The 57,671-nt window shown below is 41.2% G+C and carries 46 protein-coding genes; 26 read left to right on the top strand and 20 right to left on the bottom strand.

From position 1 onward, the window contains the following. The first annotated feature begins 56 nt into the window (after positions 1-56). The 4 genes from RRG12_RS05355 (at position 57) to RRG12_RS05340 (ending at position 5,670) form a co-directional block, all read left to right on the top strand. Positions 57-1,361: an NAD(P)/FAD-dependent oxidoreductase gene (locus RRG12_RS05355; RefSeq protein WP_420758621.1), complete on the top strand. Its 1,305-nt coding sequence runs from the start codon at positions 57-59 to the stop codon at positions 1,359-1,361. 39 nt (positions 1,362-1,400) lie between these two features. Continuing rightward, positions 1,401-2,225 (top strand): glycosyltransferase family 2 protein, encoded by an 825-nt coding sequence (locus RRG12_RS05350; RefSeq protein WP_069070899.1) that lies wholly within the window; start codon positions 1,401-1,403, stop codon positions 2,223-2,225. 400 nt (positions 2,226-2,625) lie between these two features. Beyond that, complete coding sequence (locus RRG12_RS05345) at positions 2,626-4,098, top strand: TldD/PmbA family protein (RefSeq protein WP_420758620.1); 1,473 nt, start codon at positions 2,626-2,628, stop codon at positions 4,096-4,098. 231 nt (positions 4,099-4,329) lie between these two features. Continuing rightward, the gene (locus RRG12_RS05340; protein ID WP_420758619.1) at positions 4,330-5,670 is read left to right on the top strand and encodes a TldD/PmbA family protein; all 1,341 of its coding nucleotides are present in this window, start codon (positions 4,330-4,332) and stop codon (positions 5,668-5,670) included. Positions 5,671-5,735: 65 nt separating this feature from the next. Here the strand turns inward: RRG12_RS05340 and RRG12_RS05335 are convergent, their stop codons facing one another. The 4 genes from RRG12_RS05335 to RRG12_RS05320 all read right to left on the bottom strand — a co-directional run bounded on the left by RRG12_RS05335 (position 5,736) and on the right by RRG12_RS05320 (position 9,664). After that, complete coding sequence (locus RRG12_RS05335) at positions 5,736-6,176, bottom strand: pentapeptide repeat-containing protein (RefSeq protein WP_069070901.1); 441 nt, start codon at positions 6,174-6,176, stop codon at positions 5,736-5,738. A 461-nt stretch (positions 6,177-6,637) separates the two neighbouring features. Continuing rightward, complete coding sequence (locus RRG12_RS05330) at positions 6,638-7,651, bottom strand: aspartate carbamoyltransferase catalytic subunit (RefSeq protein WP_420758618.1); 1,014 nt, start codon at positions 7,649-7,651, stop codon at positions 6,638-6,640. Positions 7,652-7,782: 131 nt separating this feature from the next. Further along, positions 7,783-9,135 (bottom strand): magnesium transporter, encoded by a 1,353-nt coding sequence (mgtE, locus tag RRG12_RS05325; RefSeq protein ID WP_069070902.1) that lies wholly within the window; start codon positions 9,133-9,135, stop codon positions 7,783-7,785. 382 nt (positions 9,136-9,517) lie between these two features. Continuing rightward, the gene (locus RRG12_RS05320; RefSeq protein WP_420758617.1) at positions 9,518-9,664 is read right to left on the bottom strand and encodes a hypothetical protein; all 147 of its coding nucleotides are present in this window, start codon (positions 9,662-9,664) and stop codon (positions 9,518-9,520) included. A gap of 124 nt (positions 9,665-9,788) precedes the next feature. Between RRG12_RS05320 and RRG12_RS05315 the strand changes: the two genes are divergently transcribed. Next, positions 9,789-10,103, top strand: a complete 315-nt coding sequence (locus RRG12_RS05315) for a YkvA family protein (RefSeq protein WP_069070903.1) — start codon at positions 9,789-9,791, stop codon at positions 10,101-10,103. Positions 10,104-10,212: 109 nt separating this feature from the next. Here RRG12_RS05315 and RRG12_RS05310 read toward each other — a convergent pair whose 3' ends face one another. After that, positions 10,213-13,419, bottom strand: a complete 3,207-nt coding sequence (locus RRG12_RS05310) for a glycoside hydrolase family 15 protein (RefSeq protein ID WP_420758616.1) — start codon at positions 13,417-13,419, stop codon at positions 10,213-10,215. On the opposite strand from RRG12_RS05310, the gene RRG12_RS05305 reads away from it, so the two are divergent. The 3 genes from RRG12_RS05305 to RRG12_RS05295 all read left to right on the top strand — a co-directional run bounded on the left by RRG12_RS05305 (position 13,418) and on the right by RRG12_RS05295 (position 16,252). Then, positions 13,418-13,570: a hypothetical protein gene (locus RRG12_RS05305; protein WP_420758615.1), complete on the top strand. Its 153-nt coding sequence runs from the start codon at positions 13,418-13,420 to the stop codon at positions 13,568-13,570. The genes RRG12_RS05310 and RRG12_RS05305 overlap by 2 nt on opposite strands. 216 nt (positions 13,571-13,786) lie before the next feature. Beyond that, positions 13,787-14,527 carry an RNA methyltransferase gene (locus RRG12_RS05300; RefSeq protein WP_069070905.1) on the top strand — a complete coding sequence of 247 codons (741 nt, stop codon included), beginning with the start codon at positions 13,787-13,789 and terminating at the stop codon, positions 14,525-14,527. Positions 14,528-14,701: 174 nt separating this feature from the next. Next, on the top strand, positions 14,702-16,252 hold the full coding sequence (locus RRG12_RS05295; protein WP_420758614.1) for a serine hydrolase: 1,551 nt from the start codon (positions 14,702-14,704) through the stop codon (positions 16,250-16,252). A gap of 177 nt (positions 16,253-16,429) precedes the next feature. Here RRG12_RS05295 and crtD read toward each other — a convergent pair whose 3' ends face one another. Next, complete coding sequence (crtD, locus tag RRG12_RS05290; protein ID WP_420758613.1) at positions 16,430-17,944, bottom strand: C-3',4' desaturase CrtD; 1,515 nt, start codon at positions 17,942-17,944, stop codon at positions 16,430-16,432. 230 nt (positions 17,945-18,174) lie between these two features. On the opposite strand from crtD, the gene RRG12_RS05285 reads away from it, so the two are divergent. The 5 genes from RRG12_RS05285 (at position 18,175) to RRG12_RS05265 (ending at position 23,254) form a co-directional block, all read left to right on the top strand. After that, positions 18,175-18,564, top strand: coding sequence for a hypothetical protein (locus tag RRG12_RS05285; RefSeq protein WP_069070908.1), 390 nt, complete (start codon positions 18,175-18,177; stop codon positions 18,562-18,564). Positions 18,565-18,566: 2 nt separating this feature from the next. After that, the gene (locus RRG12_RS05280) at positions 18,567-18,950 is read left to right on the top strand and encodes a type II toxin-antitoxin system VapC family toxin (RefSeq protein WP_420758612.1); all 384 of its coding nucleotides are present in this window, start codon (positions 18,567-18,569) and stop codon (positions 18,948-18,950) included. Between the two features lie 267 nt (positions 18,951-19,217). Continuing rightward, complete coding sequence (locus tag RRG12_RS05275) at positions 19,218-20,558, top strand: M16 family metallopeptidase (RefSeq protein WP_420758611.1); 1,341 nt, start codon at positions 19,218-19,220, stop codon at positions 20,556-20,558. 120 nt (positions 20,559-20,678) lie between these two features. Next, positions 20,679-21,542: a fructosamine kinase family protein gene (locus tag RRG12_RS05270; RefSeq protein WP_420758670.1), complete on the top strand. Its 864-nt coding sequence runs from the start codon at positions 20,679-20,681 to the stop codon at positions 21,540-21,542. Positions 21,543-21,862: 320 nt separating this feature from the next. After that, entirely contained in the window at positions 21,863-23,254 is a 1,392-nt protein-coding gene (locus RRG12_RS05265) for a hypothetical protein (protein ID WP_420758610.1), read from the top strand. 294 nt (positions 23,255-23,548) lie between these two features. Here RRG12_RS05265 and RRG12_RS05260 read toward each other — a convergent pair whose 3' ends face one another. Then, entirely contained in the window at positions 23,549-24,076 is a 528-nt protein-coding gene (locus tag RRG12_RS05260; RefSeq protein WP_420758609.1) for a hypothetical protein, read from the bottom strand. Positions 24,077-24,112: 36 nt separating this feature from the next. After that, positions 24,113-24,721, bottom strand: a complete 609-nt coding sequence (locus RRG12_RS05255; RefSeq protein ID WP_069070989.1) for a site-2 protease family protein — start codon at positions 24,719-24,721, stop codon at positions 24,113-24,115. A 980-nt stretch (positions 24,722-25,701) separates the two neighbouring features. On the opposite strand from RRG12_RS05255, the gene RRG12_RS05250 reads away from it, so the two are divergent. Continuing rightward, the gene (locus RRG12_RS05250; RefSeq protein WP_069070913.1) at positions 25,702-25,983 is read left to right on the top strand and encodes a DUF4212 domain-containing protein; all 282 of its coding nucleotides are present in this window, start codon (positions 25,702-25,704) and stop codon (positions 25,981-25,983) included. Positions 25,984-25,992: 9 nt separating this feature from the next. Further along, a complete protein-coding gene (locus tag RRG12_RS05245; protein WP_069070914.1) occupies positions 25,993-27,648 on the top strand; it encodes a sodium:solute symporter family protein in 1,656 nt (551 codons plus the stop codon). A gap of 156 nt (positions 27,649-27,804) precedes the next feature. On the opposite strand, the gene RRG12_RS05240 is transcribed toward RRG12_RS05245, so the two are convergent. Together RRG12_RS05240 and RRG12_RS05235 are read right to left on the bottom strand one after the other, a co-directional pair. Further along, positions 27,805-28,647 carry a tetratricopeptide repeat protein gene (locus tag RRG12_RS05240; RefSeq protein ID WP_420758608.1) on the bottom strand — a complete coding sequence of 281 codons (843 nt, stop codon included), beginning with the start codon at positions 28,645-28,647 and terminating at the stop codon, positions 27,805-27,807. A gap of 352 nt (positions 28,648-28,999) precedes the next feature. Further along, complete coding sequence (locus tag RRG12_RS05235) at positions 29,000-29,920, bottom strand: ribonuclease D (protein WP_420758607.1); 921 nt, start codon at positions 29,918-29,920, stop codon at positions 29,000-29,002. A 467-nt stretch (positions 29,921-30,387) separates the two neighbouring features. Here RRG12_RS05235 and RRG12_RS05230 point away from each other — a divergent pair, with 467 nt between their 5' ends. Further along, complete coding sequence (locus RRG12_RS05230; protein ID WP_420758606.1) at positions 30,388-30,858, top strand: BON domain-containing protein; 471 nt, start codon at positions 30,388-30,390, stop codon at positions 30,856-30,858. A 181-nt stretch (positions 30,859-31,039) separates the two neighbouring features. Here RRG12_RS05230 and RRG12_RS05225 read toward each other — a convergent pair whose 3' ends face one another. After that, complete coding sequence (locus tag RRG12_RS05225) at positions 31,040-31,861, bottom strand: carbonic anhydrase (protein WP_420758605.1); 822 nt, start codon at positions 31,859-31,861, stop codon at positions 31,040-31,042. 476 nt (positions 31,862-32,337) lie between these two features. Here RRG12_RS05225 and smc point away from each other — a divergent pair, with 476 nt between their 5' ends. Together smc and RRG12_RS05215 are read left to right on the top strand one after the other, a co-directional pair. After that, a complete protein-coding gene (smc, locus tag RRG12_RS05220; RefSeq protein ID WP_420758604.1) occupies positions 32,338-35,991 on the top strand; it encodes a chromosome segregation protein SMC in 3,654 nt (1,217 codons plus the stop codon). 58 nt (positions 35,992-36,049) lie between these two features. Continuing rightward, complete coding sequence (locus RRG12_RS05215) at positions 36,050-37,045, top strand: PRC-barrel domain-containing protein (RefSeq protein WP_420758603.1); 996 nt, start codon at positions 36,050-36,052, stop codon at positions 37,043-37,045. A 180-nt stretch (positions 37,046-37,225) separates the two neighbouring features. Here the strand turns inward: RRG12_RS05215 and RRG12_RS05210 are convergent, their stop codons facing one another. The 3 genes from RRG12_RS05210 to RRG12_RS05200 are packed head-to-tail and all read right to left on the bottom strand — an operon-like array spanning position 37,226 to position 38,026. Continuing rightward, the gene (locus RRG12_RS05210) at positions 37,226-37,492 is read right to left on the bottom strand and encodes a type II toxin-antitoxin system RelE family toxin (RefSeq protein WP_069070921.1); all 267 of its coding nucleotides are present in this window, start codon (positions 37,490-37,492) and stop codon (positions 37,226-37,228) included. Continuing rightward, positions 37,489-37,728 carry a hypothetical protein gene (locus tag RRG12_RS05205; protein ID WP_420758602.1) on the bottom strand — a complete coding sequence of 80 codons (240 nt, stop codon included), beginning with the start codon at positions 37,726-37,728 and terminating at the stop codon, positions 37,489-37,491. Before RRG12_RS05205 ends, RRG12_RS05210 begins: the two co-directional genes overlap by 4 nt. 52 nt (positions 37,729-37,780) lie before the next feature. Then, a complete protein-coding gene (locus RRG12_RS05200) occupies positions 37,781-38,026 on the bottom strand; it encodes a type II toxin-antitoxin system Phd/YefM family antitoxin (protein ID WP_069070923.1) in 246 nt (81 codons plus the stop codon). Here RRG12_RS05200 and RRG12_RS05195 point away from each other — a divergent pair. Together RRG12_RS05195 and RRG12_RS05190 are read left to right on the top strand one after the other, a co-directional pair. After that, positions 38,020-38,178, top strand: a complete 159-nt coding sequence (locus tag RRG12_RS05195; RefSeq protein ID WP_176727023.1) for a hypothetical protein — start codon at positions 38,020-38,022, stop codon at positions 38,176-38,178. The genes RRG12_RS05200 and RRG12_RS05195 overlap by 7 nt on opposite strands. Positions 38,179-38,446: 268 nt before the next feature. Beyond that, a complete protein-coding gene (locus tag RRG12_RS05190; RefSeq protein ID WP_420758601.1) occupies positions 38,447-40,171 on the top strand; it encodes an ABC transporter ATP-binding protein in 1,725 nt (574 codons plus the stop codon). A gap of 261 nt (positions 40,172-40,432) precedes the next feature. Here the strand turns inward: RRG12_RS05190 and RRG12_RS05185 are convergent, their stop codons facing one another. From RRG12_RS05185 to RRG12_RS05170, 4 genes are all read right to left on the bottom strand, one after another. Then, positions 40,433-41,611: a TIR domain-containing protein gene (locus tag RRG12_RS05185; protein ID WP_420758600.1), complete on the bottom strand. Its 1,179-nt coding sequence runs from the start codon at positions 41,609-41,611 to the stop codon at positions 40,433-40,435. Positions 41,612-42,117: 506 nt separating this feature from the next. Beyond that, complete coding sequence (locus tag RRG12_RS05180) at positions 42,118-43,743, bottom strand: IS1634 family transposase (protein WP_420758599.1); 1,626 nt, start codon at positions 43,741-43,743, stop codon at positions 42,118-42,120. 506 nt (positions 43,744-44,249) lie between these two features. Then, positions 44,250-45,707: a protein adenylyltransferase SelO gene (locus tag RRG12_RS05175; RefSeq protein ID WP_420758598.1), complete on the bottom strand. Its 1,458-nt coding sequence runs from the start codon at positions 45,705-45,707 to the stop codon at positions 44,250-44,252. 568 nt (positions 45,708-46,275) lie between these two features. Then, complete coding sequence (locus tag RRG12_RS05170; protein WP_420758597.1) at positions 46,276-46,851, bottom strand: GNAT family N-acetyltransferase; 576 nt, start codon at positions 46,849-46,851, stop codon at positions 46,276-46,278. 397 nt (positions 46,852-47,248) lie between these two features. Here RRG12_RS05170 and RRG12_RS05165 point away from each other — a divergent pair, with 397 nt between their 5' ends. The 6 genes from RRG12_RS05165 to arsC all read left to right on the top strand — a co-directional run bounded on the left by RRG12_RS05165 (position 47,249) and on the right by arsC (position 53,191). Next, the gene (locus RRG12_RS05165) at positions 47,249-48,307 is read left to right on the top strand and encodes a PstS family phosphate ABC transporter substrate-binding protein (RefSeq protein WP_420758596.1); all 1,059 of its coding nucleotides are present in this window, start codon (positions 47,249-47,251) and stop codon (positions 48,305-48,307) included. Between the two features lie 179 nt (positions 48,308-48,486). Further along, positions 48,487-49,503, top strand: coding sequence for an ArsJ-associated glyceraldehyde-3-phosphate dehydrogenase (locus RRG12_RS05160; protein WP_420758595.1), 1,017 nt, complete (start codon positions 48,487-48,489; stop codon positions 49,501-49,503). A gap of 75 nt (positions 49,504-49,578) precedes the next feature. Next, entirely contained in the window at positions 49,579-50,841 is a 1,263-nt protein-coding gene (gene arsJ / locus RRG12_RS05155) for an organoarsenical effux MFS transporter ArsJ (protein ID WP_420758594.1), read from the top strand. A 96-nt stretch (positions 50,842-50,937) separates the two neighbouring features. Further along, positions 50,938-52,080 (top strand): ACR3 family arsenite efflux transporter, encoded by a 1,143-nt coding sequence (gene arsB / locus RRG12_RS05150; protein ID WP_420758593.1) that lies wholly within the window; start codon positions 50,938-50,940, stop codon positions 52,078-52,080. 44 nt (positions 52,081-52,124) lie between these two features. Then, positions 52,125-52,580 (top strand): ArsI/CadI family heavy metal resistance metalloenzyme, encoded by a 456-nt coding sequence (locus RRG12_RS05145; protein ID WP_420758592.1) that lies wholly within the window; start codon positions 52,125-52,127, stop codon positions 52,578-52,580. 215 nt (positions 52,581-52,795) lie between these two features. Next, complete coding sequence (gene arsC / locus RRG12_RS05140; protein WP_420758591.1) at positions 52,796-53,191, top strand: arsenate reductase, glutathione/glutaredoxin type; 396 nt, start codon at positions 52,796-52,798, stop codon at positions 53,189-53,191. Here arsC and RRG12_RS05135 read toward each other — a convergent pair. Then, a complete protein-coding gene (locus RRG12_RS05135; protein WP_420758590.1) occupies positions 53,188-56,949 on the bottom strand; it encodes a PAS domain S-box protein in 3,762 nt (1,253 codons plus the stop codon). The two genes, arsC and RRG12_RS05135, sit on opposite strands and share 4 nt — an antisense overlap. 1 nt (position 56,950) lies before the next feature. Next, positions 56,951-57,205, bottom strand: coding sequence for a helix-turn-helix domain-containing protein (locus tag RRG12_RS05130; protein ID WP_069070934.1), 255 nt, complete (start codon positions 57,203-57,205; stop codon positions 56,951-56,953). Positions 57,206-57,671 lie beyond the last annotated feature (466 nt).

Raw genomic sequence — 57,671 nt, 5'->3', positions numbered from 1 at the left:
AATGAAAAGTTTATGAGAGATAAATATCAAAAACATTTCTACAAAAATCTAAATTTATGAATATAGGCATTATTGGCGGGGGTATAACTGGGTTAGTATTAGCCCAACGTCTTTCACATCAAGGACATACTGTCACTGTATTTGATAGCAACAAGCAGCTTGGTGGACTTACAACCTATCATGATTATGGGTTATTTACCTGGGATCGTTTTTATCATGTTATCTTACCTTCTGATACTCATTTAATAAATTTTCTCAGAGATATTGGTCTTGGAGATAAACTGCGTTGGCATCGGAGTTTAACAGGTTTCTACGACAATAAAAAATTCTATTCTATAAGTAACGCTATAGAGTTTTTGCGCTTTCCTTTATTTGGACTGATAGGAAAAATCAGATTAGCTTTTACCCTTTTATATGGTTCACGCCTGAATAACTGGCGACGCTTAGAGAAGATTTTAGTTGAAGATTGGCTCTTAAAACTCGGTGGTAAAAGCACATACGAAAAGCTCTGGAAACCCTTGCTTTTATCCAAACTAGGAGAAAATTATAAGCGAATATCAGCAGTTTTTATCTGGGCTTACATCAAACGACTATTTTCAGCGCGAGATTCTTCATTAAATAAAGAACAACTTGGTTATGTCTCAGGCGGTTACAAAACTGTTTTTGACCATATAGAAAAATTAATTTATGCGGCTGGAGGTCATATCCACACAGGTGTCGCAGTGGAATATATTGCACCTAATCCAGGAGGTGGAATGTGGGTAGAATATCAGGGCAAAAAGGAGCATTTTGATAAAGTCATTTTTACTGGCCCAGTTAATATTCTGCAACAGGTTGCTGCTAATGAGTTGGTGAAAGTTTCAAAGACTGGTGAAACAGTAGAATACCTGGGCGTAGTCTGTATGATACTGATTACTCGCAAGGCTCTAGTGCCTTATTACGTAGTAAACATTGCCGATAAAAATATTCCTTTTACCGGAGTCATCGGTATGAGCAATTTAGTTTCTTTGCAAGAAACAGCAGGATATCACATGACATTCCTGCCAAAATATATACTTTCCACTGACCCGTTATTAAAACAGCCAGATGATGAATTGCGCCAAGTATTCTTCCAGGGTATACGCTTGATGTTCCCTGAACTCAAAGCAGATGACATTGTAGCGGCACACATTAATCGAGCTATTAAAGTTCAGCCACTACAAGTTTTAAATTATTCAAGCCTTGTTCCACAAGTGAGTACAGAGAACGATGATTTTTTCGTCGTTAACACCTCACAGTTGGTTAATGATAGCGTCAATAACAACGCAGTTGTGCGACAAGTTGATGAATTTCTCAAGAAATCAACATTACTGAATTCTTGAAATTTGAAAATGATATTTTGAAAATTACACGAGGTACTTATGAGTCTTTTTGTTCTTTTACCCGCATATAACGAGCAAGCATCAATTCGTCCCTTGTTCAAAAGATTTCAGACATTACAGGAAATCTCTAAGATGGAGATAAAACTGATTCTTGTTGATGATGGTAGTAGTGATGCAACTGCCGAGACAGCTTTAGAAGAAGCTGAATCACTGGGCATATTACTGAAATTAGTCCAACATCCCAAAAATGCTGGTTTAGGTCAAGCAATTAAAACAGGTTTCATGACTTTCTTAGAAATCTCTAAAGAAGGTGATTTTTTAGCTGCGATGGATTGCGACAACACTCAACCACCAGAACTCTTAATCAAGATGTATGACACCATGATAGCTGGTAGCTATGATATTGCGATCGCATCTAGATATCGAAAAGGTTCTAAAGTCATAGGTTTATCAAAATTTAGAGAGATAATGAGTTACGGAGCCAGCTGGCTTTTTAGAATTGCCGCCCGTGTACCCGGCGTAAGAGACTATACTTGTGGTTACAGACTGTATAACCGTAATTTCGTCAGTAAACTAGATATGTATTATGGGGAAAATCTATTTACTGAAAGTGGATTTGCTTGCATGATAGATTTACTGCTGAAAGCTAAAGTCCTCAAACCTAAAATTGCAGAAATCCCAATGGTTTTGAGATATGACCAAAAGCCAACTGCTAGCAAAATGAAAATTATCAAAACTATTACTCGAACCTTAAAACTCCTGTTTAAAAATCTAACATCGACAGCGCCAACTTCAAATTTAGGTCAGACTTTCAGTGACCAAGGAACAGCAAGAGTTCCATTGAAAATGGGAAATCGTAAATAAATCTTAGAGTGATACTCTAGATTAAATTAAGCTAAACAGCAAAAAAATTGCATATTTAATATGAGTTAGTCGTCAAGAAGTTTCTATCTTCTGCTACAGGTGGGGTTTATCCCATTCCACTCTTAGCTCATGACTTCCTTTGTGATAACTAAGTTTTTACACCGACACCCTCAAGTTTCAAAATCTCAGCCCGCCTTTGCGGGCTTTGTTTATCAAAACAGAATTCTTCTTCAAATAGTCCCAAACTTCTAGTCTGCGGGTGAGTTTTCCAAAGCGTTGCTGAATTGGAGGGAAATCCACACGCCTTTCTGCCAACTCTGGCTTTCACTCATTTGTTAGACTAAACACACCAGAATTTTTCAGTCAAATCTCTGAATTACGCCAGCAGACGAGGCTATCCATGCTTACAAGTACGCTACTTCTCTCGAATCAACTTCCCACACTCCAATATTCTTCCACACCAGAGCGTTTCGATGAAACCTGGGAAGCCCCTCTGGCTACTCTCCTGGGACTAGGACGCGCCGCTGGTGCTGACTTCATCGAATTATTTTTAGAGCGTCGCAACTATATTAGTTGTCTTGCAGAAGATGACTCCATCACGAGTATTTCACCCAGTCTCTCTACAGGCGCGGGAGTTAGAGTATTTCGCGGTAAAGCTGATTGCTACGTCAGCACCAATGACCTTTCTTTTTCCGGTTTGAAAGCAGCCTTAGAAAAAGGTCTTTCTATCTTAGGATTGCAACTACCTACTGCGAAAGCTTTCATCCCAGAAATCAACCTAGAATTACTCAGAGATTACGCCACCAAAAGAGGCAAAGATGCATGGCTACCAGTGTGTAGCTCCATCCGCGAAATGGGAGAAATCCTTCTTGATGGTACTGCCCACCTGAAGCAAAAAGCTAGCCATGTCCAATCGCGCCGTGCTACCTATTTCCGGGATTGGCAAGAAGTTTTAATCGCCGCTAGTGATGGGACTTTTGCTCGTGATATTCGCCTCACACAATCAGTAGGATTTAACCTATTGTGTGCTGATGGTGCTAATCGTAGCTCAATTGGCGATCGCGCAGGTAATACTAGCGATGCCAACTTCTTGAGAACTTGGGATTCTCAACAAGCCGCCGAGAAAATAGCAGAATCGGCTGGAAAAATGCTCTACGCAGATTACGTGGAATCAGGGACTTACCCGATTATTATGGCCAATCACTTTGGCGGGGTAATCTTCCACGAAGCTTGCGGACACTTGCTAGAAACCACTCAAATTGAACGCAATACCACTCCCTTTGCTGACAAAAAAGGCGAAAAAATTGCCCATGAAAGTTTGACAGCTTGGGATGAAGGGCGCTCTGAAAATGCCTTCGGAACAATTGATATGGATGACGAAGGTATGCCTGCTCAAAGAACCTTATTAATTGAAAAAGGTGTTCTGAAAAACTTCTTGGCAGATAGAACAGGTTCCTCACGCACCGGACACCCCAGAACTGGAAGTGGACGCCGCCAAAATTATACCTATGCAGCTGCTAGCCGGATGCGTAATACTTATATTGATTCTGGCGAATATAGCAATGATGAATTATTTGCCTCAGTTGATAAAGGTATTTACTGTAAAAAAATGGGTGGTGGTAGCGTTGGTGCTACAGGCCAATTTAACTTTAGTGTTGATGAAGCTTATTTGATTGAAAATGGCAAAATCACCAAACCACTAAAGGGAGCAATTCTAATCGGTGAAGCGAAGGAAATTATGAATAAAATTTCCATGTGTTCCCAAGATTTGGAAATTGCACCAGGTTTTTGTGGTTCCGTCAGTGGCAGTATTTACACCACAGTCGGACAACCCCACATCAAGGTTGATTCTATTACCGTCGGTGGAAGATAAGAATTTTAGATTTTAAATTTTGGATTTTGGATTACAATATTCAAAATCCAAAATACTCAAGTTCACTGATTGCTCCGTAGCTTCAATCTAAAATCCTAAATTATTTGAGTGTTGCTTCAGTCAGAACTCTACGAGAGAAATACAAGCAATAACATCAAAAATCCCAAATCTAATATTCAAAATAGAATCGCTTCCCATCCAAAATCTAAAATACCAAATCCAAAATTGACTATGCCCAATATAAATGAGATTGCAAATTCCGCCAAGGACAATGCTGGTAAACTTGGTATTAAGAAATTCGACATTTATGGCTCAACAGTAGATGATACTAGCGTGCAAGTAGACCAAGGTGAACCAAAACAAGTCAAAGCTTCAAATCGCTCTGGTGTTACTGTTCGTGTCTGGAATGAAGATAATACAATGGGTGTCACCAGCACCACAGATGTAGACCCCAAGGGACTGGAATTAGCTTTAAAAACTGCTTACGAAGCCAGTTTTTTTGGTGTTAAAGAAAATGTTCCTGATTTTAGTCCAGAGGCTACTATTCCTATTCCAAATAAGCCTCAAGATAAGACACCTCAAGCACCTGTTGCGGAACTCATAGAAAAATTGTTGGTAGCTGAAAAAGAATTACTGGCGGCTCATCCAGCAATTAAAGGCGTACCTTATAACGGTTTGTCACAAAGAGATATTGACAGATTTTATCTCAATAGTGACGGTGCGGTGAGAACTGAATCTCACTCCTTAGCATCAGTTTATCTTTACAGTAAAACTGAGGAAGAAGGGAAAAAACCGCGTAGTGCAGGAGCTTTTAGAATCAACCAGAGTTTAGATAATCTAGATATTAATGGTTGCATCAAAGAAACCGCCGATAAAACTATCAGCCATTTGAATTATGAAAAAATCAAAACTGGTAAATATCGAGTTGTTTTTTCAGCTGAAGCTTTCTTAAGTCTATTGGGTGCTTTTTCTAACTTGTTCAATGCTCAAAGTATTTTAGACAATCAAAGTCTATCTACTCCTGATGATTTAGGTAAGCAAATTGCTTCCCCTCTAATTTCAGTTTATGATGATGCCTTGCACCCAGCTAACGTAGGTGCAGAAACTTTTGATGGTGAAGGAACTCCGACTCGTCAAATTTCGCTAATTGAAAATGGCGTTTTAACAGGATTTCTTCATAGTGCCGGTACTGCTAAGAGGTTAAATGCCCAGCCAACGGGTAATGCTAGTATTGGGGCAAAAGTCAGCGTCAGTCCCAATTTTTATCATGTTTTTTCAACAGCAACTCCTGAGCAGGAGTTTAGCTTAGAAACGGCTGAAAATGTGATTCTTATCGATGATTTGCAAGCCCTCCATGCTGGAGTTAAATCCTTGCAAGGTTCCTTCTCTTTGCCGTTTGATGGTTGGCTAGTTAACAAGGGTGTGAGGACGAGTATTGAGTCTGCAACTGTTGCTGGCGATTTCTTAGAACTCCTGAAGTCAATTATTTATGTAGAAAAAGAGCCAGAGTTAACGCCAGGAGGAGTTTGTCCGAAAATCTGGGTTAATGAACTGTCAATTACTGGTGAGTAAAACTTAACAAGTGCAGGGTTAGGAGTTGAACATAACTCTTAACTCATCACTTTGGTATCAATCAATTAATATTCACCACCGACGCTAATGGCAGTATTAAATACATCAGCACCGCTTAAATCAATATTGGCTAAAACTGCGCCATCAACTTCAGTATTATATAAATGAGCATTACTCAAATCAACGTTGGTGAGATTAGCATCATTTAAGCTAGTACCACTAACAAAGGCATTTGTGAGATTAGCAGACTTTAAATTTGCACCAGTTAAATCAGCACCTTCTAGGTTCGCGTTTTCGAGATTAGCCCCTTTTAAATTTGCGTTTCTCAAGTCAACACCTATGAGATGAGCGCCTTTAAGATTTGCTCCTGTTAAATTACATCCGAAACATTCTCTAGTTTCTAACAAGCGGCGGACAGGGGCGGAGTTTTCTGCTTTGACGGAAATGGGAGCAGCTAGAGATAGCGTGCTGAGTAAGGCTGCTGCCGTCAAAAAGATTGGTTTCATATTTACCTCCAACATTTCTAGAAGCTATTCAATTTTTAACTTCTATGATTCCACTGTCCCAAAATTCCAGAATTTTGTCCTCATGCGATCGGAAGAACATATAATTTCTATGAGATTAGGTATTCTTCCGTCAGATAGTCCGATAGGAGTAAGATTCACTGAGATTATCGAACAGAATTCAGGAGTCAGGAGTTAGAATTCAGCAATGTTTTCTGTATGACTGGCGGATAGCGTAGCGTAAAGCCTGCGGCATGGCAACTCTTAGAGACGCTACCGCGAACGCTTAGAGCGAGTCTTCGATAGCGCAGCGGTAGCGAGTATTTTCGAGTCGCGTCTGAATCCTCGACTGATAGCGCCGGTGGCAAGCGAGTCTTCTCCCTTTGGGAGAAGGGGAGACGCTTTAGCGCAACGAGCATCTTGATTCTGACTCCTGAATTCTGACTTCTGAATTCTTCTTCAAATTAAGCCTTGCCGCTACCTAATAAATACAGCAGCGCCATGCGAACGGCAACACCACTGGTAACTTGCGATTGAATGAGACTAAATTCTGGGTCATCCATCAACTCAGAACTAATTTCAACACCACGGTTAACTGGGCCGGGATGCAAAACTTTGACGTTAGGTTTACAAAATTGCAACTTTGTGCGTGTAATGCCAAATAGCTGATGATATTCTCGCAAACTTGGCAGTAAATGAGCCGTCATCCGTTCTTTTTGCAGGCGCAAAGTCATCACAAAATCGGCATTCTGCAAAGCTGGTTCTAGTTGCCAATGAAGAAATAGTTTGGGATTGGGGGGATAACTCCTGACTTCTGACTCTTCAGAGATAAACTCGGCAAATAACTTGGGTAAGAGAGTGGGTGGTGCTGCGAGATGCACTTCGGCACCACTAGCAATTAAACTCCAAATATTCGATCGCGCCACACGAGAATGGAGAATATCCCCAACAATGGCAATCTTTTTCCCCTTTAAAAGTTCTAGTCGGGGATGATCTGGGTCAATTAGAGTAGTTATGGTAAATAAATCTAGCAGTGCTTGGGAAGGATGTTCATGTTGACCATCACCAGCATTGAGGACGCTAACTCGTACACCTAGACGATCCATTTCAGCCGCGATCGCATTCGGTACTCCTGCCTCTCGATGGCGGACTACCATAATATCAGTTCCCATAGCCAAATAGGTCTTCGCTGTGTCGAGAATTGTTTCTCCTTTAGTCATAGAAGATGTGGCTGCGGCGAAATTCAGCGTATCTGCACTTAAGCGTTTGGCTGCGAGTTCAAAACTACTGCGAGTGCGGGTAGACGATTCAAAAAATAAATTCGCCACCACCTGTCCCTGCAAGGTTGGTACTTTCTTCGTCCGCCGCGATAGCACCTCTTGAAAACTAGCAGCAGTTTGCAAAACTGTATCGTATTCGGCGGTAGTGAAGTCAGCTAGGGAAAGAACGTGATGACGATTCCAGGTATTAGTAGGCATATTTGGGGACTGGGGACTGGGGATTGGGGACTGGGGACTGGGGATTGGGAGAGATGAGGGGGACAAGGGAACTACTAAATCCCATGCCCCATGCCCCATGTCCCATACCCCATGCCCAATTCCCAATCCCTTCAAGTTGGTAAATGGAAAACGTTTAAAGCTAGAGCAATTAGGCTGAGGAATGTTAAAAACCCAATTGTATCTAGCATTGTAGTCACTAATGGGCCACTAACCAAAGCAGGGTCAAGTTTCAAGCGCTGCAAACCCATTGGCAGTAAAGTGCCGAGTGTAACAGCCACAATTGTATTAGTTGCCATTACCATGCCGGCAATTAAAGCCACCCATCGCTCTTGGGGTCGCGCCCAAATTAAGGAAAGTAGCATCATCGTTATGGCTAAAACTACGGCTGTGCCTAGACCTGCTAAAACTTCTTTGCGGAGAATTTTTAGAGTATCTTTGGGTGTTACCTCGCCTACTCCCAAGCCGCGGATTGTCACCGTTAATGATTGAATCCCAACAGTACCACCAGTGTTAGAAAAAATTGGCATGATGACTGCTAGAACTGGCACTGCGGAGATTACAGATTGAAAAGGGGCGATCGCACTGGCGGCACCAATATATAATGCCATGATGCCCAACAGCCAAGGTAAGCGGTTGCGGATGGTGAGTAAGGGAGAAGATAAAGCTGCTTCATCACCACTGACACCCCCCAGTTTTTGGATATCTTCTGTGGCTTCCTCTTCCAAAATATCCATGACATCATCAATGGTGACGATGCCTACCAATCGGTCTTCTCGGTCAACTACGGGGATAGCGATTAAGTCGTAGCGCTGCATGATTCGCGCCACTTCTTCTTGAGGGGTTTCAGTTGTCACCTTAATGACGCGATCGCTAGCAATATCTTTGATGAAAACATCGGGAAAGGTAAACAGTAATTGACGCAGTGAAACTACTCTCACCAGCGTCCGGTTATCATCGGTGACGTAAGCGTAGTAAATCGATTCTTTGTCTTCGTCCTGACGGCGGATTTTGCTCAGGGCTTCACCGACAGTCAATCCCTGGCGCAACCGGACATATTCGGTGGTCATTACCCGCCCAGCCGTGCCTTCTGGATAGCCGAGAATCGTTGCTGTTGCTTGCCTTTGTTCTGGACTAAGTTCTTGTAATAACCGTTTGATTACCCCAGCAGGTAGTTCATCAAACAACTCTGCCCGTTCGTCGGGACTCATCGCTTCTACAAGTTGCACTACTTGGACATCATGGAGAGAATTAATTAGTTCTTCCTGCACCTCTGTGGGCAGATATTCAAATACATCAATTGCCTGAGCTTTATTGAGTAAACGAAATGCGATCGCGCGTTTTTTCTCAGGCAATTGTGTAATGTATTCTCCCACATCCACAGGTTGCAAGCGATTTAAATCCCATTTCAACTGGTTTAAATCGGTAGTATCAGTCAGCAAATCACGAATATCTTGTGTGAGCATGAAATACGTCTCCTAAGTCTCCCCCGCGCTGGGAGACTTCCTCACCAGCTCAGAGGAGGTTGATACTGCCATCTGGTGGACTATTGCCCATAAAATTTCAACAATTCAATATCGATAGCTAAATTAAGGCATCGCTAGTCATCATCCTAACCCGGAATAGGACTCTCCGGGAAATACTGAATATTAGCATTCAGTATTTGTTGATATTTGCCACTAGTAGCTAAGTTAATTACCCTAAAATTTAGGTAATTCTCGTCTAGCTTAAAGTAGATTTTACTATTGCTATTAACTATGTGTCTTGGCAATCAGCAAATTTTTTTGCAAACTTTATGAAGTTAAAATATTTACAATACCAATAAGTAATTTTTGGCATCAAGCAATTTCATGCATAGTCACCTGGACGACGAAGAATCAGAAATGGGTTGGCAGGTTTCACTTCATGGTTGCGGTAATCTGCTTTAGCGATCGCTCTTGAGCGTGTCCAGCTTTCTGTATACTTAGATATTAAAATTTTGTAAGTTACTTGCAACCTATCTATTTTTCTCTGTTGAAAAATTATAAGTAGCGTCTTCCAGACAAACTAGGGCGGTTATTCGCACCGGGGATTTTTAGCATAATTTGTCAAAATTAAAGATAACTATGAGGTTCAAAATATGAAATTTTCAATCCAATCACTTTACGCCTGGTATCGGGATGTGCTTCGTAACCCCAAATACCGTTGGTGGGTAATTTTAGGAACGTTGGTCTATTTGGTCAGCCCATTTGATATTCTCCCAGATTTTATACCTGTGGTGGGACAGATTGATGATGTTTTTCTTTTGACCCTGCTAGTGAGTGAGGTGTCTGGGCTAGTAATTGAGGGCTGGAAAGCTCGTAAGGGTGAGGTGGGTGCTGAAGTACCTAATACTAGTGAAGGTTCTACCTCTAGTGGAAGTACTATTGATGTTGATGCTGTTTCTGTTAAGTAGTTTTAATAAAACCCCTGCTTTTGGAATCGGAGGTGGGGGATATTTTTTTTTAACGCATGGCGCTTCTCTTTGCGATCCTACCCTGCGGGAAGGCGAAGCGCCTATACGTTTAAAAATCCTTCACAAATTCCGTCAAGAACCTGAACGCCTTCAAAATATAACTAGCGCAATCTCTAGGAGAGGTGTTGTAAAACGATCGCCACGCACTCGCCTTATCCTCATCATAGCGATCGCTGCGTTGACTATGATTCTCTAGCCAAGCCAATCGCACTGCATGGCCAATTAGCACATCCAAGACGATATATTCTTCGATTTGCAGCTTGGGATTATTGGCTGCGATCGCAGCTAATTCTATCAATGCTTCAATGTTAACTTGGCGGTATTCTGGAGCTTCGATCTTATTCAGCAAATGCTCAACTAACAGCGCAAAATTTCTTTCCCCCGCTGTCATTTCCGACAGCATTATCTCACTATCTAAGCGATTGCGGCGCTCTAGTTTATCGCCAATTACTAGACCCTTGCAATGTTGCATTAATAGCCAAACTTGCTTAAAAAATTCTTTTGGTACTCGCCCCGTCGCACCTTCAGCTTGGCGAAAGCGTCGCCAACCACCAGGCGGGACTTCTATTCCTTCGGCGATTCCTGGTAATACCACCCAAGCAATATCACTTTCTTTTTGTTTGACGTGCAGTGATTCTTGCTGGCGCAACAGGTTACTCATGCCAGTATATCCAGTTAATACCTGACGCAAGCGCATTTTCACTTCAAAGGGTGAAAGTTGCATTAAGTAATCGTAAGCTTCATCTTGAGTAACGTGTAATTCCCGCGCTAGTTCGCTGGTTATTAATAAGATCAGATAGCCGACTCTCAGCGTTAGTAGTCCTTGGAATAGTTCGGGTTCTGAGCGAATTAAGATACCAAGATAGATTAAAATCTCTTGAGTGAGGACGCGATCGCGGATATCTTCACGACAAAAATGGTTAATTTTATCGGCAATCTCATCGTGAGACATGGGTACGCTAATCAAGGACGCTTCACTGTAAGCTTTACCCACAGCAATTTGCTTACCCCGTACCAAAATACTCGTTACTGCATCTGATAGGCTGATATCAACCATTTGGCGTAACCCAGCAGCCCGACGTACCACTGCCCAAATACCTAAATCTCCAGCTTTGGTGTAAACTTCATCTAGCAAATCGCCTACGGTGACGCGATATCCTGGGCCACCGTACCCTGTATCAAATTCCATTCCCTGTAAGCGAGTTAAAGTTTGCAATAACTCAATTTGCTCGTAGATGTTCTCTGATGAGCGCAAAGAAGAAAGTAATAACCCAAAGTTGGTTTCATACTCCATTTGAAATTCTTGGGTATGTCCTAAGCGCCAGTTTTTCTCAGGATGATAAGCTAGATAATAGCAACGTGGGCTAGCATTTTTCACTGGCGATCGCGAGAATTCTGCATTGGGAAGAAAATCAATTCTTTGGATTCCAGCTGTTAACATTAGCTGATTTAGCCGCCCTAATTTTACTCGTACACCGTTACAAACACCATCTTTCAGTTCTTGCATCAGTTCTAGTAATGCCTCAGAACCACTTTCTAACATGGTGTGCGTCAACATTAAAGTCAAGGTAGGACGCCCTAAATCGCTCCAATATTTTTGAATGTAAGCTAATTCACTTCTAATTTGATCTAGCAAAAAATGGTAATCAAGAGTTAGATAAAACTGCTGAGAGTCGGAAAATGAAGGCAAAAATACAATTGTTTCACCGCTAATCCGAAAGATTCTAGATGTTGTTAAACTCCGCAGTCGCCGCACTGGCCGCCCAGTTAAACCAAGTTTATCGTTACGTCCAATTTGGGTATAAATTGCTGAAAACTCTCCAGCTTTTCTCACCTGAATCGGTTCTACTTGGGTAGGTGTTTGCGCTTCAATTCCGTGAACTTCTAGTTTCGTCTGTAAATCTTCGTCTTCTGCTAATAAAGCAATTTGTACCAAAGATTCGCGCTGTTTTCCTACACACAAATGTCTTCCCAAAGGGTCGATATCACCAACCGCCAGTAAACCTTCACTTAACATTTGGCTGAGGAAATATAAACTCTGTGCCCACACCAAAGGAATATTTTCATTGGGCAAACGTGGTTGCGTTTGAGGTGCTAACTTTTCTGCTTCGATGTTTTCGGCTGGAACATAATAAAGTTCCGGCAATAAACGCAAACCATCTTGTTCTATAAGTAATGATTCTAAAAGCTCTTGGTATTTTTTAACTTGTTCTTGTTCGCCGCAAAATAATCCATCTAAAACTAAATAAGTGAAAAATAACGGCCATTCGCATTCAATATGCTCAAATTGCTTGAGTTCCCACGGTTCGTAGTGCAAGCGCTGATGATCTTCTAAAACGGTTTGGTGTCCATCACGCAGGAAGCGTTTGCAGCCGTATTTACCTGCGAGTTTATTGATAATATCGTTTAAAGTGCGATCGCGTAACTCCAAATCTTCAACTGCAAAGGCAGGATAACTAATAATACTCAACAGCGCTGCATCAATTTCTTTAGAACCAGATTCTCTCGGTAATAGCGATTCTAAAGTAATCCGGGCACGGGCGATTTCATCTGGTAGCACATGAATCACCGATGCTTGACTACCACGCACACCAAACAAATCTAGTCCGTTGATAGCTTCTAAAGCAGCTTTTGCCATGCCTACAGAACTGGCATTTAACTCTGCACTACCACGATTAATTTTATTCCCACGTTCCCAAATGCCATAATCTGGTGTGCGGTAAGCTCGTCCAATGTAGTAAACCAAATTTTGGACGAAATTCACTTCATCAATGGTATAAATTATTTGCAATCCCGCAGCCGTCATTTGCCCCAACATCAGTAAAAATATAGATGTGGCATCAAGTTGCAAATGTCCCCATTCGTCATCACCAACAACAATGTCACCAGTTGCGGTATTATATTTGGCGTGTAGTCCATCTAGTAGCGACTGAGTATGTTTAAATGTCTCTACTTTATGAGCTTGTCGCATCATCGCAAACAACAACCCGCGCATCAGTTTGATGACACTGTGTTCTAGTTCATAGGTGCGTCCCTGATCGTCGTCAATCTTGCGGTATGCAAGTCCTAAACCCCAAACTGCCAAAATGCTGTAAACATTGTCTCGCACCCAGGCATCAGTATAATCGCCGTGGGCTGTAATCGCTGTACTCGCAGGTAATAAACCAGTAATCGGATTTTGCCGAGTCAGGATGATTGTTTTGATTTGCTGGTAGTAATAATCCAGGCGAGAGAGCAATTTGGTAGATGTTTTCATGGTTTGGTTCAGAACAACTTGCAAAATTCGACCCTGTGAAGTGAATTACCTAAATCAAGCCAGAACAATCTCTGTAATGGTTGATGGGACAACAGCTAAGGGTGGTGTGAGTTTATTATTATCTCCTGTTAATACGCCTCTGGGTACTTAATTTTAGCGATCGCCCAATTATTAACCTAAGTTTCTAACCAAGTCTCAAACACGGTTCCGTATGTTTTTCAACGCCTCACACTTCTTGAGACCGTCCAACTCTATCGCAGGCATTCACTTACATCGCTAAAATGATTTTAAGGCAACTCTTCAGCAGAATCACGACGCTGAAAATTAGCCTGTAAGTATTATCTGGTGCGATCGCAGGAGGCAAAAAATGGGCTTGGCTGGATTAAGAATTGTGTTGGTAGAACCAGCTGGGCCGATAAATATCGGCGCGATCGCCAGGGTAATGAAAAATTTCGGGCTATGTAATTTAGTATTAGTGAACCCCCAATGCGATCCGCTATCGACGGAAGCTTTGATGATGGCTGTTCACGCTCAGGAAATTATCGAATCTGCGGTATTAGTAGCAACCTTACCAGAAGCATTGCATGGATGTGTCAGAGCGATCGCTACTACTGGTCGCGTTCGCAGTTGGGAAACTCCCTTAGAAAATCCCCGCACTGCCCTACCCTGGCTACTGGAGGAACCAGAAAAACCCACAGCACTGATTTTTGGCAGGGAAGACCGGGGATTAAGCAATGAAGAATTAAATTATGCACAGCGGTTTGTTGGCATTCCCACAAGTAAAGATTATGTCGCCCTAAATTTGGCTACCGCCGTGGCAATCTGTTGTTATGAATTATCACAATCTGCCCAGCAAGCTAACACTCAGACTTTACCCCAAACTGAACTTGCATCCTTAGATGTTGTAGAAGGATATTATCAGCAATTAGAATCACTATTACTGAAAATTGGTTATGTGTATCCCCATACGGCAGCTAGTCGCATGGAAAAATTTCGCCAAATGTATAATCGCGCTCACCTGAAAACAGGGGAAGTATATATGCTCCGAGGAATTTTGCAGCAGGTAGAATGGGCCCTTAAAAACCAGAGGGATGGTGAAAACTTGTAATAATTCGTTTAATATATACGCAATCATCCCCCCAAAATATTTAACATAGCTTAAACTAAACGTAAAAATGCTACTTAGTGGCAAAATGAAATTTGAGTATTAATATTGCTTAAAGATTAAGTTTTGGGTTAGGAGTCTGCAAGAAAACAGTCAAGTGGGTCACAAGGAGTAACGGTGTCAGAGTCAAGTGACGAACTAACAGCTTTCTCGCGGCGTCAACCCTTAAATCGCCGCCAGCGTCCACAAAAAGTTCAAAAAGTGGCACAGAAGAAAGTTAAAGCCAACAGCCAGCAGCAAACTGTCAGTGGACGACAAGCGGCGCTAACACGCCCAAAAAATCAAATCAGTCCTCCCCCAACCCCTAGTGCTACACGTAGGGTCAAATCGGGGTTAGTCATGCCAACGGCAGTAAAACCGATGCCTAGTGTCAAGGGGAAAATTCCTCCCTTTCGACCGGGTGCTGTGATGGTGAAAACGGTGCGGATGGAAAAGCCAAAAATGGGTAGGCGCTCATCGCGAAAAACACGGTTAAAGCCAATGGCCAAAACTGTATTGTATGTTTTACGGTTATTGATTGTGGGTGTTGGGATGGGTGCAATTGTGGGCACGGTGTTGTCAGTTTTAGACCCAGCTAATCGCATCAGTACATCGGCGTCCCCATCTAATACTAATGTGGTGCGATCGCAGCCACAACCCACCCAAGCTCCCCCAGCCGCAGCTGCGAGTATGTATTTATCTCAAGAAATTACCTCTTTGAAAAATGCCGTGCAAAATTTGGCGGATACCAACCCAAATCTCACACCGGGAGTTTTCTTATTAGATTTGGATACAGGTAATTATGTAGATGTCAATGGCTCTACCAGTTTTCCGGCAGCTAGCACGATTAAAGTGCCAATTCTGATTGCCTTTTTCCAGGATGTGGATGCGGGGAAAATTCGCCTGGATGAAATGCTGACCATGCAACAGGATATGGTCGCTGGTGGTTCGGGAAATCTGCAATACAAGTCACCCGGAACCCAGTACGCTGCTCTGGAAGTCGCTACCAAGATGATTACAATCAGCGACAACACAGCGACAAATATGCTGATTACCCGACTCGGAGGCATAGACGCTTTAAACCAGCGTTTCCGTAGTTGGGGATTGACAGACACAATAATTCGCAATCAACTTCCAGATTTGCAAGGGACAAACACCACAACTCCCAAGGAACTAGGGAATTTGATGGCGATTGTGAGTCAGGGAAATTTAGTCAGTATGCCATCACGCGATCTCATGCTCGATATCTTGCGTCGTACTCAGAGAGACTCTCTGCTACCATCGGGTTTGGGGGCAGGTGCGAGAGTCTACCACAAAACTGGCGATATCGGGACAATGTTAGCAGATGCAGGTTTAATTGGTGTTCCAACTGGCAAGCGCTATGTAGCTGCTGTCATGGTACAACGCCCCAATAACGACCCTCGCGCCGAAAAATTGATTAGCTCAATTTCTCGTGTTGCCTACCAAGAGTTTAGCCAGATTCCTGTTACACCCAATAGTCCTACAAGCACTATACCCGCAAACGGTTATGTGAATCCTGCTTTACCCAGCGGGACAACAGGCACCGTACCGATGAGTGTTTATCAGCCTCCTGTTGTGAGTCCTGTACCCAACGGTATGGGAGGTACTGTACCCACAAACGGTTATCAATCTCCAGTTGTAAATCCCCAATATTATCCTCCGAGATAATTCATAATTGAAAAATCGTTTATTGAAGAATTCAGGAGTCAGAAGAAAAACAGTCTTGACTTTCCTTAAAATTCGCTGTAAGTCTTTAACCAGACACGATATTATTCATCCGCCAATCGTACAGAATACCCAACTGAATTCTGACTCCTGACTCCTGAATTCTGTTGTGACAAAGTACTACATTTGCGCTTCAATTTGCCTGACTACTGTTAGTGCTGAGTAACTCACGCCAGCAGTACCTTCTCCTGGATGGGTGGAGTCACCAACTAACCACAGATGTTGGATGGGTGTGCGATTTGCGAAGCCAAAGGGGCCAAAGGTGGGTATTCTTTGACCAATACCACCGACTATACCGCGATCGCGTCCTGTGAAATGGGCAAAGGTGCGGGGTGTGGCGGCTTCTTGATAAAGAATAGTTTCTGGTTTGAGATAAAAGTATTGAGCTAGACGAGCGATCGCTTCTTGGGTAAACTTTTCTTTTAGCCCTTCATAATCATCAGTCTGCCACCACTCTGTAGGATCGACAAATGAAGAAGCAATAATTGTCGCTTTCCCCTCCGGTGCGCGACCGTCTCCAGGATGACTGACGGAAACAAATAGGGAATTATTCTCACCAATCGGGCCATCAGCATCGTACAGAAATTGGAGATGGGGAGGACACCCAGTTGGAATTGCGCTGGCATCCACACCCAAATACACCACAAAAGCACCCGATGCTTGGGGTAGTTTTTCCACACGGTTTTTATAACCAGATGGCGCTTGTTCTCCCAATAACTGCACCAAGTTTTGCACAGTAACGTTACCAACTATGTGGTCGGCTGCTTCTGTCCAGACTTCGCCAGTTTTCTGATTTCTAATTACTACAGCACTGGCTTTGCCGTTTTCTACTTTGATTTGTTCTACAGTGTGGCGCATCAATAACTTGCCACCATCTCTTTCTAAGGATTGTACCAAGCGATCGCTTAATACTTGCATACTTCCCCGGAGATGAAACAATCCTTGGGGTAATTGGGATACACTCAACGCCGTCGCTGCATAAAGTAGTGCTGTTTCTTCTGCATTGACTTGGGAATACAACTTCAGTTGCAAATCCAAAAAAGTTCTCAATCGTTGGTCATTACCTAATCCACATAACCGTAAAGCATCTCCTACCGTAAACAAAGTGAAGGGTACGGTAATTAATGTACTGGGACGCACCGCTTGCGCTAGCTGCCACAAATCCCATAAATTACGCGGTGGTAGCACCGGGTCGCGTCCTTGGAATTCCCAACTCGCATCAAATAAAGTTGCCATCAACTGCCAAAACGGTTCGCTACCAGGAAACTGTTTTTGTCGTTCCTCTTGCCATTTCTCTTGGTCGCGCCAAACGTTGATGGGTGTGCTTTCCCCAGGTAAATATACCGCACAAGCCGGGTCACAAGGCGTTGCTGCCGGTAAATCTATTGCCAATTCTGAGAAAATGCGGTGGTGAATTCCCCCTGGTTCTAAGCCTGCAACCTGAGTTGCACCCACATCAAAGGTAAATCCCTGGCGTTTAAACGTCGAAGCACAGCCCCCTGGTACGAGGGCTTGGTCTAGAATGAGGACGCTGTAACCTCTATGAGCTAATAATGCCCCAGCAGTCAGTCCACCGATTCCTGCACCAATAACAACTACATGAGATTTACTTTTGTCAATAGAAATGCTGGACATTGAGATTTAGTTTTACAATTCTTAATATTGCTATTCATAATTTTATAGCGTGATTGATTAAACCACAATCTTCGTTAGGGGTGCATCCCATTGGTGTCAACTTAATGCTAAACTGGCGAATTCTATTCGCCCTGGCTCTAAGTTGATGACTAGACAGATTAAAATAGTGGTGGAATAGAATTTTAGTTTTTAGTCGTTAACTGTAGTTAATTTGATAACTAAGAGTATTTATGTATATTAACGAAAAAGTACGTTTAATATCATCTACACTATCTTCTTTAGCTCTTTTAGAGTTAACATTCTTGAGAGCAATAATTGATTCTATTATTACAAAAAAGGAAGACAATGTTAGAGTAAGTATTCTTTTCAGTGGCGATGAAGTCCAAGTTATTAGTTCTGGGATTAGTCAGAATAAAACAACTATTCCTCAAACTTCATTCACGACTGAATCGACTGTAGTTAATAACCCTGTAATCAGTTATACAATTAGTGAAGTAAAACAATTAACTCCTACTCAAAACTCTCCTAGACCTTTAGGTATTTGGAAAGGAAAAGTAGAAATATCAGAAGATTTTCATAAAACATCAAGTGATATTATTTCTGAATTTGGTATTGAATAATAATGGAATTGTTACTTGATACCTGTGCTGTAATATGGTCACTTGAAGATAACTCTTGTCTTTTGCCTGAAGTTCGTAAACAAATTTCAGATTCTTCAAATAAAGTAGTTGTTAGTGCTGTTAGTGTTTGGGAAATAGAAATAAAAAGAAAAAAAGGACAGCTTAAAACCCCAGATAATTTAATACAAGCCATCATTGATACTGATTTTAGTTTTTTATCAATAACAGAACACCACGCTGTTAAAGCAGCATTGTTACCTGAGCATCATAAAGACCCTTTTGATAGGCTTTTAATAGCACAAGCGATACTAGAAAAGATGATTATAATTACTTCCGATACTCAATTTATAAATTATGGAGTACCACTTTTATTTGCTACAAAATAATTAAACAGATGTAATTGTACCTAGATTGACACTTTGAATCGGCTAGTACCGCACGGCGTAAATAAGCCACCCATCTTAAACGTCTGAAACCCTTGCAAACAATTAATTATGAATTACGTTAGCGACGCAGGAGCGTCATTACAAATTACGAATTACGAATTACGAATTCCGCCTTGCGGTACTAGTCCTGAAAACTACAAAACTTCACTGAGCAGTAAGTCGCAGATAAGATAAAGAAGTAACATCGCTCCTCACACACAAGTAGCAATGACCTCAACCCTACGGAAATTTCCCCGTCTTAATGCTCCGACACTGCACAAGTTGCCCAATGGTTTGACAATCATTGCCGAGCAAATGCCAGTTGAAGCCGTAAACCTCAATTTGTGGATTAAAGTTGGCTCTGCTGTAGAACCTGATGCCATTAATGGCATGGCTCACTTTTTAGAACACATGATTTTTAAAGGAACAGAACGACTGGCTAGCGGCGAATTTGAACGTCGAATTGAAGAACGGGGTGCTGTTACTAATGCTGCTACTAGCCAAGACTATACTCATTACTATATAACCACTGCACCCAAAGATTTTGCCGAGCTTGCACCACTACAAATAGATGTAGTATCTAACGCGAGTATTCCTGATGATGCCTTTGAACGTGAGCGATTGGTAGTTTTGGAAGAAATTAGGCGTTCAGAGGATAATCCCCAGCGGCGGATATATCGGCGGGCGATGGAGACAGCCTTTGATAAGTTACCCTATCGCCGTGCGGTATTGGGGCCAGAATCGGTGATTGCCGAACTTAAACCCCAGCAGATGCGAGATTTTCATACTAATTGGTATCAACCCCAGTCAATTACTGCTGTGGCTGTGGGCAATTTACCCGTGGAAGAATTAATTGCAACTGTTGCTGAAGGATTTACAAAAGCCGCTAAAATTCCCCACTCCCCATTACCCCTTATCCCCAGAGGGGGCCCCACCTTCCCCACTCCCCATTACCCCTTATCCCCAGAGGGGGCCCCACCTTCCCCACTCAACTCTGAATCACCATTTACAGAAATTGTCCGTCGAGAATTTATCGATGAAAGTCTGCAACAAGCAAGGTTAGTGATGGTTTGGCGGGTTCCTGGAATGACCCAGTTAGATCGCACCTATGGATTAGATATTTTAGCCGGAATTTTGGGACACGGACGGACATCAAGACTGGTGAGAGACTTACGAGAAGAACGGGGATTGGTTACTTCCATTTCTGTAAGCAATATCAGCAATCAACTGCAAGGGATATTTTATATTTCAGCTAAATGTGCAGTAGAAAATTTAGCAGTTGTAGAAGATGCGATCGCTCAACACATTGGTAAACTACAAACAGAGTTGGTAACAGAATCAGAAATTGCCCGTATACGGCGGCGAGTAGCCAACAGATTTATATTTGGTAACGAAACACCAAGCGATCGCTCCGGGTTGTATGGTTATTATCAATCTTTGGTGGGAGATTTGGAACCTGCCTTTAACTACCCAGCGATAATTCAGAGCCAAGATGCAACAGACTTGATGCAAGCAGCTAAGGACTATCTATCTCCAGATGCTTATGGCGTGGTTTTTGTCAAGCCGTAAATTAAAAATTGGGAATAGGGCATTGGGCATGGGGAATGGGGAAGAGGAAAATAATTAATAATCAGTACCAATGCCCAGTTATTAATCCAAAATCCAAAATCTAAAATCCAAAATTGCATGATGTGGACTCAAATCGACACCCATATTAGTCAGGTAACTGGCGAAAAATTTCAGAGTCAGCAACGGCGATCGGTTGGTGGTGGGTGCATCAACCAAGGTTATGCTGTTTCTAATGGTGAGATAACCTACTTCGTCAAGCTTAACCTTGCATCCCAAGTTGTGATGTTTGAAGCTGAGGCGATGGGTTTAAAGGAAATGCTAGCAACAGCTAGTATTCGCGTCCCCAAACCAATTTGCTGGAGTACTGCTGATAATTCTAGCTACATCGTCCTGGAATGGTTGGAACTTGGTAGCGGTAACAGCAACTCATGGGAAGAGATGGGGCGCAAGTTAGCGGCGATGCATAAAGCTAGCAGCAGTCAAGGTTTTGGTTGGAAAATTAACAATACCATTGGTTCCACACCCCAAATTAATACTTGGACAGCAGACTGGACGGAATTTTATATTAAACATCGTTTGGGTTATCAATTTCAATTGGCAAGGCGACGGGGAGGTAATTTTCCCCAGCAAGACAAGTTACTAGCAGCCATTCCTGAACTATTGGCAAATCATGAGGTGCAACCTTCTTTAGTACACGGCGATTTATGGGGCGGAAATGCTGGGTGTACTGTGTCGGGAGAACCTGTGATATTTGATCCAGCAACTTATTTTGCGGATAGAGAAGTTGATATCGCTATGACAGAATTGTTTGGTGGGTTCCCAGCAGCATTTTATCAGGGTTACAACGGGGTATTTCCTTTAGATTCAGGCTATGAACGCAGAAAAACGCTCTATAACCTGTATCACATCTTGAATCACTTCAATTTATTTGGCGGTGGTTACGATTCGCAAGCCAACCGGATGATTAACCAGATTTTGCGCTAAGTGGAGTCTACACAACTTAGCATTTTTATGATACAATTGTACTATAAAAATATGAACGTCTGCTGAGTATCCAACGGTAAGTACAAATTTCCCTCAGTCCGTAGTGAATAGACTCAAACAAACTTTGCGCTTCTCTACGTTTAAACTTTAACCCTCAGCTAACCGCAAATTTACGGAACTTTGTACAAAGTTTCGTAATCAAATTATTGTGTGTTTACTCTTCAATTTTACACAGTTGTAACAGCTTATTTTGTCAGAGTAATAGACTTCAGTAACCGTGGTTTTACAAGATTCTTAACCTTTATCTGTAGGTTGGTAATATGACAAAGAATCAAATTTCTCTAGTAGAACTAATCCAAATTATTGGACAATATCGCAACAATATTATTGTCAATATCAAACACCTGCAAGAACATTATCAAAGAACAGGTATCAAGCGTGTTAGAGGTGTTAGAAACGAAAATGGGGAACTGCTCCAACCTTGGTTGCGAACAGAATATATGGATAATGCTGAGTATGTCGGTATGGGCGAGTTTCAGTTTAACCGCAATACTGCTACTATCAATATGCTTGTCAAACGTAAAGTCAAACTTGCAAAATCTGAAGACAAAACTCCCACTCTTGAAGTAGCAGGGTTGCTAGTAAATGACCTCAATAGCTTTAATAATTATACGATTGTAAGTGACGGCAAAATCAACGTAAAGTCATTACGAGTCAAAATCAGCAGCAAAAAGGTCTTTGACTTACTCAAAGAGAAAGGCATTCTAGATGCGGAGAAATTCGACTTTCGGGCTGAATATACCATTCAGTTAGGTAACTTGCCACTTGTCGCTGCTAATAGTAGTTACAGCAGTGTTGATGGAGTATTCAATGAACTAGCAGAAATTAAAGTTCTGACTAGTATTATTGGCGCTCACTTGAGAAAGGAGTCAGATGTATTTATCGAGACGCAGTTAGATGAATTTAAAAATCACTATTTGTCCAAGAATATTTACATCAACTTTCCTACAACTAACGAATACACTGATATCACCGAAGCTTTAGCTAATGGTACTATTGACTCAAGATTAAGCTATAAAATCGATATTGGCAGTCAAGATATTTTGAACCTGAGTAAGTTACCTTCTGCTAATAAGTTTCTCAATAGAATGTATCGTCTTTATGACCAAGAAACTGGAGAAATTTTCATTAAACCTAGTTTTGAAATGGCATTTAATGAGAATCTCGCTGTTAGAGACAGGTTACTGTCATCACGCACCAAGATTACAAAAGTTGATGAGTTTATGAAACCAATTTTCGATGATTTTCTTGGGCTTGAGAAAAATGGCATTGTTGGAGGTATTCTTAAGAAAGTTGGTGCTGATAGCTTGGCGCAGTTGTTGCAAGATAAACAAACTGGTAAGCAAATTAGCAAAGAGGAAATGGTTGCAGCTTTAACGACGGCGAGTCATAAGCTAGAAGAATATGCGGAAAATATCTACGAAGATAAGATATCTCCATTGGTATTTTACATTGGTTCTACTGGACTGTTGCCAAAACAAATGGAAGCAAAAGCTATGACAGCTGACGAAGCTACTGCTAAATATCCAAATTTGAAATTTTCTAAAGATGAGCAAGAAGGTACTTTTTTTTCAGTTGGTGATAGTATTATCAGCATATACACCAAGACTGAATATTACAGCAAATTTATTTCTGTAGGTGTAGACAATTAGATTTGGATATACTAATCTAATCTAATTTTATTTGGAAGACTGCAAATAGTAGAATCCCGACTTATTTGATAAGTCGGGATTCAATACGGTTAGGTTACGGTTTTTGATGAAAATTATAGTTCGCAAAGATCCGATAAATCATCACAAAGACGCGATAAATCGCCGTCTCTACAAAATACTGATTATTGTAAAGACGGCGATTCATCGCGTCTCTTGTCTTAACCGAAAAGTATTGAGTCGGGATTCTTATCTTTCACTAATAATTTAGGACTGCTATAGCAATTATAATTACTATTATGGTTTCCCTAAAATACAGTTAGAGCTTGGATTAATTGTAGAAGCAATGGAACTGGTAGGTGAAGACATTAAAACAATAATACTACCTATAATCTGTAAAGACAGTAGCAAGAAAATACTGTAGTAAATTATTTTTAAATCTTTATTAATGATTTGAACATAACGTTCTATAAAGGAAGAATAACCTGCTATTCCCACAGAGCCAAAGCTTCCAATAATCAATAATCTCATCAATAATTCAATAGAAGATGTAAATGGCGATCGCTCTTGATTAGGACAGGGTAGAAAACTATATTTTTCAATTGTTAAATTCCCTAAAACAGAATTAAATAGCCCTGGCTGTACAACCATTAATGGTTGACTTATTTCGTGGGGATATTTGACTAAATGGTTACTTACAGAACGATTATTATATTGATCTACAGCTAATATATTCGCCATTGATTCTTCAGATGGAATAAGCACAGCAGCAATACTCAAGGTAAGGCTAGTAGCAGCGACTACAATTTTTTTATTTATTTTCATTCAAATTTTCCTTTTTATTCGTATAAAAATTGTTGTTTACATCCCCAATCCTGACCGGATAAATAAATCAGCAATGCTACCAAGTCCTATCCCAAAACCCGGAATTATAAATAGAAGCATCATGGCAAATAATCCAAATTGGCTATATTGCAATGGTTTTAGCTGAGGAAAAATTTCACTGAAAATATGAAAGCCATCGAGTGGCGGAATTGGCAGCAGATTAAACAGAAATAACGTCAAATTAATCCGAGCCGCTAGGTAAAGAAATTCGACACTCACGAGTCCTGAAAGACTAGGTTTAAAGAAAAGTTTGAGCAGCACAACAAATAGAACTCCTAAAGCCAGATTTGACAATGGCCCTGCTGCTGATACCAAAATATTGCCTAACTTTCCAGAACGAAACTTAGATGGGTTGACGGGCATTTGTCCCCAAGCTATACCCATAAGACAGAGAAAGATGAGCGATTCTTTGCCCATGTGGACTACAGGATTCAGCGTCAGATGACCGGTTTGTTGTGGAGTATTATCTCCCTGACTCATCGCAGCCCAGCCGTGAGCAAGCTCATGCAAAGTGATGGAGAATATGACAATAACAACGATTCTGAAAAAATGAATCGGCTCTGTGATTAGTGTTTGGATAAACATATATTCTGGCTCGTGGTATGGTTGAAGCTGAAATCTGCACTTTCCGAAGACACGCATGAAAAAGTTACTCAATTTCAAAACTACAAGTTTTGAGAATTAAGTGCGATCGCAAATAAATTAGGTGTAAATTAAGTAAGCTATTTTTGTGCGACTTCCAAGACTAGTTCAAAAATCTATGGAGACGTTGGTTGTTGAGAATGAAGCGAATCAGTTGTTTGAAATCAGCGTAGGCTGGGGCGTGTTTTCAAAGTTTTAGATCCCCCCAACCCCCCGATAAATTGGGGGACTAAGAGTTTCTTAAAGTCCCCCTTTTGAAGGGGGATTTAGGGGGATCTAAAAACTTATAGGCTAAACGAGTAGTTTGAAAACACGCCCTAGTACAGCACGGCGGAAATAAACCACCCATTCCCAATCAACAAAACCCTTACGCTGTCTTCATTTTTAATTTTTAATTTTTAATTCCGCCTTGCGGTACTAGCCCGTTGTAGACGCTGAGTAAGTCAGTATTTGTATCATAATTTACTATATTTTGGTAATGCCCCATATCTGTAATAACAAACTAGTTACTTTAATGTTATTAAAGTAACTAAGTAAAAGTCCATAGTAATTATTCGTATATTTTATGATTCAATTCCGTTGGACTTTCTGAGTACAAATTGCTTGTATTGCAATCAAGCAATCATTTTTAGTATTTAATAGCCTCGTTATCCTACTGGTTAACACGTAGTTAAAATTAAAGATTCTGTATATAAAGCTCTTATATTACTAATGAGTCATTGCATATTTCAGCTTGATTAACCAACATTTTTTAATAACTGACCAGATGGTAATTCTCAGTCAGCTATTACTTAGCAATACTTAATACACCAAAAATAAATATTGTTTACTAAATAATTTAAAAATTAATACAGTAATTAGACAGGATAATAACGGCTTATTGGTATTATTTTGATGCACAAACGCAATGATGATGAACAACAATGGATGAAGATCAGCGCCGTTCTTATTGGCGTGCTAATACTACTTTAATTCGTAATCTTTTAATTGTCTGGGCATTGGTTTCCCTAGTTTTCAGTATTTTGTTGGTTCAACCTTTGAATGCAATACGGTTTTTTGGCGTACCCTTTGGCTTTTGGATGGCACAACAAGGATCAATCTTGGTATTTGTAGCCTTGATTTTCATTTATGCCTTCCAAATGGACAAGCTAGACCGCAAATTCAATCTCGGTAAGCAAGACCAAAAATACAATCTTAAGAAGTGAGGAAAAACCGTGTCAGTTGAAATTTGGACTATTGTATTAGTTGGACTTTCCTTTGCTGCCTACATTTATATTGGTTGGCAATCACGAGTCGAAAATAGTAAAGACTTCTTTATAGCCGGTCAAGGGATACCTTCAATTGCTAATGGTGCGGCTACGGCCGCCGACTGGATGTCCGCAGCCTCCTTTATTTCAATGGCGGGGCTGATTTCTTTTTTGGGTTATGACGGTTCTATTTATTTGATGGGGTGGACGGGTGGCTATGTACTGCTGGCATTATTGCTGGCTCCCTACCTGCGGAAATTTGGTAAGTATACAGTGCCAGATTTTGTAGGCGATCGCTACTACTCTAATATCGCCCGTTTGGTGGCAGTAGTTGCAGCCATTTTCGTCTCCCTCACCTATGTTGCTGGACAAATGCGCGGTGTGGGCATTGTTTTTAGCCGCTTCTTACAAGTAGATATCAATACAGGTGTGATCATCGGTATGGTGATCGTCGGCTTTTTCTCTGTGTTGGGCGGGATGAAAGGCATTACTTGGACACAAGTAGCACAGTACTGTGTGTTGATTTTTGCTTACCTGATTCCAGCGATCGCGATCGCCTGGTTTCTCACTGGTAATCCTGTTCCTCAGCTAGCATTTACCTTCAGTGATATTGCTGACAAACTCAATAAAATTCAGGTTGACCTAGGGTTTAAGCCATATACTGAGCCGTTTGTGAACAAATCGATGCTAGATGTGCTGTTCACCACTATTGCCCTGATGGTGGGCACTGCTGGCTTGCCCCATATTATTGTCCGATTTTACACAGTTAAGAGTGTACGTGCAGCCCGCTTTTCTGCTGGTTGGGCACTATTATTTATTGCCATTCTTTATACAACCGCTCCAGCCCTCTCCATGTTTGCTCGCTACAACCTGATCGATTCCCTGCACAATCAGACAGTTGCAGAAGTGCAGCAGCTAGACTGGGCTACCAAGTGGGAAAAAACTAAACTGTTGGCTTTTGATGACATCAATAAGGATGGGCGTTTCCAGTTAACTCCAAACAAAGACACCAATGAAATCAAGATTGACCGAGATATCATTGTGCTTTCTACCCCAGAAGTAGCTAACCTCCCTCCGTGGGTGATTGGCTTGGTAGCGGCTGGTGGTTTGGCTGCTGCTTTATCTACAGCATCAGGTTTATTGCTGGTAATTTCCAGTTCCATCGCCCACGATATTTACTACCGGATCATCGATTCATCAGCCTCAGAAGAAAAACGGGTGTTTGTCGGGCGGATCATGGTAGGTTTTTCCCTTGTCCTCGCCGGATATTTTGGGGTGAATCCGCCGGGATTTGTGAGTGAGGTGGTGGCTTTTGCCTTTGGTTTAGCCGCTGCTAGTTTCTTCCCGGTGATTTTCCTGGGGATTTTCGATAAGCGCACTAATTCCGAAGGTGCGATCGCCGGCATGGTGACGGGTTTAATTTTTACGATTATTTACATTGTCGGCGTCAAGTTTGGCGGTATGCAACCCTGGTTTTTTGGGGTTTCTCCCGAAGGAATTGGAACTTTGGGGATGCTAATTAATTTCGCTGTCACCCTAGTGGTTTCGCGCCTAACGCCACCTCCTCCAGTCGAAATTCAAGCGATGGTAGAAGACCTCCGCAGCCCATTGATTGAAGAATAGGATTTTGGGCATGGGGCATTGGGCATGGGGCATTGGGCATTGGGCATTGGGCATAAGAGGCAGAGGGGAAAGACTTATTACTGCTACTTCTCTTCTCCTCCTCTGCTCCCCTGCCCCTCTGCTCCCCTGCCCCTCTGCTCCCCTGCTCCCCACTCCCTACTGTCCAAGTTCTTTGATGTTATTCATCACTTGTTGATATAAGTCATTATTTCCTTGATTTTGAAAAATGTTTGCTGCTTGTTCCAAGTCCTTAAGCGCTCCCTGTCTGTCTCCATTGGTGGCGCGGGCATTTCCTCGGTTATTGTAGGCAGGGGCAAAGTTAGGATTGAGGCGAATGGCTTCATTGTAATCTGCGATCGCACCCTGGGGATCTCCATTGGCAACACGGGCATTTCCTCGGTTATTGTAGGCGATCGCATATTTGGGATTAAGGAGAATCGCTTGGTCAAGATCATCTAATGCCCCTTTTTTGTCTCCATTGGTGGCGCGGGCATTCCCCCGGTTATTGTAAGCTTCGGCATAGTTGGGATTCAGGCGAATCGCTTCACTGTAATCTTTAACTGCTTCTCTGTTATTTCCCAGTGAGGCGCGGGCATTTCCCAAGTTATTGTGGGCTTCGGCGTCGTTAGGGTTGATGCGGAGTGCTTGATTGTAATCTGCGATCGCTTTTTCTTTATCTCCCAAATCAAAATAGGCTAATCCCCGACCGTTGTAAGCTGCGCCATACTGAGAATTCTGATCAATCGCCTTACCATAAGAAGCGATCGCAGCTTGCAAGTCGCCGTTTAAATGCTGATTCTTTCCCTGAAGATAGAACTGCCCACCCTTAGATGTTGTAGCTGAACGACGGCTAGGTTGACTGACTCCTATTTCTGTCACTAATACATTGTCATTCTTACTGCAAGAAACACTGCTAATTGCAGTCAAGGTAGTAAAAATAGCTATGGTAAATAAAGTATTTACCCTTGTCTGCCTTTGCCTAAATAAACGCCGTTTCATAAGTTAATATAAACTGCCATAACGCCTGAACAAAATTAGTACCAAAGTCTAGATTTTAATTCTTTAACTCAATAGTTATTTTAACTTTTGATAGACATTAAAAGTCAATTGACATATTTGCCTGATATTTAATAGTTATATTAAGGAAAAAATCTGATTCATAAAGTATAAAAATTGTCAATTTGGCTCTTTGCTATTGTCATATTTGCGCTTTTTGACAATAGATTTATCAGCAATCAACTACTGTTGCTCATGTTTTTTAGAACACTGTTGAAAAAATATATTTGAAATATTAAGATTTCTACTTTACAAGAACTCCATAAATTCTGACATTTGTAGCTAGATGAACAATTTACTCATCTTCTGTTTCACTCTCTTGAATTTTGGAAGTCAGCCGCCAAGAGGTGCTTTTCTCAATATCTACAGACAATTGTTCCAGATTTTGCCCTAAATCTTTTTGGAGTTTCTGAGTTATTGTAATGGGAAAATCTAAATTAATACATTGAGTTTGTGCTAGTCTTGCCAATTCTGTAAATGTAGCTTTGACTGTAGTCCGTTCATAACTAGTCAGCTTATAATAAGAAGTTTCAGATATATTTTGAGCTTGCATAGCTTTTTTCATACGTTCTTGCAAATGCTCAAATTCAGAATTCAACAATTTCCATTGCTGCTCAAGTTCCGAGTATCTGGTACTTAGTGATATTAAGTCTTCCGTTGCAGAATCCGGGCTGGCTTGGGCTTGTAATCTTAACAAATTCAAGTGGATTTGAGCCAGATAAATACAATCTAAATAAGCATACTCTATCTGTTCTTCAGTCAGGGGACGTTTTCCCCAATCACTTTTTTGTTCTTGTTTGTCGATATTGTTAAAGCTACAAAGTGCAGTAGCTATGGTCTTTAGTTGATAGTTGGGTAATGGTAAAAGATAATAGGGAATTTTTTTTGCCATTTCCAAAGTGCAGGTAATATTTTTGGCTTTCTTATTACCGAGAAGCTTTAGATCATAACTGGCGTTATGAAAAACTTTTTCAATGGCAGAATTTATCATAATTTTATCAATAAATTCTGCTATGATATTAGTCTGATCTAAGACATCTAAAAGGTAGACGCGATCGCCACTCATATCTTGAGGATTATCTAATACTTGAATCAGTGATAATCTTGGATTACGACTTTTATAGTCAGCCACTTCTGTATCTATCCACAGCGTTTTAGCCTTGGTATATTCAGCGACAATGGCACTAATTTCGCTGGCGGAAGTAAGGTAGGGCATTGGCTAATATTTCCTGATATTTAGGACATTGTAAGTAAGCCATAGTTTTCTAAAGTAACATTTTGTTGGGACTTTTGCTGCCACAGCATTCCATAAACGCTGAAGTTTTGAATTCGTCATAGACATCGCCAAATTGACTAAAATCTGATAATATCGAGTCACCACTGTGGGGTGGCATAATCTACCATTTAAATAGCTACTGGGCATCTACATTAAATTCATAGAGAGCTACAGGCTGTATATAGAGCCATCCTGGTTAGCAGCCGTTAGGAAAATTGAATTGGCATTTCTCAAAACTAGTCGCAAAATCTTAGCTTCAAGAAATCGTCCAAGGTTCAATTTTCAGTAACCTGAGCTATTGCTTAGGTACTTTTGCTAATTCACATTTAATTGTTTTTAACATCTGCTCCTCACCATGACATCACACATCAATTAATCGCTTCAACTACTCAATTCGGAGATAAATAATGAAAAAGCTAATTCCATTGCTAATTAGTGGCATTTTGGTAGTTGGTACTTTTGGCTGTGAAGAGGCTCCTAAAACTGGTTCAGAAACTCCTAGCACAACTAATCAAGCTGCTCAAGCACCAGCAACACCAGCTTCTCAGATAAATCAAACTACGGATAAAACTGCCAAAATTCCAGGAAAAGAAGCAACTCCTTTAGTAGCTAGTACAGATACTAAAGTTAAAACCGATTCTGAAAAAACAGCAGCCACAAAAGCTAAGAGTGACTTAAAAACTGAAGTTAGCGCAAAGTTGAACAAAAGCTTACCAGGTAATAAGTTACAAGTTGAAAACAAAGAGGGTGAAATTATCCTCAAAGGCACAGCAGCTTCTACTGAAGAACTTAAGAAAGCTGAAACCTTAGCTAAAGAAGTTCAAGGCGTGAAGACAGTGAAGGTAGAAGCAAAAGTTGACGCTGTAAAAAAGCCATAAAAGAATAACTGAAGCTTTCAGTTAACATCGGCATGAAAGCCAACCAGAGACTTACACAGATGTAAGTCTCTGTTTTTGCTATAGCTATTTTCAGGTAAATAGACCACGCGGTAAAATGGGATATTTTTTTAACTGGAAGTCCCTTAGCTATGGCTTATTTATAATTCTATCTTCTCATCTTTCAACTTCCATTATTTGAACCTCGATAAATTCGCTCCATCTGCTCTGGAGAAAGGCGTTTCATTGGAAACCATTCAAATGGAGAAACAGACACTTTCTCATAAGATTGACCATCATCGTGCTGGGTTTGAGGGGAATTGACTGCTACATTGGTATTTGGAAGCTGACTCCTGAAGGACTCATCTATTTCCGAATCTGGAAGCTGACTTTGAGGCAAAACATAAGCGTGCTTCTGGGGATCGTATGCGAAAACTTCTCCTGTTTCAATGTGATAAATCCAAGCATAAATGCTGAGTTCTCCCTGATAAAGCTTAGAGTGAATCACTGGATATGTCCGCAAATTCTCAATTTGAGTAAGAACATTTTCGGCAATCATAATCTCTAGCAGTTCTTCTTCATCGTAGTGACTGTAATGGTCTATAACTAGCCTTCGAGTTGCCTCTGCATATTTAAGCCAATCATGTACGAGCGGCATTTCATCGCTGAGATTATGTAACTTCATTAATCCTTTCATTGCACCGCAATGAGAGTGACCACAAATAATAATTTGGCGAATATCTAAAGCTTGAACAGCATATTCAATTGTTGCACCTTCACCACCATTACTTGCCCCATAGGGTGGAATGATGTTACCTGCATTGCGAATAACAAATAATTCACCAACTTGGGCTTGTGTAATTAGATTTGGATCGAGACGCGAATCAGAACAGGTAATAAATAATACTCTGGGCTTTTGACCGTGTGAAAGTTGCTCAAATAATTGTTGATGTGTCGAAAAATAGCTAGATTTAAATTCGCGCAGACCTTTAATTAATCTCTTCATTACTAAGTTCTAGAAAATTTTGGGGGTTCAGAAACAAATCACAGACAACAGATTAGGGTAGTAAAGATGACTTTCTTTCTACGTTTTTTCAATTGTAAAGATTACTATATTATAAATTAATTTGGTGCTTTTAATACCCTCTACCATTGGGGTGAGTTGCTTTTTTCACTTCCTCCCCCCTGTTACTTAGCAACTCACATTCCTGTGTGAGAATGCCTTGATCCTATTTAAAATTTTTGAATTACAAGTAATTAGTCGGACATGATATTATCTGCTCTGGGAAAATTTGATGGTCAGTTTGCGGGATCAAAATTTTTGCCATACACTTAGCGATCGCCTGCGGTAAGCCTTTTGGGTGAAGCTCACAGGCTTACCGCAATGCGTCTACTATAATTTCCAATTCTTCCCCTTACCCTCTTGCGAATTCTTAATTAGTTGATACACTTGTTCTTCATTAGCCCAGGGAACCAGCGCCTATGGTGCACATCAAGCGCGTGGAACTTACGAACTTCAAATCCTTCGGTGGCACTACTTCTGTCCCTTTGCTACCGGGGTGTACTGTCATATCTGGGCCAAATGGTTCGGGTAAATCTAATATCTTAGATGCGCTGCTATTTTGCCTGGGACTCTCCAGTTCTAAGGGAATGCGAGCCGATCGCCTCCCGGATTTGGTAAATAACACCCAAACCTCTAAAGGACGCGCTTCTATTGAAGCTAGCGTGACAGTGACATTTGATTTGTCGGGGGAGGATATCTTACCCAAAGCCGCAAAGGCGCAGAGTGAAGAAGCAGAGGATGCAGGGGAAACAGAGGAAGTAGGGGAAGTAGAGGAAGAAAATCCAAAATCCAAAATCCAAAATCCAAAATTGGGCGAGTGGAGTGTTACTAGAAGGCTGCGAGTCACTCACCAAGGGACTTACACCTCGAATTACTATATCAATGGTGAAGCTTGCACACTGACGCAGTTGCATGAAGAACTAAGTAACCTACGGGTTTATCCTGAAGGCTATAACGTCGTGCTACAAGGGGATGTCACCAGCATTATCTCGATGAATGCGCGGGAACGACGGGAAATTATTGATGAATTGGCTGGGGTGGCAGCGTTCGATCGCAAAATCATTCAAGCCAAATCAACTTTAGATGAGGTGAAGGAAAAGGAAGATAGCTGTCGGATTATAGAAACGGAATTAACCGCACAGCGCGATCGCCTTTCCCAAGATCGGGCGAAAGCTGAGAGATATCAAAAACTCCGCACAGAATTTCTAGCGAAACAATCTTGGGAAGCTGTTTTATCATGGCGATCGCTACAAGCACAACAAGAAAAATTAGTTCACGAAATTCAAACAGGCGATCGCAATTCTACTGAACTCACTACCCAACTCACAAACCTCAATTCCGAAATCGTCCAAAAAACTGCTGAACTAGAAGAACTCAATGCCCATGTCAAAGCATTGGGAGAAGAAGAACTTTTAGCGGTACAATCCACCCTCGCCACCCAAGAAGCAGAACGAAAACAACTCCAGCGTCAGCTTACAGAATTACAAACAGCTTCCCAAGAAACTGCCAAACGTCTAACTCAAACTCAACAAGAAATTCAAAAACACCGCCATTCCCTACAAGAAATTGCCGAAACCCAAATTGTAGAGACGCGATTCATCGCGTCTTCCCAACACCAAAGAAATGAAGCCCACCAAGCCTTAGAAACCTCCCGCGAAGCCGCCGCCGAAATCGCCTCAGCTTCCGAAGCCTGGGTGCAGCAACAAACAGCATTCAACCGTCAAATTGAAGCCTTACTGCACACCCTAGAACCGCAACGCACCGAACAAGCACAACTCAGAGAACGCAATAATCAGTTACAGCAACTTATCCAAGAGCAAACTCAATTAATTGAACGCGACGAACCCCTGTTAGCGGAAAAACAAACTGAGTGTAATCAAGTTGAAACGGAATTTAATGCCTCTAGCGAACCCATCCAAAATTTAGCCCAAAATCTTTCAGCCACAGAACAAGAACTGCAAATTCAACAGGAAACCCAAAAGCGGTTACTTTTTGAACAACGGGAAAAACAACGCCAGTTGGATAAAATCGAGGCGCAAACACAGGCACAGCAAGAAGTTCAAGGAACCCAAGCGAGTAAAGTCATTTTACAATCGGGAATGCCTGGACTTTGTGGCTTAGTTGTGCAGTTGGGAAAGGTGGAACCCCGCCATCAACTAGCTTTGGAAATGGCTGCCGGTGGACGCTTGGGACATATCGTGGTGGAAGATGATAGTGTCGCCGCAGCGGGTATTGAACTCCTCAAACAGAAACGTGCAGGGAGGGCAACTTTTTTACCGTTGAATAAAATTCACGCCCCCAAATTTACTCAAGATGCAACGCTGCGTTTTGCTAGTGGTTTCGTTAACTATGCTGTGAACTTAGTCGATTGCGATCGCCGTTATAAAGATGTCTTCAGCTATGTTTTCGGTAATACGGTAGTTTTTTCCAGCCTTGAGGCGGCGCGGAAAAATTTAGGATTGTATCGCATCGTCACCTTAGATGGCGAATTGTTAGAAACCAGTGGTGCAATGACTGGTGGTAGCAACAGCAATCGTTCAGCCTTGCGGTTTGGTACGGGTGAAGCGGCGGAATCTGATGAAGCGATCGCTTTAAAAACTCGCTTGGTGGACATTGAACGGGTTTTAGAGCGTTGTACTGAAGCGATCGCTACTTTGTCAGCTAGAACCAAAAAACTCACCCAGGAATTAACCGAAGCGCGTCAGGCGCGGCGCGAACAGCAGTTGCAATTAGAACAGTTGCAAAAAGATATTAAGAATTTGACAGCGCAATTACAGGGGACGCGATCGCAACTCGCCCAAAACAGCCAAAAGTTAACCACTGCTCAATCCCGATTGGAAATTTTAGAGCGGGAATTACCGGGACAAGAAAATGAGTTGCAACAATTTCGACACGCATTAGCAGAGTTGGAAGCATCCCAAACCCCCAGTGAATGGCAACAAATCCAGGCAACCATTAAAATTCAAGAGCAACAATTGCAACAACGCGAAACGGCGTTAAGGGAAGCTGAACAAAGATTAAAAAATTTAGAAAATCAGCAACAACGTTTGCAAGAAAAAATCCAAGAAGGTGAAACGCGAATCACCGAATACGAAACCCAACAAACCTCTTGTAGAGACGCGATTCATCGCGTCTTGAGCCAAATCACAACGATAGACGACCAAATCACCCAAACCCGCGCCAACCTCAGCGTTATGGAGCAGAATTTGGGAGAAGAGAAACAAAAACGCGACACTACAGAACTGGAAGTGCGATCGCATCTTTTGCGCCAACAACAATTGCAATGGGAAATCGAAAAACTCAAAGAAACCCAGGAGAAGCGGCGGGAGGAACTAATTGCATTGCAAAGCCAGTTACGGGATGTGGGAGCAGAATTGCCAAATCCACTGCCGGAAGTTCCAGATAAAGTAGACTTGGAGGAATTGCAGAAAGAATTGCGATCGCTTACTAAACGCTTACAGGCAATGGAACCTGTTAATATGCTGGCGTTGGAAGAATACGAACGCACTCAAAACCGTCTCCAAGAACTCACGCAAAAATTAGAAACACTAGAAGGGGAACGTACCGAACTACTTTTACGAATTGAAAACTTTACCACATTGCGGCAACTTGCCTTTAAAGAAGCTTTCGATGCTGTCAACGAAAACTTTCAATCAATTTTTGCCATTCTTTCCGACGGCGACGGCTTCTTGCAACTCGAAAATCCCGAAGATCCCTTTAGCAGTGGACTAAATTTAGTCGCGCACCCCAAAGGCAAACCTGTACAGCGCCTAGCTTCCATGTCTGGGGGAGAAAAATCACTTACAGCCTTGAGCTTTATCTTTGCCCTGCAACGCTATCGTCCATCGCCCTTTTACGCCTTTGACGAAGTAGATATGTTCCTAGATGGGGCAAACGTAGAGCGATTAGCTAGAATGATTAAACAACAGTCACAACAAGCGCAATTTATAGTTGTGAGTTTGCGTCGTCCGATGATAGAATCAGCCGAACGCACAATTGGCGTTACTCAAGCACGAGGAGCTTACACTCAAGTTTTGGGGATTAAGTTACAATCATCCAATACACCTGCTTGAGTTTTTGTTAATAATAGTGTATAGATAAACCGGATTCGAGATCAGGACTCGGTATAGAATGACCTCCGAACAGATAATTAGGCGTTCCGACATATTAAATACCCAGGTGATTACCCGCGACAACGGCAAGCGGCTAGGCATCATCAGTCAAGTCTGGGTTGATATAGATCAACGAGAGGTTGTGGCTCTTGGTTTGCGAGACAGCCTGATCTCTATTTCGGGCATACCGCGCTACATGTACCTCAACAACATCAGCCAGATTGGTGATGTCATCCTAGTTGATAACGAAGATGTAATTGAAGATATCGAAGTTGAATCTCTCAGTAATCTGATTAACTGGGAAGTAATTACAGAAACAGGTGAAGTACTAGGAAAAGTTCGGGGCTTCAAATTCGACGGCGAAACCGGGAAGCTTAACTCCATAGTTATTGCTTCTTTAGGATTGCCCCAAATTCCCGATCAATTTGTGAGTACTTATGAGTTCTCAGTAGATGAAATTGTCAGCACTGGCCCCAATCGGTTGATTGTGTTTGAAGGAGCCGAAGAACGGGTAGACCAGTTGACAGTTGGTTTACTAGAGCGTCTGGGTATCGGTAAAGCCCCCTGGGAGCGCGATGAACAAGAAGAATACGGCTATACTCCACCGCGCCAAGTTGCACCAGCTAATCAACTGCCTAGTGGAGTGCCATTGCAGCCACCCAGGCAAAAAGTTCGCGCTCCCGAACCAGTAGCGCGGGAAGAGGAATGGACAGAAGACTATGTGGAAGAAGAAAGGCCACAGCGTCAGGTAATGAAGGCACGGCAGTATGAATCTATTCAATACGAAGAAGACGAAGAAGAAGATAACTGGAGTGAAGCAACGGGTAACGACAGATATCAACAACCGCAGCCGCTAAAGTATGAAGCCCAGCCTTACAGCAAGCCTTATGTTGACGAATATGATGATTATGACGACGTAGAGGGCGATGCTTGGGAAGATGAGCCGAAGCCTGTGAATATTCCCAAAAAAATTAAGGAAAGACAACCAGAATACGAAGAAGAAGGCGGATATTAAGTAATTCGTAATTCGTAATTCGTAATTAAATTTCAAGATTAGTCTGGCTCTTTCCTTAGAAGTAAGGAGGGGGCTAATTTTTAGTCTGGATAATGGTTTTATGACTAAATTGTGTGTAATTAATTTTGTTTAAGTACTTATAGCGAAGACACTGTAGGCGATAGCTCTAATATTTTTTTGTCAACTTTCATTTTTATAAACCTTGCTACGATGTCCGACATCTATAACATTTACCAATAAAACATCATCGAAAATATCGTATATAACTCGATAATCGCCTACTCTAATTCGATATGTGTTTTCTCCACCCTGTAACTTTTTAACTCCATTGGGACGTGGTTCTATAGCCAACTCATCTATTTTGGGTTGTATGCGATCTTGTAATTCTTGAGATAATTTTTTAAACATTTTTCTAGCACCTTTGGTAAATTTAATTTCGTAAGTCACGCTACGTCATTTTTTCTTTCATTAGCGATTTCCTTTTTAATATCGTCCCATGCGATAAGACTATTATTTTCTAGATCACTTTTAGCAGCATGATAGGCTTTTAAATCGTTTTCGTCCTCTTCATCTTCGATTTTTTCAAGTAGTGCATGAATTTCATCTAGGGTACTGTCGTAAGCTTGGTTTAGCAGTACGTTGATAGCTTTGATTAGTTGTTCGCGTTCGTGTTCGGTTTTCATAATTAAGCCTCTTTAAGATTGTTAAGTTTGATTAATTTATCAATTCTATTTTTTACAATGTATGTTTTGAAAACTCAATATCATCTAAGGGTAATAATCCCTCGTCCACGTCGGCAAAGTCTTCGTCAAGTGGTTCAAGGGTGGAAAGGGTTTCCAGGAGGGATTTTTTCTTGATGGGGGAAATGATGGCGAAGGGGATACCGTTTTGGGTAATAGTGAGCGGTTCGCCTGTTTTTTGGGCTTGGTTGAGTAGGGTTTGGATGGTTTCGGGGAGATCGGAAAGGGTGATTTGTGTCATGGTGGGTTCTGGGGTTAGCGGATGGGGACTTGGCGCACATCTATTTTACCTGTGACGGCGTTGGTGATGAGGGCGGTGCGATATTCAAAACAAGATTAAATCCGGGATTCCACACCAGAACTGTCACACCACAATTAAACGGATCTATCTAGTACCTATGAACTAATTAACTCTAGGATCAACGCTAAAACAGTTTGTAACTAATTAGTGAACGTGAGTTCGACAAGTCTTATTTGTCCTCTCCCCCAGCCCCTCTCCGACGCGGAGAGGGGAGCAAAAAGCGGAATTTTTCTTGCTCCTCCCTTTCCGTTTTGGGGATGGAGAGGTTCATTGAACTCACGTTAATTAGTTAACTGTTCAGAAACTCACTAAAAACTGCTAGCGTCAAACAAAGGAAAATACTGTTGTGGACTTTCGAGCTTGAAAACCCGTTCTAATTACTTGCAACTGTTGCCTTATATCCAACTCCAGTGGCAAACCATCGCCAAGGGACTTGTTGGTATCTTGGGATACGTACTGGCGACATTAGTGTTGATAAATCTTGCGGGTAGATTGGCAACTCCCTTTGCCCAAGGTAATGTAGTAGCGATCGCTCAAATAACCGGCAGCTGTGCCTTAATCTTTCTTGTCAGAGGCTTATTTCAGTCTATACAAGATATGTACATGGCGAAAGCTTCTTTGCGAGTGGCTTTTCATCTCCGCCAGCAAGTCTACGCACATCTTCAAAAGCTAAATCTCAGCTATTTTGAAACGGCAAAAGCAGGTGATTTATCTTACCGCCTCACAGAAGATGTTGACCGTGTTGGCGAAGTTGTAAATAAAGTATTTCACGACTTTATCCCCTGCGTTTTGCAGTTGGTAGCAATTCCAATTTACATGGTTTACCTAAATTGGCAACTGACACTCGCAACAGTCATAATTGCCCCGCTGATGGGTATTTTAATCGGCTGGTTTGGTGAACGCTTGGGCAAGTATTCCTTAAAAAGTCAAAATCGCGTGTCGGGTTTATCAGCCATCCTGGCGGAAGTTTTCAACGGTATTCGTTTGGTACAAGCTTTTGCTGCCGAAAATTACGAAATCGCCCGCTTTGGCCATGAAGCAGAACGCAGTCTGAAAGCAAAATACTCAGCCGAACGCCTCAAAGCGATTCAGATTCCAATCATCGGATTTCTGGAAGCCTTAAGTGCCTTATCATTACTGATTGTGGGAGCGTGGCAAATTTCCCAAAACAACTTGACAGTGGCAAATTTTTTCAGCTATCTGGCGGCGGCGGCGCTGTTAATCGATCCCATTGGTCACACTACTAATAACTACAACGAATTTAAGCAGGGTGAAGCATCTGTTGACCGCGTTTTTGAATTGATGGCAATTCGACCGACGGTAATTGAAAAGATAAATGCGATCGCTCTCCCCCCAGTCAATGGCAAAGTAGAATATCGTCATATTTCCTTCGCCTATAAGCCCGGTGAACCCGTATTAAAAGATATCAGCTTATTGGTATCACCAGGTGAAGCGATCGCTCTTGTGGGTGCTTCTGGTGCTGGTAAAACCACATTTGTGAATCTTTTACCCCGTTTTTACGACCCAGAAGTTGGTCAAATATTCATTGACGATGTTGATATTCGGGATGTGAAGCTGCATAGTCTGCGGCGACAAATTGGGATTGTTCCTCAAGAAACCATCATGTTTTCGGGGACAATTGCTCAAAATATCGCCTTTGGACAAGATATTTTTGACATAAAAGCAGTGAAAGAGGCGGCGAAAATTGCTAATGCCCATCAATTTATTAGCCAACTGCCAGAGGGTTATAAGACTTGGGTAGGCGAACGTGGGGTAAACTTATCTGGTGGACAAAGACAAAGAATTGCGATCGCTCGTGCTGTTCTCCTCAATCCCCAAATATTGATTCTTGATGAAGCGACATCAGCATTAGATTCCGAATCAGAAGCACTGGTACAGGAAGCGCTGGAAAGATTGATGGAAAAACGGACGGTGTTTATTATTGCTCACCGTTTATCGACAGTTAGGAGGTGCGATCGTATTTTAGTTCTAGAACAAGGGCAAATTGTCGAATCGGGAACCCATGAAGAATTATTAGCTTTAGAAAATCGCTATGCGCGGTTTTATGCCCAACAGTTTAGTTAGGAGTTGGGAGAAAAAGCTACCCTTTGTGGGTACTCCTTCGGAAAGTAGAATAGACGCAAAGCGGCTATGCGATTCGTTGACATACTCACTGAGAAAGAAGGGTCGGTGATTCTGGAGTAATGAGTAGTGAGTAATAAGTAATGAGTAATAAGTAATAAGTAATAAGTAATGAGTAAATACCTATTTCTCATCTACTCATTACTCATTTAAAGGAGTTCACCGTTAAAAAAAAATTTATTCTGAATTCTGACTCCTGACCCTTTAGAGATTTAGCATAGTTTTTGCAAAAATAATTTCGTTAACAATATCCATCACATCATTTACTACATCTGCTGCTGTTGATGGGTCGTTGATATATTGATTCAGCGACTTGAATTTTTCCGGTGAGATATTTCCCATTAATTTGCTATCCCAATTTGCCAGCATTTCGTCAAACACTTTTTTAGCATCGCCATTAGTGCATACAATAGGAATCACCGGAATTTTTTCTTGTTTAGCATACAGATAAGTCTCATAAGTTCCGCCAACACCCCCCACAATAATAACCAAATCTGAATGTCGCAAACAAGTGAGCCATTCATTAACACCTGACTCTGTATATTCGACTTTTCCACCCTTAAATACAGGTTGTTTTCCTTGTGGAACAAAGTGGGTTAATTTATCGGTTAAGCGGATATTTTTTTCTGCTATTTTTTCAGCAAACTTATCAGCTACAACATAATCTACTCCCTCCCATCCACCTGTGATCAGGTTGTAGTTATATTCTGCTATTTTTTCACCAAGCTTTTGAGTACACCAATTAACTTCATTAGGAATATTAAAGTTTCCTGTTCCTGCAACTAAAATGCTTTTTTTACTTCTAAGTTGAACAGCATCATTTCTAATAGCATCATTAAGCTGATTGATAAATTCATTAAAGTTATTAGTTGGATTTATGCTTAATTTATCCGAGATAAAAAACATAAACTCATCAATTTTTTCTGAAATCTCTATAATTTTCGCTGCAACATTATGCATTGCTGAATATTCATGAGATAATAGTTCTGAATTAATGATTTTTTCTATTTTTTCTCTCTGTTGCTTCCAGTATGTTATGTACTCTATCTTGCCTTCTTTGGTATAGATATCGGCATCTTGTAGAACAACTGGAAAAACTTTTTGTTCATAATCCTTGTGTTTCATAATTTCAACAGCTTCAAACATACAGTATTCCGATCGCAAATATTTCTCGCTGACTACAAGAATTACATAGTTTCCACGCCCAATTTCCTGCATGAATTGCTGTATACTCTTACCTAGTGTTAAATAGTTGCGATCGCGAATTAAGTTGTAACGTTCAGAAACAAGTGCAGCACAAATTTTATCAACCAATTCTTCGCGTTGTCTGCCTAATTCACTCTGGTTATCTTTCCATGCATACGATATGTATATCTGATTCATTTTTTTAGATTTTCTTAGATGCTATAGAAGTTTGAAAAAGATTGGCAAAATAGAATTTGCTACTACACAAACCAACTTTAATTACGTTGATTTGAAAATAACCAGCGCAGACAAAAAGAATTCTGAAGTCAGGCTTTAAAACATCAGAACTTTCGATTTAGTCTGTGTAGACGTGATTTATAATTGCCAAAGCTGAATAAAATTTTACTTTTAGATTTGACAGAAAACCTACGTATTTTCTCGCAATTAAATCGGGATTTTTATATTTATAACCCATATTCCGCACTTCAAATTGAAGTATAAAAAGATTACGAGGAAGAGAAAAGCCAAAAATTAGGATAGTTAAGAACTAGAGTACAGAATGAATCTAACGCATGAAGATAAATGAGCAAATATAAAAAATTTGACCCATAAAATAGGTTATGCAAGGACGCTGATTTTGAAGAGCAATGATTGTTCCTCCAGATGTTGATAAATTTTGATTCAATCTGAAAACAGTGTTTAGCTTAAGAAAGTAGATAATACTTTTGACAAGATGATGGTAAACAATTCAAAATATAATGGCGTTCTGAGGTTAAATTAATCACTTGATTAATCCCATTTAAAGTCAAAAAGTGAATTCCTTGGAAACATTGAAAGACCCATCTTAAGGTAGGAGAAATTGTTAATTTTCCTAGTTGATTTTTGATGCCGACTTTGAGTCTTTTTAAGCTATTTCTCAGTTCCCTTTGACCAAGATTATAAACTAACAGACACAAAGACATTAAAAATAACATCGTCTCAATGCGCTCAGGGTTTTCTACAAAAAAACTATCTGCAAAAAATAAAGGGTCTTTCAGAAATCTAAATCCTCTTTCACAAGACTGTTGATTTTTATAAGTTGTAATAATTTCTGAGGGTGTTAACTTTTCGTCATCAACTAAATTCGTCGCTAAAATAAATCTTCCGGCTGATTTTCTGAGGATTTCTATCTCTTCTAGTTTTTCATGAATCTCTGCTGAGATTTTATAAACAGTTTTCTTCTGTTTTGACTGACTTTCAAAAAGTTGGAGTTCTTTAATTTCAAAGAGTTTCAGCTTTTTATTGATGACTTTTAGTTTATATCTGGCTGTCTGCGGAGTTTCAAAATCTTCTCTTTTTAATTCTTGTAGTAGTTTTTCAACGTTAACTTTTTCTTTCTTGAGCCTTTGCTCTAGCTTCTCTAAATCACTGGACTTTCTTTTTTGGCTTTCTACTATCAGCCAAGTTTGTTTAATCCCACCATAATTTACTATTTCTTCTTTCCACTGGTATTCATCTAAAGTTTGGGCTACCCCTTTCTCTCTTGATTGTGTGTTTCTCTCTTCTATCTCTACCAATTGCACTAAGTCTCGTGCTTTTTTTATGGTCATTGGCACTCTACTTATCCATTTTAAATGTGCAATTAAATTGAGATTTTCCTGACTATATAATGCACTATCACAGACCATAATACTATCGAAATCTATTTGCTTTTTAAACTCTACTAAGATTTTGCCAAATACAGCTTTGTCCGCTTCATTTCCATCTCCAACTCTCATTAATAATGGGATGTCTCCATCACTACTAGTTATTAAATCTAAAACACATTGTTTCAAATCTGGTCTGTGGTCACGAGAATATCCTTTAGTGATAATTATTGGTCTTTCCCTGGTTATTTCCGATTCTTTTTCCTGATGCTCTTCACTGTTGTATTCTCCATGCAGATGAAATGATGTTGCATCCAAATGTGAGTATTTTGTAGATAGATTAAATTTTTTAATTACTGATAATACAATTTCCATAAACAGATTATTCAATCCACTTTTATATAACTTATCCATAACTCTGCCAATTTTATCGTCATTGATGTAATCAGTTTTTACATCTTCTCCCAATAATATTTCGATAGCTTTATCATCAAAAAACTGACTAAATAAATATAAAGGTCTTGAGACAAATCCTAATCCATTGATTAAAATTGCTTTCACCAGTGTTCCTGCTGTTATCTTTTCACGAGGGTCTATTCCTAATTGGGAATTAATTATTTCAACTATTCCTATTTCATCAATTAACCCAGCTACTATTCCTAAATGGTCAATATTTTTAATTTGAGTATTTTCGATTGGAGACATTTTTTACCCTCAAATGTTTTTGAGTTTATATGAATTGTCTCACTTGGATTGAACCAATGTCTATTTAGTTTTAGACAAAGCTTGAAATCAATTTCTTCTCAGCAATGTAAGCCTCACCGTCTTCGTCACACAGGTTTATTTCTGCGAGTTTATTAAAGATTCACATGTCTTATTATTTACTTGTATTCGGAAATCATTATTTAGGCTTTTATACTACATTTTGAAGTGCGGAATGTGGGTTATAAAATTCAGTTTATAGTTCAATACAGTTCAGATAAGACCAAAACACTTGTAGAGACGGCGATTTATCGCGTCTCTTGCCTTAACCGAAACGTATTGGGCGATTTATCGCATCTCAAAAACCCACAATTTTGTATAAATAGCGCTTAACTGATGTAGAGACGTTGCATTGCAACGTCTCTTCTGAGATTATTGATCGTGTCAATTACAGAAAATTTAATCTTAATAACTCTGTAGAAATTAAGAATAAAATAGCTATGAATTGACTACTTTTTAGATTTTATTTGCTGCAATAAATCATAAAAAGGCTGCCAATTATCTTCCTGAGTAATTGCTTCCCAAGTAGCTTCGATCACAGGTCTTAATAATACCGTTTTGGGATTATGAACAGTTAGAGTTTGGGCAATTACATCGATGCGATCGCAGTCCAGATCATTCAAAATTTTATGGTATAGTATGCACCAATCATCAAAAATTCCTGACGCACCCGGTACTGGTACAATATCTGAACTATTCATCACAAAACCTGGCTCATCTCGCCATTTAGATGAAAAAGTGTGAGCCATGTCAGAAAAAAACTGGTGATAACCAACTTGGCTCTCTTTCAAAAATTCAATCGTTAGATCCAAGAGTTCTTGAGCTTGTGCATCAGGCAATTCCACAAAACCCAACTTTTTCAACATCAAAGAACTGTATTCAGCTTGATAATACTCATCAAATCTAGCTAATCCAGCTTCCATTTCGCCTTGAGCAATAATCGCCTTTAAAGGTTCCTGGAGCATTTGTAAATTCAACTTACAAATACTTGGTTGATTACCGTAACAATAGCGTCCATAATAGTCAAAATATGCAGCTATAAAGGATGGGTTGTAAGTCGGGATAAACGCGTAAGGGCCATAATCAAAACTCTCTCCAGTAATCGACATATTATCAGTATTGAGAACTGCATGACAAAAACCAGCCGCCATCCATTGAGCTACTAGTTCTGCAACGCGTTTAACTAATTCGGCGTAAAACAGGGCATATTTATCTTCTTCAGCACTTAAGTGTAGATAATACTGCTCAATTACGTGGTCTAACAGCTTCTTAGTTAAATCTGGGCGCTGGAAATAGTGCAGTCGCTCAAAAGTGCCAAACCGAATATGAGAACTACTCATCCTAACCATCACAGATGAACGAGTCGGTGAAGGTTCATCGCTCCGCCAAAGGGGTAAACCTGTTTCAATCATGGTCAGACAGCGCGAGGTACGTACACCTAAGTGGTGCAGTGCTTCCGCAGCCAGAACTTCCCGCACCCCACCTTTGAGCGTGAGCAAACCATCGCCACCACGAGAGTAGGGCGTTCTTCCAGAACCTTTCGTGCCAAAATCGTATAATTCGCCATCATTGGCGCGTACTTGCCCGTAGAGAAAGCCCCTACCATCGCCCAACTGTCCGTTATATTCACCAAATTGATAGCCGTGGTAACGCAATGCCAATAAGGGTTTGCGCCCCTGAAATCGGCCAAAAGCTGTGATGAAATCTTCGTCTTTGACTACTTGGGGGTCTAGACCGAAACGGGGTAATAGTTCATCGTTACGCCAACGCAGGATGTGTTGGGGAAATTCTGCTGCTGCAACCTCATCATAGTAGTCATCGCCTAGAGATTCTAAGGCGCTTTCGTAGTTGAGGGTGAGAAAAGGATTGCTAGAATTATTGTAGTTTGGAGTTTCAGCCAGAGTCATTACGAGCAAAGCTTAATTCATTCTTCCCTTAATACTACCTCTGGCTTCAGCATCAGCATAGATGCAAAAAGCGACCCATATCTAAAATATGGTAGCGCTACCATCAAAATCTAGAGTACATAATGATATTGTGATCTACAATCAGAGCCTATTTATAAATTAAATATTAAGTAGGTATGTTACGGCTATGTAAGAGGATGTTTGAAAAGTCATGATTGATGTATAAAATTTTTTACCCCACCCTAGCCCTCCCCTTATAAAGGGGAGCCACTGCGTTGGGCGGCTTCGCCGACTTGAAGCATGTGGCGTGAGGGAACTGGATTTTATTGTTTCCACACTTTATAAGGGGGGACCAAGGGGGGTAATAATTCAATTAAAATCACAACATACTACTTTTCAAACAATCTCTAACAATTTGAGGATTTTAGAAACCCTAATTTAGCCGTAACGTAACATATTTCTAGGTGCGTTATGGGCTGCTTGAACGCATCTAGAAATTTAAGGTTTACTTTATAAATGGTCTTTTACTTTTGAATTTATAACCCTAATAATTAAATTACGAATTCTTTTAAAATCTAGGTGCTTGCCAATTAGGATTGATGAGACTTGTCAGAATATGATCTTCCCATTGCCCATTAATTAATAGATAGTCTCTAGCATATCCTTCAATGACAAAACCAAGTCTTTTAAGTACATTGCCACTACGCCGATTGTGAGGCATGTAATTAGCCATGACCCGATGAAAATTTAACTCTTGAAAGAGATATAGAGTTGCAGATTTCAGCCCTTCTGTCATATATCCTTTACCTTGTTTTCTTTCAGCAAGGCTATATCCCACATAACAAAAATGAGCGGCTCCTCGGACAAAATTACTAAAATTGACCGTTCCAATAACTACAGTGGGATTTTTTTTGGTGAAAACAAATAGTTTTAACGATTGCCCATTGAGAAATTCCAGAAAACTATTCTCTATCTGATACTGCCAATATTCTTCAGTGAAAAACCCATCAGCCCAAAGAGGGTAAAACGGAGTGAGATAAGTTTTGTTATCAATGAAGTATTTGAGAATTTGGGGTATATCTTCATGGATCGCTGCTCTTAATAATAGGCGATCGCTTGTAATTATTGGCAGTTCTGATATCATAAATCACTTAATCGACGGGATCTCTTCCAAGAACATTCTCTAAATTTTATAAATTTTCTCATAACCTGCGGTTTACAGCACTTCCGGCGGCTATGAGGTACAGCCTCAAAGCTGAAAGCTATGATAGGAGAGAGGTAAGAAGAAAATTGTATTGCATAATAGCCGGAAGCGCTGTAATAGCAGCCAAGGCGAAGAAAATTCGCGGGTACACAGGCAAAGTCCGGCTCCGAGAACTAAGGAAAATGATTCTTTTGACTGTTTTTCCTGCCTGTTTTCCATAACCGTGATAAATGCATCAACTTTTTTTGATGAATTTTTATGTATCATGCTATGCTTGATATTGACACATCAAGTTTTTTTGAAATGATATAAACATACTTTCAAAATTACCAGGTCAATGAACGCAATAGCAAAGAATTTGGCTCTCGTATTTGGAGTGTTGGCTTTTGCGACAAGTTGCACAGCCACGCCTAATTCATCTACTCAAACTCAGTCGTTACCAAAGGTTGCAGAAGTCAGTGATTCGGCAAAGGTGAGGGCAATCAAGATTGATGGTTCTAGCACAGTGTATCCAATCACCGAAGCGATCGCTAACCAGTTTCAACAAAACAAGCAGCAGTACAAAGGACAAGTTCTCCTAAGCTTTTCCGGTACTAGTGAGGGATTTAAGAAATTTTGTAACAAAGAGACAGACATCAGCAACGCCTCGCGCCCCATTTTGAAAGCAGAGATAGAAGCTTGTAACAAAAATGGTGTCAAGTTTATCGAGCTTCCCGTTGCCTTTGATGCGCTAACTGTTGCGGTGAATTCCGAAAATACCTGGGCAAAAGATATTACCGTAGCCGAATTGAAAAAGCTTTGGGAACCAAATGCCCAAGGAAAAATCACTCGCTGGAACCAAGTGCGATCGTCTTGGCCTGATCAACCAATTAACCTGTATGGTGCTGGTGGTCAGTCTGGTACTTTTGATTACTTTACAGAAGCTATTGTTGGTAAAACCAGAGCCAGCCGCACTGATTACATCTCCAGTGAAGATGATCTCGCCCTAGTGCGCGGAGTCGGCACAGATCCTAATGCCTTGGGTTATTTCGGGCTTGCTTATTACGAAGACAACAAAACTCGGTTAAAGCCTCTGGCAATTGATAGCGGCAAAGGAGCAGTGTTGCCATCACCTGAAACTGTCGAAAAAGCTGAATATCAGCCATTAGCTCGACCTTTGTTGATTTATGTTAATGCTCAATCTCTGCAAAATCAGCCAGAACTCAAAGAATTTGTAGATTATTACCTCAAGTACGCACCGATAACAACCAGTTCGGTTGGGTATGTGCCTTTACCTAGTGAAGCCTATGAATTGGCAGAAAAAAACTTTCAAGCTGGTAAAGAAGGAACAGTATTTGCAGGTAAGGAGCAGATCAACTTCCAAATTAGTGATTTGTTGAAGACACCACAAAAGTAGTAATTTTACTCAAAAAAACTGACTTTTTCAAAAGTAATAGTGGTCTATCGAAAAAGTTCTGAGAAGTTCGTAGTAAGCACTTTAGTGCTTAAAGAATTAAGGACTGAAGTCCTTACTACAAACGCACTATGGAATCAGTTTACTGCTACCCATTAATTTAAATAAACTTAGGAAAACTGATGAAAGTACGTGTTGGCATTAACGGATTTGGCAGAATTGGACGGCTAGCTTTGCGGGCTGCCTGGGGTTGGTCAGAACTTGAGTTTGTTCATATCAATGAGATTAAAGGTGGGGCTGTTACTGCGGCTCATTTGCTCAAATTTGATTCTGTCCACGGGCGTTGGACATCAGAAGTAGAAGCACAAGGCGATCGCATCCTCATTGATGGCACACCCTTAAGCTTTAGCGAACATTCCCAACCTGGCGAAGTCCCTTGGGAAGAGTTGGGTGTTGATATTGTGCTGGAATGCTCCGGTAAATTTAGGACTCCCGCCACCTTAGACCCGTATTTTAAGCGGGGAGTACAGAAGGTGATTGTGGCTGCTCCGGTGAAGGAAGAAGCCTTGAATATTGTCATGGGAGTTAATGATCAACTTTATGAGCCTGAAAACCATCATTTACTAACTGCGGCTTCTTGTACAACTAACTGTTTGGCTCCAGTCGTGAAAGTGATCCATGAAGGCTTGGGGATTAAGCATGGAATTATTACCACAATCCATGACAACACCAATACTCAGACCATCGTGGATGCCCCTCATAAGGATTTACGCCGCGCACGGGCTACTAGTCTATCGTTGATTCCTACCACTACTGGATCGGCAACTGCGATCGGGTTGATTTATCCCGAACTCAACGGCAAACTCAATGGTTTGGCAGTACGAGTACCCTTGCTCAACGCTTCTTTAACAGACTGCGTGTTTGAAGTTGTGCGACCCACAACCGTAGAAGAAATTAATAGCTTACTAAAAGCAGCTTCAGAACAAGCACCGCTCAAAGGAATTCTGGGATATGAAGAACGTCCTTTAGTCTCTATCGATTATAAAGACGATCCTCGGTCTTCCATCATTGATGCCCTCTCCACAATGGTGGTAAACGAGACGCAAGTGAAAATACTCGCTTGGTATGACAACGAATGGGGCTATGCCAACCGGATGGTTGAACTCGCCCGTAAAGTAGCTCTGAGTCTGAAAAAGTAATGGGCATGGGGCATTTTCTCCCTCTGCTCCCCCTGCCTCCCCTGCTCCCCCTGCCCCTCATCTCCCCACTCCCTCATGGCTTCTACTACAGCTCATAGCGCCAATTTCAAGAACTATATCCTAGTCACCCTCGCCTACTGGGGTTTCACCCTCACCGATGGTGCGTTGCGAATGCTGGTGTTGCTATATTTTAACCAAATTGGCTATACCCCGATACAAATTGCCTTTCTGTTTTTGTTCTACGAAGTGTTTGGAGTTGTCACAAACTTTTTAGGCGGTTGGATTGGTTCCCAGTTCGGATTGAAGGTAACACTTTATAGCGGCATCGGATTACAGATTTTTTCTCTAGTCATGCTGTCCTTCCTCAATCCAAATTGGGCACAGTGGATTGCAGTCGGTTATGTGATGGTGGCACAGGCATTTTCTGGGATTGCCAAAGACTTGACTAAGATGAGTTCTAAAAGTGCCATTCGATTGGTAGTACCCCAGGATGCCCAATCATCTTTGTTTAAATGGGTGGCGGTGCTGACGGGTTCTAAGAATGCTCTCAAAGGAGTTGGCTTTTTTATCGGTAGCGCTCTTTTGGCTGCGGTTGGCTTCATCAATTCCCTGTGGATTATGGCAGGGGGACTTTCCCTGATTATGTTTTCTGGGCTGATGCTGCCTAAAGGAATGGGCAAAATCAAGAAGAAAATCAAGTTTAGCCAGCTGTTTTCTAAGAGCGAAGAGATTAATATTCTCTCGGCGGCACGATTCTTTCTCTTTGGTTCTAGGGATGTATGGTTTGTTGTGGGATTGCCAGTATTCTTACGTGGAACCTTGGGCTGGTCGTTCTATCAGGTTGGTGGATTCTTGGCTTGTTGGGTAATTGGTTATGGCGTTATTCAATTTTTAGCACCAACACTGATTCAGCGATTTGGTTCTGGCCGTCCACCGCAATCAAAGACCATCCAGTTTTGGACGTTTACTTTAACAGTAGTTCCAGCTGCGATCGCTCTTGCTCTCCAAATAGGTATACCTGCAAATATTGCGATCGTTGGCGGACTTCTAGTTTTTGGCGTAGTGTTTGCCTTCAACTCAGCAGTTCACTCTTATTTAGTGTTGGCGTTTACTGATGATGACAAGGTAGCGCTAAACGTTGGTTTTTATTATATGGCAAACTCTGGCGGTCGATTAGCAGGAACGGTTTTGTCAGGTTTGGTATATCAGTTTTTCGGTTTAGTGGGCTGTCTGTGGACATCCATGTTCTTTGTACTAGCAGCAGCATTAATTACTCTGAAGCTACCTGATCCTCAACCTAGTAAAGCGATCGCTTGGAAAGCGGGAGATGGGGATTAGGGAATGGGGAATGGGGCATTGGGCATTGGGCATTGGTTATTTTGCTTATCTCCCTCATCCTCCTTATCACTCCAACAATATTTCAGGCTTACATCAATGAGTACGAATCCGCAAGCGAATAAAGCCCCAGTACAAGCAGGGAGTAATCTCAGTTTTTTTGAAAGATACCTTACTGTTTGGGTGTTTCTGTGCATCTTGGCAGGAATTGGACTAGGGAGATTATTTCCAGGGGTGGCGGTGACGCTGGATGCGTTGAGTATCTATCAAGTGTCAATTCCCATTGCAGTTTGTCTGTTTTTTATGATGTATCCCATCATGGTGAAAATTGACTTCACCCAAGCTGCAAATGCTATCCGTGCCCCAAAACCTGTAATTCTCACTTTGGTGGTGAACTGGTTGATTAAACCATTCACGATGGTGGTATTTTCTCAGTTTTTCTTAGGTTGGTTATTTCGTCCGTTAATTACAGGCACAGAATTAATTCGTGGTAACGAAGTTGCGATCGCTAATTCTTACATTGCAGGTACGATTTTGCTGGGAATTGCTCCTTGTACTGCGATGGTGCTGCTGTGGGGTTATCTTTCCTACGGCAATCAGGGACACACCTTGGTAATGGTGGCGGTTAATTCTCTGACGATGTTGTTTTTGTATGCACCTTTAGGTAGGTGGTTACTGGCGGCAAATGATTTAACAGTACCCTGGCAAACGATTGTGTTGTCGGTGCTGATTTATGTCGGATTGCCATTAGTGGCAGGAATGTACAGCCGTTATTGGATTTTTCAAAACAAAGGGAAAGAATGGTTTGAACGAAGATTTTTAAAGTATCTCAGTCCAATTGCCATTACTGCCTTGCTGATGACTTTGGTTTTGCTGTTTGCTTTTAAAGGTGAATTGATTGTTAGCAATCCCTTGCACATCTTATTAATTGCCGTGCCACTATTCATCCAAACTAATTTTATTTTCTTGATTAGTTATGTGGCAGCATTGAAGCTGAATATATCTTATGAGGATGCCGCACCCGCAGCATTAATTGGAGCTAGTAATCATTTTGAAGTGGCGATCGCAACTTCTGTAATGCTGTTTGGCTTAAATTCCGGTGCTGCACTTGCTACGGTGGTAGGTGTTTTAATCGAAGTGCCAGTAATGTTGATGCTGGTTGAAGTTTGTAAGCGAACGGCATTTTGGTTCCGAAGGGAGCCAGAAAAGGCAACGTTACGAGATCCACGGTTTAATTGCTAATTCGTAATTCGTAATCTTTCAAAAATTTTACAAGGAGCAAAATTATGGCAATTCTGAAAACTCATGTAGCTTTGAATGTTACTGACGTTGAAAAGTCTGTAGCATTTTATCGGGCAATGTTTGGTGTGGAACCTGTGAAGTATAAAGATGACTATGCCAAATTTGATATTTCCAGCCCCGCGCTAAACCTGACACTGAATTTAGCCCCTAGCGTCAAAGCTGGTGGTGCATTGTCTCATCTGGGTATACAAGTTGAAAGTACAGAAGAAGTGCGATCGGCTATACAAAGGTTTACGGAGTCAGGATTAGCATTATTTACCGAGGATAATACTGATTGTTGTTACGCTTTGCAAGACAAAGTTTGGGTAACAGATCCAGACGGGAACCGCTGGGAAGTTTTTGTGGTGAAGGTGGGAGATACAGCACCAGAAAAGAATTTAGTGACTACAGCTAATTCGACAGGGGTAGTCAAGGCTGTTAATAAGCCATGTTGTGCTTAGACTAAATCTAATTGCAAAGTATCGCCAGAGGTGGCTTTTACCTCTGACGATTTCCGTAGTAGTCTATCAAATTTAAAGTTATGGGTAAGCAAGTTTGTAGTAAGGATTTTAGTCCTTATTCTCCAACGCTGCACTATCCGCCAGTTATGCAGAATTCATGTCTGTTTTCTGACTCCTGACTCCTGAATTCTGTTTGATAAAAAAGAGGAGGAATTATGAAAAAAGTAATGTTTGTTTGTACGCATAATTTCCGCCTTTCCCAAATGGCGGAGGGATTTGCAAGAACGTTAGGAGAAAATAAAATTGCTGTTACAAGTTCTGGTTTAGCACCAAATGAGATAGATCCAATCACTGTTAAAGTGATGTCAGAAATTGGTATTGATATTAGCAATCAAACTTCTAAACCTTTAAGTGATTTCAACGCCGATGATTATAATGCTGTGATTTCATTATGTGGTTGTGGTGTTAACTTACCCCAAGAGTGGGTATTAAGAGATGTGTTTGAAGATTGGCAACTTGATGATCCAGCAGGGCACTCAATTGAATATTTTCGTCGGGTTCGAGATGAAGTTAAGGAACGAGTTGTAAACTTAATTATGTCTCTCAATTAACAATTACTACAACTATAAATTAGGTTGGCGATCGCTCGGAGTAACTTAGCTGGCTCCACAGGCTTGGTGATATGCTGCCCAAATCCGGCGGCAATTGCTTGTTGATAATCAACCTCAGCGGCATAAGCGGTGAGAGCGATCGCTGGAATTTTCCCGCCAAGTTCTGGTGACATAGCTCTAATTTGACGCATTAGCATATATCCATCTACTTCCGGCATTCCAATATCGCTTAACAGCAGATTTGGCCGGAACTGAGGCATAATTCGTAATGCTTCCATCGCAGATGCGGTCTGGATTACTACCGCGCCAGACTGCTCCAGAATGAAAGTAATTAACTCTCGTGTATCACGCTCATCATCCACCAGCAGAACTTTCAACCCATTTAGATCGGGTGAATCATCAAGTTGAGAGACAATCTGGTGGCTATTTAGATGAATCTTGAGCAACGGTAGCATGACTGTAAAGGTTGCTCCCTGTTCTTCACCCAAACTTTCTGCCTTAACTGTGCCACCATGTAGCTCGACAATGTGACGAACAATAGCTAATCCTAATCCCAGTCCGCCGAATTTTCTGGTAGTTGCACCATCAGCTTGTCGGAAGTAGTCAAAGACATAAGGTAAAAAGTCAGGGTTAATCCCTTTACCTGTATCACTGACTCGAAGGTGAACCTGAGAACCAACAGACTCTAAACTGATTTCTACCTCTCCACCTTGGGGTGTAAATTTAATAGCATTGGAAAGTAAATTCCAGATAACTTGCTGCAAGCGATTGGAATCACCTGTTACGAGAAATTTGGAGTCGCCACTCTGGTGCGCTTCCAGCGCAACTTGAATTTGAGATTTGAGATTGTCAGGTTGCTTGATAAAATCGATAGATTCTAAATTTCTTTGAGAATTTTCTAATCCAAAATCGTTCGACTGAGCGTAGCCGAAGTCTAAAATCGTAAATCGCAAATTGATAGATTTGGCTTCAGCGGCTAGACGTACAGTTTCTATGGCTGAAGCGATCGCAGTTGCCAGATTTACAGGAGCAATATTCAGACTAAGTTTACCTTGCAGAATGCGAGAGACATCTAGCAAATCTTCAATTAATTGGGTTTGCAACTTGGCATTACGCTCAATGGTTTCGAGAGCGCGAGTCGTGGTTGCTTCATCATACTTTTTGGTTTGCAGTAACTTCGACCATCCCAGGATCGGGTTTAGCGGCGTGCGAAGTTCGTGAGAAAGAACCGCCAAAAATTCATCTTTGATCCGGTTAGCTTGGATCAATTCTTCTTTGCGTCGCTGTAACGAAGCCATTAAATCAGCGCGTTCCAGAGCAACCGCCACTTGATCAGAAGTTGCTTGTAATAGAGTAATTTCCCCAGAAGTAAAGTGAGTACGGGTGCGACTGGCAAAAGAGAGAACACCAAGCAGCTTTCCTTGAGCAATTAATGGTTGACCTGCGTAGGCTGTGATTTCCAAAGCACGGAGAATGTGGGCATTTGGAACGGTAGAGTGCAGCACATCGTTAATAACAATTTGATGGCGTTCTTGTGCCACCATTCCGCACATACCTTGATGAAATTCCAGATATTCAATTGTTTGAAATACTTCATCAGTGATGCCATTCCAAGCTACTAACCGAAGTTTTTGCTTATTTTCATGTGTATCGATTAGATAGTGGAAGTAAAAGTGCAAATCCATCTGCGCCGAGAGTTTGCTAAACAGGCTGTTCATTAAATCCAAGGGGCGCTCAGTTGAAAGCAAATCGCTGGTTGTTTCCGAGAGCAGTTTGAGTCTTTCACTGCGCTCTTGTAAAGCTTGTTCTGCAAGCTGACGTTCCCGAAGGGCGCGTTCGCGTTCGGTGATGTCAATTGCAACCCCTCCTACTAGACGTTGCCCAGATGCATTGGCAATGGGAAACTTGTAGACTAAAAATTCGCCGAGGGTGCCATCTGTGCGTGGAGCAGACTCAATCGTTTGAACAACCTGATTTGTCTCGGCAACCATTCTAATGTTATCGAGGAGAGGTTGAGCAATTTGGGCTGGGTATAGCTCAAAAATGTTTTTATGAATCGCCTTATTTACTGCTAAGTCAAATGTGCTCAAATAAGTTGGACTGAGGTAAACTACACGCCCGTCTACATTCGTAATCCATGCTGCGGCTGGAATATTGTCCATAAAAGCTTGGAATTGCTCTTGACTCTGACTCAGTGCTTTTTTAGCTTGTTTGAGATCACTAATATCCAGAATAAATGCAACTGATTTCTGTCGAGATTCTCCTAAAAGAGAGTAACCAACTACAACTGGGACAATAGAACCATCCTTGCGAATAAATTCCTTCTCATAAGGAGTACAGGTTCCCTTCGCTGTTGCCTCGGTAATAGCCAGTTCATCTAAATATTGGTACTCAGATGGCGTGATATTAGTCCACCGTAATCTACCTGCTTGGATATCCTCCTGGGTATAGCCGACAATTCGCAAAAACTCGTCATTGGCTTCGGTGATACTACCATTCACATCACCAAAAAGAATACCAACTACATTCGCTTTCACAAAACTCCGAAGCCGCTCCTCACTTGCTTGGACTGCCTTCTCTGCCTGCTTGCGTTCGCTAATATCTGTAGTGCTGCCAACTAAACGTAGTGGGTTACCATCAGCATCTCGCTGTACTATTATCCCCTGATCTAACACATAGATGTACTGATTATCTTTGTTGCGAATTCGATACTCCGCAGTATAGCGATCGCTATTTGCCAAAGCAACTCCCGCCTCATCTTCTAAACGTTGCAAATCCTCTGGATGCACAAGCTCGCGCCACCAATTACCATTTGCTTCAGCTTCAGCGAGAGAATAGCCCAAAATTCGAGTTAATCCCTCAGTTCTTTCAACAGTATCCTCTTTTAAATTCCAGTCATAAATGAGACAGTTTACCGCAGATGCAGCTAACTCAAACCGCTCGTTAGCTAACCTCAGACGCTCCTCCTTCTCTCGCAAAGTTTGTTCTACTTGTTTGCGTTCACGTAGTGCAGCTTGCTGTTCGCTCAAATCAACAACGAAGCCAATAACCGTTTCTTCAGCATCTCCCACAAGGACAGAACCGAGCAAAATGGGAACTCTTGTACCATCTTTGCAGATATATTCCTTCTCAAAGGGCTTACATACTCCGGTGGTTTTCAGTTCTTGCACTGAACGCTCACTCAAAAGAAGATACTCTGGTGGGGTAATATCGCGCCAGTTCATTTGGTTAGCGGACAAATCTTCTCGCCTATAGCCAACCATTTTCAGAAAAGCATCATTGGCTTCTATGATGGAGCCGTTCTTCACATCAGTGACAATCACTCCAATGATGTTAGATTCTGCCAGTCGGCTAAACCGCATCTCACTATTTTGCAACAACTTTAGGCTTGTCTCTGCCTTGCGTCTAGCAGTTTGCAACTCTGAAGAAAGGGCGGTAATTAAGAAGGATACTAGTGAAAACGTCGTTAATCTTACCAAAACGTTTTGGCTGAAGAAATCAAAGGAGTAGACTGGCTCAATCAAAAAATATAGCGCAGTTGTCACAGAAAGAGCGATCGCTAGCACTCCAAGTCCCATGCCGCCGTACCAAGCGCTGACTGCCACAGCAGCATAAAATAATGGGAATACGCTCGGATCAAAAACTGGCAGCAACAGTTTTGTCAGCAGCAACGCCGCTATAACTGCCACAATCATCACACCATAAGCTATGAACCAAGAACGCATCATCAAAATTTTTTCGGGTACTTTCACCATCATCTTAAGAGTCCTCCCGTTGCTCCGCGTTTGAGAGATACTCTTTCACTAGTGTTTTACCTGGTTCGCCCATTTTCTGTAACATTTCTTCAATTAGCTTTAGTGCCATCTGTGAAGGCACTGTAGATCCGTTCTCCCAGCGATTGATTGTTCGCAGAGAAACTCCCAACTTGGCTGCAAACTTTTCCTGAGAGAGATCGAGCTGCTGCCGCAGTTCACGGATCAAATCTGAAATTTTCAGTGGCTTTCCTAGTTCCATAGTAGGAAGATTAAGACAGGTGTCTCGCCATTTGTCTCCAGCTTGAGGAAGAATTTAAATAATCATTAGTTATTATCGATTTCATCTTTTGACGAAACTCCAATATTCATTTATCAGTGTTCACTGGTTATTCTTTACTGCAAAACCTATCTATAAAATAAATATTAAATTTCTCTGATATGTGACGCCACAATAGTATTATCGGGGACTATTTAATGATTATTAGCCATCACACACCGCCAAAATTTATAGGTGGTGTGTTCCATTTCCATAATTCATAATCAATTTAATTTATATAGCAATCAGATTTGATTTCTGAATCACTCGTAGAGGTAAGGGATTAGGGATTGGGTACTGGGAAGAAGGAATAAAGGTGTACTGAGTTTTGTTCAAAAATCAATATAGGACTCATATTTAATTTCTGAAAAAACTCAGTAGAACTAATAAGCCTTCTTGACTGTTGCCT

The sequence above is a fragment of the Nostoc sp. CALU 546 genome (assembly GCF_048836525.1).
Note: the sequence above shows the minus strand (reverse complement) of the source record. Positions and strands in the feature narration are given on the sequence as shown.

Excerpts from the sequence above, each read along its gene's own strand:
- RRG12_RS05355 (WP_420758621.1), top strand. The coding sequence starts at position 57 with ATGAATATAGGCATTATTGGCGGGGGTATAACTGGGTTAGTATTAGCC.
- RRG12_RS05350 (WP_069070899.1), top strand. The coding sequence starts at position 1,401 with ATGAGTCTTTTTGTTCTTTTACCCGCATATAACGAGCAAGCATCAATT.
- RRG12_RS05345 (WP_420758620.1), top strand. The coding sequence starts at position 2,626 with ATGCTTACAAGTACGCTACTTCTCTCGAATCAACTTCCCACACTCCAA.
- RRG12_RS05340 (WP_420758619.1), top strand. The coding sequence starts at position 4,330 with ATGCCCAATATAAATGAGATTGCAAATTCCGCCAAGGACAATGCTGGT.
- RRG12_RS05335 (WP_069070901.1), bottom strand. The coding sequence starts at position 6,176 with ATGAAACCAATCTTTTTGACGGCAGCAGCCTTACTCAGCACGCTATCT.
- RRG12_RS05330 (WP_420758618.1), bottom strand. The coding sequence starts at position 7,651 with ATGCCTACTAATACCTGGAATCGTCATCACGTTCTTTCCCTAGCTGAC.
- mgtE (WP_069070902.1), bottom strand. The coding sequence starts at position 9,135 with ATGCTCACACAAGATATTCGTGATTTGCTGACTGATACTACCGATTTA.
- RRG12_RS05315 (WP_069070903.1), top strand. The coding sequence starts at position 9,789 with ATGAAATTTTCAATCCAATCACTTTACGCCTGGTATCGGGATGTGCTT.
- RRG12_RS05305 (WP_420758615.1), top strand. The coding sequence starts at position 13,418 with ATGGTTTGGTTCAGAACAACTTGCAAAATTCGACCCTGTGAAGTGAAT.
- RRG12_RS05310 (WP_420758616.1), bottom strand. The coding sequence starts at position 13,419 with ATGAAAACATCTACCAAATTGCTCTCTCGCCTGGATTATTACTACCAG.
- RRG12_RS05300 (WP_069070905.1), top strand. The coding sequence starts at position 13,787 with ATGGGCTTGGCTGGATTAAGAATTGTGTTGGTAGAACCAGCTGGGCCG.
- crtD (WP_420758613.1), bottom strand. The coding sequence starts at position 17,944 with ATGTCCAGCATTTCTATTGACAAAAGTAAATCTCATGTAGTTGTTATT.
- RRG12_RS05285 (WP_069070908.1), top strand. The coding sequence starts at position 18,175 with ATGTATATTAACGAAAAAGTACGTTTAATATCATCTACACTATCTTCT.
- RRG12_RS05280 (WP_420758612.1), top strand. The coding sequence starts at position 18,567 with ATGGAATTGTTACTTGATACCTGTGCTGTAATATGGTCACTTGAAGAT.
- RRG12_RS05275 (WP_420758611.1), top strand. The coding sequence starts at position 19,218 with ATGACCTCAACCCTACGGAAATTTCCCCGTCTTAATGCTCCGACACTG.
- RRG12_RS05270 (WP_420758670.1), top strand. The coding sequence starts at position 20,679 with ATGTGGACTCAAATCGACACCCATATTAGTCAGGTAACTGGCGAAAAA.
- RRG12_RS05265 (WP_420758610.1), top strand. The coding sequence starts at position 21,863 with ATGACAAAGAATCAAATTTCTCTAGTAGAACTAATCCAAATTATTGGA.
- RRG12_RS05260 (WP_420758609.1), bottom strand. The coding sequence starts at position 24,076 with ATGAAAATAAATAAAAAAATTGTAGTCGCTGCTACTAGCCTTACCTTG.
- RRG12_RS05255 (WP_069070989.1), bottom strand. The coding sequence starts at position 24,721 with ATGTTTATCCAAACACTAATCACAGAGCCGATTCATTTTTTCAGAATC.
- RRG12_RS05250 (WP_069070913.1), top strand. The coding sequence starts at position 25,702 with ATGGATGAAGATCAGCGCCGTTCTTATTGGCGTGCTAATACTACTTTA.
- RRG12_RS05240 (WP_420758608.1), bottom strand. The coding sequence starts at position 28,647 with ATGAAACGGCGTTTATTTAGGCAAAGGCAGACAAGGGTAAATACTTTA.
- RRG12_RS05235 (WP_420758607.1), bottom strand. The coding sequence starts at position 29,920 with ATGCCCTACCTTACTTCCGCCAGCGAAATTAGTGCCATTGTCGCTGAA.
- RRG12_RS05230 (WP_420758606.1), top strand. The coding sequence starts at position 30,388 with ATGAAAAAGCTAATTCCATTGCTAATTAGTGGCATTTTGGTAGTTGGT.
- RRG12_RS05225 (WP_420758605.1), bottom strand. The coding sequence starts at position 31,861 with ATGAAGAGATTAATTAAAGGTCTGCGCGAATTTAAATCTAGCTATTTT.
- smc (WP_420758604.1), top strand. The coding sequence starts at position 32,338 with ATGGTGCACATCAAGCGCGTGGAACTTACGAACTTCAAATCCTTCGGT.
- RRG12_RS05215 (WP_420758603.1), top strand. The coding sequence starts at position 36,050 with ATGACCTCCGAACAGATAATTAGGCGTTCCGACATATTAAATACCCAG.
- RRG12_RS05205 (WP_420758602.1), bottom strand. The coding sequence starts at position 37,728 with ATGAAAACCGAACACGAACGCGAACAACTAATCAAAGCTATCAACGTA.
- RRG12_RS05200 (WP_069070923.1), bottom strand. The coding sequence starts at position 38,026 with ATGACACAAATCACCCTTTCCGATCTCCCCGAAACCATCCAAACCCTA.
- RRG12_RS05185 (WP_420758600.1), bottom strand. The coding sequence starts at position 41,611 with ATGAATCAGATATACATATCGTATGCATGGAAAGATAACCAGAGTGAA.
- RRG12_RS05180 (WP_420758599.1), bottom strand. The coding sequence starts at position 43,743 with ATGTCTCCAATCGAAAATACTCAAATTAAAAATATTGACCATTTAGGA.
- RRG12_RS05175 (WP_420758598.1), bottom strand. The coding sequence starts at position 45,707 with ATGACTCTGGCTGAAACTCCAAACTACAATAATTCTAGCAATCCTTTT.
- RRG12_RS05170 (WP_420758597.1), bottom strand. The coding sequence starts at position 46,851 with ATGATATCAGAACTGCCAATAATTACAAGCGATCGCCTATTATTAAGA.
- RRG12_RS05165 (WP_420758596.1), top strand. The coding sequence starts at position 47,249 with ATGAACGCAATAGCAAAGAATTTGGCTCTCGTATTTGGAGTGTTGGCT.
- RRG12_RS05160 (WP_420758595.1), top strand. The coding sequence starts at position 48,487 with ATGAAAGTACGTGTTGGCATTAACGGATTTGGCAGAATTGGACGGCTA.
- arsJ (WP_420758594.1), top strand. The coding sequence starts at position 49,579 with ATGGCTTCTACTACAGCTCATAGCGCCAATTTCAAGAACTATATCCTA.
- arsB (WP_420758593.1), top strand. The coding sequence starts at position 50,938 with ATGAGTACGAATCCGCAAGCGAATAAAGCCCCAGTACAAGCAGGGAGT.
- RRG12_RS05145 (WP_420758592.1), top strand. The coding sequence starts at position 52,125 with ATGGCAATTCTGAAAACTCATGTAGCTTTGAATGTTACTGACGTTGAA.
- arsC (WP_420758591.1), top strand. The coding sequence starts at position 52,796 with ATGAAAAAAGTAATGTTTGTTTGTACGCATAATTTCCGCCTTTCCCAA.
- RRG12_RS05135 (WP_420758590.1), bottom strand. The coding sequence starts at position 56,949 with ATGATGGTGAAAGTACCCGAAAAAATTTTGATGATGCGTTCTTGGTTC.
- RRG12_RS05130 (WP_069070934.1), bottom strand. The coding sequence starts at position 57,205 with ATGGAACTAGGAAAGCCACTGAAAATTTCAGATTTGATCCGTGAACTG.